Raw genomic sequence first — 55,408 nt, 5'->3', positions numbered from 1 at the left:
ATCCGTCGATGTACGCAAGGCTGCTCAGGTCCATGCCGAAGACACCATAGTGTCTTCTGTCGCACTCGAAGGCAACGCAACCGCGATTCGCCGGCCCGTCGCGGCGGCGTTGCGCCGCGCCGACGGTCAACGGCATGCGTTGGCCGGCACGGCCACGCGGATCGGGCGCAGCGCCGACAACGACATCGTGCTGTCCGACGTCAAAGTCAGCCGCCACCACGCTGTCATCACCGACAACGGCGGGGCACTCGTGATCACGGACCTGGGATCGGTCAACGGGGTCCGTGTGCGTGGGGAGCGGATCGATCCCAGTGCCGAATTGTTCGAGGGTGATCGTATTCGCATTGGCGACCAAGAATTCACGCTCGAGACTCGGCCTGAGCCTCGCCGAAAGTGACTGCCAGGTAGCGCGGTGCCCGCCCGACCGGGTACTTAGAATCCATTAAGCCCTTCGCCGGAGTCTGTTGGCAGCCGGGAAACCGAGACCGCCAACGAGAAGAGTCCGCCATGACGAACACCGACCACAGCAACGCACCCCAACCGGAACTCTTCTTCTACAGCAGGCAGCGATGGCGGCGCCAGGACGGATGGGGAAACCAGCGCTCGGCCGATGAGTTCGGTCGCATCGTGTTCACCCATGCCCCCCGGCACGCCAAGGATGAGGAATGAGCAATTCCTATCGTCCCGAGCCGCCGCAACTGCTGCCGACCACCGTCGCGGACGGGAGCGCGCCGGGTGTGTACTACCGCATCGATGGAGAACTGGTGCCGGTGCTGCACATCTGGCTGGACGGCAGCGTGCCAGTGTTTTTCGAGCATCACGTGGTGCTGTGGAAGGAGCCGGCGCTCGCCATTGGGATCAAAGGCAAGGGTGCGCTTAAGCGCATGATCGCCGGCATGCCGTTGTTGTTGACCGAGGCGCGCGGGCCGGGGCAGGTCGCTTTTTCCCGCCAGGGCACTGGCCACGTGTTCCCATTGCATTTGCGCCCCGGCTCCGCCGTCGAGGTACGCGAGCACCAATACCTCGCGGCGACGGGCAATCTGGAGTACGGATTCACCCGCCAGAAGGGGATCAAGAACATGGTGTTCGGCTCGACCGGGTTCTTCGTGGATCGGTTCGCCGCGACACAGTCTGAGGGCGTGCTCTGGTTGCACGGCTACGGCAACGTTTTCGAGAAGGTCCTTGGTCCCGGCGAGCAGATCGACGTGGAGCCGGGCAGCTGGATCTACCGCGACGAGAGCGTGCGGATGGACCCGCAGCTGTTCGGATTGCGCACCGGAATGTTCGGTGGTACAGGTAATCTCGTCTTCAACCGCTTCACTGGGCCGGGTCGTGTCGGCATTCAGTCGATGTACGTGGACATGCCGACTGGCTCGGACGATGCCCCTGTGCGTAAAGGCGCCATGGTGGCCGGCGCGTTGGGGTTGGGGCGTGTAATCGGCGATGCGCTTACCTGAGGGATTCGGGTGTGCGAGTGGTCATTAAGGATCCAGTAAGTGCTGTCGCGCACAGTGTTTGCGCATAGCAACAACTACTGAACAAAAGGAGCGTGCTGACATGAAGATTTTACCCACCGGCATCGAGGAACAGATCGATCGCGTCGATCGCACCCGCAGCCTGATCATCGGTATCAGCTCTGGGCTGATAGCACTCTGGTGCCTCTACCGTGTGCTCTGGTCCATTTACCTGATGACGACCTACAGCTTCATGTTCGGGTCGCTGGCGTTCGCAATTGTGCTGTGGGGCGTGATCGGCGTCGTCGCAGCGATCGCGGCTACCGGCTTCCTGACCCGCTACGCCAGGAAACCTTGACTCTGGGTCCCGTATTTGGAAGTCACGCCTGAAGAGGGCGGGTGCAAAGGATTAACCCGTGTCCACTGATGCGGCCGATCACTTAGGAAAGCTCCCAGTCACTTGCGACCCGATTGGCGACATCGCCGTCGACCCGGCAGGCAGCACACTGGTCGTGACGCATCCCCGCATCAGCGCGGTATCGATCCTCGACGCTGACACTCGGGACGCGGCCAGCCTCATCACGCTGCACGGTGATCCCGTGGCTGTTGCGGTGGCAGCCGGTCGCACTTTCGTCGCAACCACGTCGGCCACCTGGGCCAGTTGCCGATCATCAACGTGTACCTGGCGCGCGAGAAGGCGCGGCGTGGCGGTCGCGACGACGCCATCGCGCTTATGCGCGCCGCCGCCAACCATTTGTTTCGACGACGGACAGCTGCTGCTGTGGGGCGTTCCCGCGACGGGTCTGCTGGTGGAGACGCTGCTCAACGGTCCTGCCGATAGCGACGTGACCGAAGCCGAGGCCGCGATCGAGAGGCTGGCGGCGGCGCCGGCCGAAAACGGTCTGGCGATCCGCGCGATCTGGCTGTTGCGCCTGCGGGCACTGCTGGCCCGCGCGAAGCGGCGTGCGGCCGCATATGCAGAGCTCGTGCAGCGCTACCGCGAATCGGCCAATTCGCTGGGCTTTCAAGGCCATATCGAGTGGGCCGAGGCGATGTAGGGAGTCCTGAGCGACCCGCCGTGTCCGAGTGTCCGGCGCGCCGATGCTATTCCCCGGCGCTCTGGGGTCACTTCTTGGACCCCGCATTAAGGATCCAGTAAGCCCTGTCCCGCACAGTGTTTACGAACTGCGAAAGCACTGAACAAAAGGAGTGTAGTTATGAAGCGCGAAGTCATGATCGCGGCCAGCGCGGCGGCGATCCTCGGCGTGGCGTTGGCGGGCTGTTCCAGCAGCAAATCCGTCAGCACGCCCAATGGTGCGGTGGCCGCCGCAGGTGCGTCGAACACCAAGGTATCGGTCGACGGCCATGATCAAAGCGTCAAGGGCACCGTGGCCTGCACCACCGCCGCCGGGGACCTCAACATCGCTATAGGTGGGTCGACGCCCGGCGCAGGCGGTGTCCCCACCGGTATCGGCGCGGTATTAACCGATGCCAATCCGCCGGTCGTCAAATCCGTTGCGCTGGGCAATGTCAACGGCGTGTCGTTGGGAGTTGGCGGGACCACGGGCAGCGCCAAGGCCACCAAGGACGGCAACTCCTACAAGATCACCGGCACGGCGAGCGGGGCGGACATGACCAACCCGATGGCCGGACCGGTAACCAAGCCCTTCGAAATAGATGTCACCTGCCCATAGCCAGCTGGCCTGCGGCTAGTCCTGGCCCGGCCCTCGGGTGTCACAACGGCGACACCCGAGGGCCCGGGCGGCGTTGGCGGTGAATCCCGCTACCAGAAAGGAATACGAAATGAACAACCGGACCAAAGTGGTGCTCGGGGCGACAGTCGGCCTAGTCGCTATATGGATGATCTTGCGCGTTGTCATGCTGAGCCAGGCCGGCGTATCAGGCGCTGGGATTTATTATCTCGGCCTGCCGATCGGAGGTATCGTCGCGCTGCTTCTGCTCCTGATGCGACTCGGCCTGCTCAACTTCGGCGAAAGGTCAAGTGCCACGGTTCAGCACTGGCAGCCCGACAGTGCTATGCAGGGGCCTCGGCCGGTGTCTCCGCCGTCGCAGCGCCTGCAGGAACTCGAGGCCCTGCGCACCAGCGGCGCCATTTCGGACACCGAATACGCCGAACAGCGGGCAGGGATCATCTCCGGCATCTGATCAACACGCCCTTGCCGCTCAACCGATCTCAGCCACCTTCGGCATGAGCTCGTCCCCAAAGCGTTGCACGAAGCCGGCGGGATCCGGAGTGCCGGGCACCGGACCGATGTTGATCATCTCGATGCCCAGCTCGGCGTAGCGCTCGAGCCGCTTCAGGTAGCCGTCGATGTCGGCGAACGGGTCGGCGAAGAGACCAACGGTTTTGCGGACCTCGCTTTCATCGCGGCCCACCGTGTCGCAGTGACGCCTCAATACGCCGATCTTGTGCTCGAGTTCGTCGGGCTCGGAATCCGTGGTGTTCCAGACATCGGCATATTGCGCGACCATCCGCAGTGTCTTCTTCTCACCGCTACCGCCGATGAGGATCGGTGGCCGACGGATCGGCTGGGGCTCACAGATGGTTTCGGCCAGCTGATAGTGCTTTCCGTGGTAGGGCCCATCGTCGTCGCTCCACATCTGCAGACAGATCTGCAGCGTCTCTTCGAGCATCTCGAACCGGTCGCGCAACGGTGGATACGGGACACCTAAGGCGACATGCTCGCGCTCATACCAAGCCGCTCCGATGCCGAACATCGACCGACCCTGCGAGAGCACGTCGAGTGTGGTGACCGTCTTGGCCAGCACCCCCGGATGACGATAGGTGACCCCGGTGACGAGCAATGCGAGGGTGATGCTGGTTGTCTGGCCGGCCAGAAAGCTCAGCGACGTGTAGCCCTCCAGAAACGGATCTTGCGCGCGCCCAAGGCTTTCCATTTGAAAGAAATGATCCGCCAAGGTGAACATCGTGGCACCGGCGTCTTCGGCGGCCTTGGCCGTCGCTACCAGTGTGGGCCCCTGGTCGGCCGGATCGCCCGGCAGAAAGTCGATGAAGTGTATTCCCAGTTCCATTTCCTAGCTCCCTTCGCTAATCGGTCAAACGCTGAAGCAGGGACAATGCGTCGAGGATGACTCGACGTTCCCGCTCGGTGTAGCGCTCCTGCATGACACGAGCCAGCCATTCCTCGCGGACCTGACGGTCGCTTTCCGCGCGGCGGCGGCCTGCGGTGGTCAACGAGATCACTTGGCGCCGACCGTCGTCGGGGTCGGGCGCGCGCCGGATGAGCCCGTGCTGGTCGAGTCCGGCCAGTATGGTCGCCATCGACTGCGGCCGAACCCGCTCGGCGGCGGCCAGCGCGCTGGCCGATGATGCGCCCTCTTTCCAGAGCCGGGTGAGCACCGCGGTCTGCGACGGCGTCAGATCGGTCCCGGTCGCGACATCCTTCAGCTGGCGCCGTAGCCGGCTGAATATCACCCGAAGATCTCGGGCAGCCGCTCCGGCCGACTCCGTGATTCCGTCCACCAGCCTCAGCCTACATTAGACAGTCTCAACTGTACAGTTCTAACTGTTGAGTTAGAACTGAAGAGGTACTCGACGCCCCGAACGCTATGTGCTGTCCCCGCTCAATTCCCAGAAACGCGAGCTTTCTTCCACGGGCGGTTTGGCGTGGACCCAGGTCGCGACCAGGCCGGTGAGTATCAGCCATCCCAACACGGCAGCCGGGATCGCCCAGATCCGACGCAGCAGCAGCGCCGTGCCGCATTGGGCGACGAGACCCTCGCCCTTGGCGTCGGCGGCCTGCGACAGGTTGGCGCTGAACCCTCTGCCGCAGCTGATCTGCATGCCGTATTGGTCGTAGTGGCTCAGATAGACCGGAAACCAGAGTGCCAGCAGCCCGACGACGACGAGTAAGGCACCCGCGATGCTCAGGAATAGCGCTCGATTGCTCACAGAGTTCCTTTCAAATCAGATTGCGGCCGCGGCGGATTCGCCTACGCACGTCGGCCAGCAGCAGGTAGCTGCTGCCCTGCCGGATGAACCCGGGCAGAAACCGATTGACGAACGCCACCAGTAAAAATAGATATTCGAACCGGCGCTGCTGGCCGGGCGTCCACTCGACCTGCAGGGTCTCGCGGAATACCGGCGCGAGAAATCCCACGGTCAGAAAGCGCAGCAGCGGGCCGAACGCCGGACGCAGCAACGCCGATACCATTCGCAGGTCAATCAGGTCCCGCAGGTAGCTGCGCACCACGTCGTCAACCACGACCCGCTGACACGCTTCGTTCCAGTAGCGGTCGAAATCGGCTCTGGTGACTGGCCATTGGCTATCGCTCACCTGCAGTGTGGTGCCCAAGGTAGACGCCGAGCGGTAGAACCGCTCGGCGAGTTCGTCGGGCAGCCTTCCGCGCAGCAACTGGTAGGTGTCCTCTAGGCCGACGAAAAGGCATGCTGCCACCCACATCTGAAGGTCGCGGTCAAAGGCACTGTAGGGCACCGGGCTGTGGGGCTCCGATCTGACCTGGCGGTGCACGGCGTCGACCGCGTCGCGGTACGCCGCACGATCACCCGGGCTGCCCAGAATCGCGACCGCCAGGTAACTGAAGGTGGTGCGCGCCCGCTTCCACGGGTGCTTCATCAGGTTGCCGGAGTCCACCTTGCTCTCGACCACCCCGTGCCCGACCCCGGGCCAGGACAGCTGCATGACCACATTCGCCGCCCCGGCGGCGAACGACCAGAAGTCGAGGGCGTCGGAGAGGGTGGCCGGCCGCTCGTCCCAGCGGGCTGTGCGGTGGGTTATGTGAATCCGGGTGTCGGCGGTGGTGAGGGGGACTCCGGTGGCTTCGGCACTCATGTCATGCAAACGTCCGAAAACAGCAGGACCGGCCAGGACACTATCGACCCGAGGAACGACACCACTAGGTCGGCCCCGTGCATGCGCTGCAAATGCGCGGTGTGTGTCGTCGACCAAATCGTTCCCACTATTAAATACGGTGTGCCAACGATCAATCCGAGTCCGATCAGCTCGGCGATCGTGAGCTGGTAGCCGAGGAAGCGGCGAATCCTTTCCAGCATGCGCGCCTGCCTCTCGCAACGGCCCCCGAACGTCATCGTCCACGACCCCCCGGCTCGTCCGCGCCCCGAGAGCATGGCGAGCATCAATTATGTTAATGGAGATTCTGACTCTGGGGTAGGTTTTTAGCAACTTCGCTGCACGCTATGGTGAAGCGGTGACGACCGCGCGCACTGAGCTTACGGACGTCGTGCGCAGACGACCCAAAGACCGGAAAGCTCAGATCGCCCGGGCGTCCGCCGAGTCGTTCAGCGCGCTGGGCTACCACGCGGTCAGCATGGAAGCCATCGCCGCGAAGGTCGGAATCTCCGCGCCGGCGCTCTACCGGCACTACGCGAGCAAGTACGACCTGTTTCGCGGCGCGGTCCTGGCCCTCGGTCAGCAACTGGTCGACTGCACCGATTTCGCCGACGTGGCTCCCTGCGAAATCTCGGCTGCTGACCCGGCTGCGGCATTGGGCCGACTAATCGACGCACTCATCGACGTCACGTTGGCCAATCGTGAGTCCGGCGGGCTCTACCGCTGGCAGGCCCGATACCTGCACGCCGAAGATCAATCCATCCTGATGGACCAATTGCGGGTGGTCAACCGCCGAATCCAACGGCCGCTCATAGCGATTCGGCCGACGTTGAGCTCCTCGCATCGCTGGATGCTGTCCTCAGGTCTGCTCAGCGTGATCGGCAGCATTGTCGATCACGGGATTGCGCTGCCGGCAGATGAGATTCGCACACTGCTGGCCGGAGCCGCGACGTCGCTGCTCGGCGTCGAGCTGCCGGAGCCGGAGGATACGGTGGGCCGGCCTTCGGCCTGGCGGATCTTCGAATCGGATACCGGTGTCTACGAAGCCCTGTTGCAGGCGTCAATGGTGTTGTTCAACGCCAAGGGCTACCCCGAGACCAGCATGGCGGAGATCGCTTCGGCCGTCGGTATCCCGGTGTCCGGGATCTACCGGTACTTTCCCGGAAAGTTTGACATCCTCTCGATCGGGTTGCGGCGTGCCGCCGACCGGGTTTCCGGCCGCTTGTCGGCGATCCTGACTGGCGTGACCGAGCCGCGCCAAATGCTCACCCTCTTGATCGAGGCCTACGTGACAACGTCATTCGCCAACCCGGAACTGGCGGCGATCTACTACACCGAGCGGGTCAACCTGACTCGGGTGGACGAGGAGTTGTTGCGCAGTGTGCAGCGCTCGACGATCGATTCCTGGATGCGTCTGATGACAGCGGCCCGCCCGGCGCTGACACCGACGCAGGCGCGCATTTTGGTCCACGCGGCGATGGCCTTGGTGGTCGACGTGGGACGGCTGGTGCACTACCAGGATCCGGGCGGCAACTCCGCCTACCCGCAAGCGTGCGTGCGAAAATTGATGGAGGTTACGGTGTTTGGGCGTGGCGAATAGTATTCCCGCCCAGATAGGCGAGGTATCCGATCAACCCGACGGTGGCCAGGCTGCGAGTCTGCCGGCTGCTGAAACTCAGGCCTAACACCGTTTCGATACTGCCGTTGGTGTAGATGTGCTGGCGGGTATTGCGCGGGAATGCGGCCTTGGTGATCGGCTCCCACATCCGCGGACTGGTGAAGTGAGCCAACCCGAGCCCGGCGATCGCCAGGCCGGAGAAGCGGGCGACACGGTTGCTTTTGCGAGACATGATCCTCCTCAGGCGATTGCGTAGTCGCTCAGCGGGAATCGAGAGCCGTCCCGCACGGCGTTGCGCACCGATGTGGGCCGCAACAGTGTCGCCTCGCCGCTGTGGTTGAAGTAGTAGGACCGCGACGTGGCACAGTCACCGGCGTAGAACACCGAGCTGTCCAGATGTTTGGTCATCCGGTCCAGGAAGCGCGCATTGGCGTCTTCGGTGACCTCGAATGTGGTTGCGCTCCTGCGCTTCACCTCACCCAGCAACCGGCCCATGTGCCGCATCTGGTATTCCATGGTGTTGAAGAAGGACAGCCCGGAGAATCCGTACGGGCTGGCCAGGCTCAGGTAGTTAGGGAAGTACGGAATCGACACCCCTTGGTAGGCCTGGAACCTGTTCTCCCGCCACCATTTCCCGAGATTTCTTCCTTGGCGGCCGACTACCTCGATGGCCGGGAAGTTGGCGTCCCACAGATCGAATCCGGTGGCCAGCACCAGGGTGTCGATAATCGCCCGCTGCCCGTCGTTGGTGACGATGCCATCGGGTTCGATCCGATTAATGCCACCGGTCTCGAGGTGCACGTTCGGATTGGTGAAGCTGCGGTAATAGTCGTTGGACCAGCTCGGCCGTTTGCAGCCGATGTCGTAGTCCGGAGTCAGCTTGCGTCGCAGCTCCTTGTCGCGGATCGACACGAAGCGGTGAATCTTGCAGAGATCCATCCCCGCGATGGACAGTCGCCGGAAGTAGCGGTAGTTCAGCACCGCGGTGAGTGTCATGAACTCGAGCAGGTTGTCACTCACCCACCGCAGCGCCCGCTGGGTGAGCGGGATGCGGGCGAACAGGCGCTGCACGGCTGGAGCAATCCCGAAGTCCAACTTGGGCGCCACCCAAATCGCGGTGCGCTGATACACCGTCAAGTCGGCGACCGTCTTTGCGAGTTCGGGGATGAGTTGGATCGCGGTGGCCCCGGTGCCGATCAAACCCACCCGACGACCCGCGAAGTCATAGCTGTCGTCCCACGCGGTGGTGTGTACGACCTTGCCGCCGAAGCTGGTGATGCCCGGGATGTCTGGGGTGTGCGGTTGCGACAGGAAGCCGGTGGCGGTGATCAGGACCCGTGCGGTCAGCGTGTCCCCGCCGGCCAGCGCCACCTGCCACAATTGCGCCTCTTCGTCCCAGCGGGCGCTTTCCGCCGTCGTGTTGAAGCGCATGTGACGGCGCACGTCGTACTTGTCGGCGACGTGATGGGCATACTGCTTGACTTCCGGGCCCGTTGCGAACAACCGTGACCAGGACGGGTTGGGCTCGAACCAGTAGGAGTAGGTGGTCGACGGGACGTCGACGGCCAGGCCCGGATAGCGGTTGACCTGCCAGGTGCCACCCAAGTCGGCTTCGCGGTCGAGGATGGCGATGTTGTGGTATCCGAGGCGCTTGAGCTGGATCGCCGCGCCGATGCCGCCGAAGCCCGCTCCGACGATGACGGCGTCGAAATGCTCCGAACTCATGAAACGACCGTACCTTACTTCAGAGTAAGTTTGTAGTTGGTAGACGCCGCGTCGATGATAATCGAACCTGGTGACGGCTAGCCGGTATCGGTTTTGGATTTGGTTTTCCTGGTCGCCTTGCCGCCGATGGCCTGGTTGGCCGCGAGCAACGCTTCGTTGTCGTCTTGCAGGTCAAGGATGCGGGCGATGCCGGCAAGATTGATGCCGGCCGCGACCAGCTCGCTGATGCGCTGCAGCCGGGCCAGGTCGTCGGCGCTATAGAGGCGAGTCCCGCCGTCACTGCGGGCGGGACTGAGCAGACCGTGGCGCTCGTACAGCCGCAGCGACTGCACCGCGACGCCGGAGAGTTCGGCGGCCACCGTGATGCCGTAAACGCCTTGGCTCGGAGCGGGCAGGCCCGGCGTATCAGGTCGATCGATCATGCGAAAAATATCCTTGGCTGAGCGTATAAGAAACCTTTGTATCACACTTGCGGCATCATCGTGCGTATGCTATATCAAATCTATGTCTATAGACATAAGTTATAGATGACATCCCACAGAGAATAGGAGAGTCGGAGGTGACCACGATGCTGATGCGTACCGACCCGTTCCGTGACCTGGACCGCTTCACCCAGCAGGCGCTGGGCACCGCCGCCCGCCCGGCGGTGATGCCGATGGATGCGTGGCGCGAAGGTGATGCGTTCTTCGTCGAGTTCGACCTGCCTGGCATCGATCCGGATTCATTGGATCTCGACATCGAACGCAATGTGGTGACTGTGCGTGCGCAGCGCCCCGCCGTTGATCCGAACCGGGAAATGCTGGCGACCGAGCGGCCGCGCGGAATATTCAGCCGGCAACTGGTTCTGGGCGAGAACCTCGACACCGACCGGATCGAAGCCTCCTACAACGAGGGCGTGCTACGGCTACACATCCCGGTGGCCGAAAAAGCTAAGCCGCGCAAGATCACCATCGGCCGCGGCGACGCGCACCATGCTCTCGACCGCCACGGCGCCCAGCGCGAGGTGATCGACGCCTGATTGTCCGGTGGCGGCAGCGGGGACGCGCCGCGCGAACCCGCTGCCGCCACCGGCGCCATCGGCCCGAATCCAGAAAGAGTGGGGAGATTGCCATGTCGTCTTGTAGCGATGTCGATCCGGCACGCGTGTTGACGTCGCTGGCTGACATCGTCCACCAGGGCTCGACACCAAAAGAGATGTATGCAGCGATCTGTGTGGCTGCAACGTTGATGGTTCCGGGCTGCGACCATGCCAGCCTGATGATCTGCCGTGATGGAGCCTGCAGCACAGCGGCCGTCAGCGACCCCGTCGCGCACAAGATCGGCAAACTCGAGCAGGCGCTCGGCACCGGGCCATGCCTCGATGCCATCGAGGAGCAAACCGCCCAAATAGCAACGGATCTGACCACCGCTGGCCGGTGGCCGGTACTAGCAGCCCGCGTGGTCGCCGAAACGCCGGTGCGGGCCGCTATGAGCATTCGTCTGCGGGTAGACCGCGCCCTGGTCGGTGCGCTCAATCTGTTTTCCGATTCGGTCAATGCGTTTGACGCCACGTCGGTTGAACGGGCCATAGTGTTGGCGGCGTTCGCCACGGTCGCTACCAATGCCACCGCGCATGGCGAAGACGCGACCGGGCTGCGGCGTGGCCTGGCCAGCAACCGCGAGATCGGCAAGGCCATCGGCATGCTGATGGTGCTCAACGACGTCTCCGAAGACGAGGCGTTCGACATCCTGCGTCGAACCTCGCAGGACGCCAACGTCAAGATCGCCGACATCGCGGTCGAGTTCGTTCGACGCCGCTTAGCGCAGCAGCCTTAATGCGGCATCGACTGCCAATGCAGGAACGTCAAGGTTCTTCGAGCCCAGGTCGTGTCGTGCGCCGGTGATCTCGATGATCTCGGTCGGTGCGGGAATCAACGCGGCGGCGGCGCGCACTTCGTCGATGGTGCCGAACGGATCCGACGTGCCGTGGGTGAACACGGTCGGCACCGGGATATCCGGCAGGTGCTCGGTGCGGGCGCGTTCGGGCTTACCGGGCGGGTGCACGGGGTAGGAGAACAGCGTCAGCAGGTCAACCAGCTGCGCAGCAGATTCGACGCAGTCGGCTACCACCATGGATGTCTGGCGGCCGCCGTAGGAATGGCCGCCGGCGAGCAGTGGGCCGTCGGCAAGGGCGCGGCATACGGCGATCGCTTCCACGATGCCGGCGCGATCGGTCGCCGCCGAACCCGACGGCGGTCCCTTGGGCCGTCGCCGCCGGTAAGGCAGGTTGTAGCGGACCGCAAGCCAGCCGCGTCGGGCCCACTCGTCGCAAATCTTCTGCAGCAGTGCGGATTCCCGGCTGCCGCCGGCGCCGTGCGTCAACACCACCACACCGGACGGGGTGTCGTCGGGTTCATGTGCGATGCCCGCGATCGCTTCGAGGGTCACGACGACAACCGGAAGAGCGGGGACACCGGGCCGTGGCCGTGCCCGAGCGGATAGGCGGCATGCAGACATTCGGTCACCCAGCCCTTGGCGAACGCGACCGCGTCCGGCACGGTGTAGCCATGGGCCAGGGCGCAGGCGGTCGCAGCGGCCAGCGTGTCGCCGGCGCCGTGGTCGTGGGTGGTGTCCACCCGCGGCGACTCGAACTCGTGAAAGTCGTTGCCGTCGAACAACAAGTCCGTGCTGCTGGCCGACCCGGTCAGATGGCCGCCCTTCACCAGCGCCCACTGCGGGCCCAGCGCCTGCAGGGCGCGGGCCGCGTCGGCCTGCGACTTCGAGTCGACAACGTCGATGTCTACCAGTAACCGTACCTCGTGCAGATTCGGCGTCACCAACGTTGCCAGCGGAAATAGTTCGGCGCGAAGGGAATCCAGCGCGCTGCGGTCGAGCAGCGGATCGCCGTGCATCGACGCGCAGACCGGATCGACCACCAGCGGCGCGCCCGCGCCATGCTCACGCCAACTCTCGGCGACCGCGGTGATGATCTCCGCGGATGCCAGCATGCCGGTTTTGGCGGCCTGCATTCCGATGTCGTGGCATACGACCTCGATCTGGGCTGCGATGACGTCGCCGGGCACCTTGTGAAAACCTTTCACGCCCATCGAGTTCTGCACTGTCACGGCGGTCACCGCGCACAGTGCGTGTATGCCCAGCAAAGCGCAGGTGCGCATGTCCGCCTGGATACCGGCACCACCGCCAGAGTCCGATCCGGCGATGGTCAGTACCCGCAGCGGCGTCGCACCGGGTCGCGCCAGCGGGAGGAAGTTCACCGTGCGATCGGCAGGTACACCCGATTGCCGTGCTCTGCGAACTCGACTGACTTCTCCGCCATACCCTGCGCAAGAGCCGCCTCGATGGCTTCCTCGCTGTCGAGTCCATGCTCGGCGGCGTAGTCGCGGACGTCTTGGGTGATGCGCATGGAGCAGAATTTAGGGCCGCACATCGAGCAGAAGTGGGCGGTTTTGGCGGGTTCGGCGGGCAGGGTTTCGTCGTGGAATTGCTGGGCGGTGTCGGGATCTAGGGACAGTGCGAATTGGTCGTGCCAGCGGAACTCGAACCGGGCGGTGGACAGCGCGTCGTCGCGTTGCTGGGCGCGCGGATGGCCCTTGGCCAGATCGGCGGCGTGGGCGGCGATCTTGTAGGCGATCACGCCGTCTTTGACGTCCTTGCGGTCGGGCAGCCCGAGGTGTTCTTTGGGTGTGACGTAGCACAGCATCGCGGTGCCGGCTTGGGCGATGATGGCCGCGCCGATCGCCGAGGTGATGTGGTCATAGCCCGGCGCGATGTCGGTGGCCAGTGGCCCCAGGGTGTAGAACGGGGCCTCCTCGCACCATTCCTCTTCGAGTCGCACGTTCTCGACGATCTTGTGCATCGGCACATGCCCGGGTCCTTCGATCATCACCTGTACGCCGTGGGCTTTGGCGATGGTGGTCAGCTCACCGAGCGTGCGCAGCTCGGCGAACTGGGCGGCGTCGTTGGCATCGGCGATCGAGCCGGGCCGCAACCCGTCGCCCAACGAGAACGTCACATCGTAGCGGGCGAAGATCTCGCACAGCTCGTCGAAATTGGTGTAGAGGAACGACTCCCGATGATGGGCCAGGCACCACGCCGCCATGATCGACCCACCGCGCGACACGATGCCGGTGACCCGCTTGGCGGTCAGCGGCACATAGCGCAGCAACACCCCGGCGTGCACGGTCATGTAGTCCACGCCCTGCTCGCACTGCTCGATCACGGTGTCCCGATAGCACTCCCAGGTCAACTCGGTGGGATCGCCCTTGACCTTCTCCAGCGCCTGATAGATCGGCACCGTGCCGACCGGCACCGGTGAGTTACGCAAAATCCACTCCCGGGTGGCATGAATGTCCTTACCGGTGGACAAATCCATGATGGTGTCGGCCCCCCAGCGGGTGGCCCACACCATCTTGTCGACCTCCTCGGCGATCGACGACGTCACCGCCGAGTTACCGATATTGGCGTTGACCTTGACCGCGAACGCCTTGCCGATGATCATCGGCTCGCTCTCGGGATGGTGGTGGTTGGCCGGAATCACCGCGCGGCCGCGGGCCACCTCGTCGCGCACCAACTCGGCGGGCATGTCCTCGCGGGCGGCGATGAACGCCATCTCCGCGGTGATCTCCCCAGCCCGCGCCCGCTGCAGCTGAGTGCCGCGATCAGCCACCACACCCAGCCGCGGCGCCAACCCGGCCCGCACATCGATCACCGCATCAGCGTCGGTGTAGGGCCCAGAGGTGTCATAAAGATCGAAGTACTCACCATTAGACAGACCCACCCGCCGAAACGGCACCCTGGCACCAGGAACCTCCGCAAGCTCCCGATAAGCCTTGCTGCTGCCCGCGATCGGTCCGGTGGTGACGGACGGTTCGACTGTAACGGTCATTTTTGTTCTCCCTACGTCGGCATTACCCGTTCAGGTTCGTACGGTCGACGGCCCCGAGCCGTCCTCTCAGCGCACTGGGCGTGCGCTCCCGCGTTGTTGTGGAGTCCACGCTAGCGCAGCCGGACGGGGATGTGTACGGCCCGCGACGATCCGCGCCGCGGAAGCGGCGCGAGGAGGAGCGCGGCGGCGGCGGAGGCGACATGCTCGCGACGTCTCGGCGGTGGGCAAGGTGTTTAAACGATGGAATGATTATTAACGTGCACGAGTCCGCCGAGACGAGCGCCGACACCGGTGAAGCACCCGTCGGGCGGCTGGCATACGCCGACCACGGCAACGTCCGCGTGGGCGCTTTCCGGTTCTGGTTTATCGGCCAGCGCTGGGAATGGTCCGATGAGGTAGCGCGCATGCACGGCTATGAGCCCGGTTCGGTCGTACCGACGACGGAACTGCTGCTATCGCACAAACATCCAGAAGACCGGGAACACGTTCAGGAACTGCTCGATCGGGCACTACATACCAAGAGCTCGTTCTCCAGCCGTCACCGCTTTATTGACGTGGGCGGCAATGTGCACGATGCGATCGTGGTGGCCGATCGGATGGCCGACGAGACGGGCGCAGTGGTGGGAACCGCCGGTCACTACATCGACTTGACCGCCACCTTCGTCGAAACCCGGCAGGTGGCCCTCGACGAGGCGTTGCCTGACCTGTTCGAGGCCCGCGCGCTGATCGAGCAGGTCAAAGGCGTCCTGATGGCAACCTATCGGGTCAGCGCTGATCAGGCATTCGGTGTGCTGCGGTGGCGATCGCAGGAGACCAACACCAAATTGCGCGCGCTGGCCAACCAGCTCATCGCCGAAATCGCCTCGCTGCCACCGCCGTCGGCGGAGCTGCAAAGCGCCTTCGACCATCTTTTGTTGACGGTGCAAGAGCGTATTGAGGGCGAACCCGACACATAACCGGGTCGCCGGTTAGGCTCGACAATGCCGCAGACGGCAAGCCGGCACGACGGGTGAACGCGATGGATTTGTTGGTGGTCGACTACGAGGTACGACCGGAAGCTGTGGTCCTGCAGGCCAAGGGCGAGGTGGATTCCAGCACCGCTGGCGACCTCACCTCACAGCTGGACGCGGCGCTGCAGCAGGCCGGGACCCAAGCCTCTCGACTACTCATTGTCGATTTGCAGGCCGTGACCTACTTCGGCAGCGCCGGACTGAACGCGGTCCTCGATTGTCACCGGCGAGGGCTGCAGGCCGGGACGTCCGTGCGCTTGGTTGCCGACAACGGACTGGTGGTGCGCCCGATCGAGGTGACGAACCTGGACAGCGTCCTCGAGCTCTACCCCACGTTGCCCGATGCGCTGCAAGGCCGTGATACCGAGCAGGGGCAGTGAGCGGGTCTCACCCCCGCGAGTGGGCCAGCGAGCCGCAGGACCTACCACCCGACCTTGCCGAGGCGGTCGCACTCGGCGGTGAGATGGGTCGTCTGTTCGCGGAATTCGATTGGGCTGCACATCCATTGGGATCGCCCCAGGACTGGTCAGCAGAGTTACGTTCGGCAGTCGCGGTGGTGTTGACCTCGCGGTTTCCGATCGTGTTGTGGTTGGGCGCTGAAGACCTGTTCTTGGTGTACAACGACGCCTACATCCAGATCCTGGGTGACAAACACCCGGCCGCGCTGGGCCGACGCGGCCGATTCGTGTGGTGGGACATCTGGGAGCCGATCAGTCCGATGCTGGCCAGCGTGATCGCGACCGGGGAGGCTACCTGGTCGCACGACTTGATGCTGCCCATGGTGACTGCCGGTCGACGCCAGGAACGCTACTTCACCTTCACCTACAGCCCCCTGGTCGGACACACCGGCGAGATCTACGGGATCTTCTGCCCTTCCTGGGAGACCACCGAGCGGGTGATCAGCGAGCGGCGCCTGCATCTCCTCAACGCGGTGGCCTCGGCGACGATGGAAACCCGCACCGTCGACGACGCGGTGAACGCAGCTATTTCGGTGTGTGCCGACCAGCCCGCCGACGTACCCCTCGTCGCGGCATACGTCAGCGATGCGGACGCCGCCGATACCGTACTGCGCGGAGCAACGCCGTCGGTGCTGGCGCTGCTGCCGCCCACCCTGGAAAAGCTCACCGGCTGGGAGCCGACGGCGCGGTCACGGGCGGAGGTGCAGATCATCGACGACGTAGCGTCGGTGATTCGCGGTGTGCATGAAGTGTTGGGCGGCGATTGTCCGGACCAGGCGCTGGTGCTACCGCTGGGCGAGAACGCCATCGCGGGGGCGTTAGTGGTGGGAACAAACCCGCGCTGCCCGCTGGATGAGCAATATCTCGGGTTTTGTCAGCTGCTCGCCGACCAGCTGTCCTCGGCGCTGGCTTCGGTGGTCTCCCATGAGCGACAGCGGCAACGCGCCGATGCGCTGGCCGAACTGGACCACGCCAAGACGGCGTTTTTGACCAACGTCAGCCACGAATTCCGCACGCCGCTAACCCTGCTTCTAGGCCCCCTCGAGGACGCGCTCTCCGATGTCGGTTCGCACACGGTTCTCGCGGCGCGGCTGCGGATGGCCCGGCGCAACGCGGGACGGCTGCTGCGCCTGGTCGACTCGCTGCTGCAGTTCTCCCGTATCGAAGCGGGCCGCGCCACCACGACATTGGTGTGCACCGATGTCGGGGCGTTGACCTCGCAGATCGCGTCGTCGTTCGCCGAACTGTGCGAGCGGGCCGGGCTTGAACTTCTCCTCGACTGCCGCCCGGCACTGGCCGACCTCGACCCGGACATGTGGGAAACCATCATGCTCAACCTGCTGTCCAACGCGGTCAAATACACGCTGAGCGGCTCGATCACCGTCACGGTCCACAGCGGCGGCAACCAGTGCCTGGTCAGCGTCCGCGACACCGGTGTCGGGATCAGCGAGGCGGATCTGAACCGGCTCGGCGAACGTTTCTTTCGGGCCGACACCGCGCGGGGCCGCAGTGTGGAAGGCACCGGAATCGGGCTGTCACTGGTGCGTGGGCTGGTGGAACTCCAACAAGGCAGCATGCAGATCGCCAGCGAAATCGACCGCGGCACCACCGTCGCCGTTACGCTGCCCAAGTCGCTCGCCACCACACCGATCTACCATCGACCGGCCGATCTGCTGGATAGCTCTTACATCGTCGAGGCCGACCAATGGGTGGCATCGCTGCCCGACGAGTCTGCGCCCGCCGACGACAATCGCGAACTGGTGTTGATCGCCGACGACAACGCCGACATGCGGGCTCACATAAACCAGGTGCTGTCGCCGCACTGGCGAACCGTTCTGGTCGCCGACGGCGAAGCGGCCCTGCGGACCGCGTGCGAGCTTCGCCCAGACGCGATCGTGACCGATGTGATGATGCCCAAGCTCGACGGCTTCGACTTCGTCTCGGCCGTTCGTCGCGATCCCGACTTGGCCGCCACTCCGATCCTCATGCTCTCCGCCCGCGCCGGAGACGAGGCCGTCAGCGAAGGCTACGCCGGCGGCGCGGACGACTACCTGCCCAAACCATTTCGCTCGCAGGAGCTGATCGAGAGGGTCGCGGCGCGGTTGTCCGCCGCCAACCGCGAGCGTGCCGGTCGGCTACAGCGCGAAGCCGAGCTTCGGCATACCTCCGCCGTCGCCCAACTCGATGCCGCGTTGCGGGCCGCCGAGTCCGTCGCGGGAATCGCCGAAGCGCTGCTGGCCTCTCCGCTCGGCGCGGGCGGTGCGACAGTCGTCGTGATCGGTCTCCTCGACGCCGAGCAGAACAACGTCCGGTTCGAGTACGCCGGACCGGTGCCCGTGGAATACCGCGACCGCTACCACGTGGCCACCCTGGACACGCCGCTGGTGCCGATTGACGTCATCAAGTCCGGCCAGACGATGGTCATCACCGACACCTTCGCGCTCGCCCCGCGTTATGGCCACGTGGTGCAGGAGACCGCGCACAGCGTCCGGTCGTGCGTCAGCCAACCGTTGCGCGGCCATGACGGAAGCGTGATCGGTTCCCTCGGACTGCTGTGGTCGATACCGCGCGATTTCGACGCCGCCGAGCTCGAGATGTTCGCCCGGACCGCGGAGGTCACTCAGGCGGCCGTGGGCCGGGTCCGCAGTGCGCAGCGCGAACATCGGATTGCCGTTGACTTCCAAGAGCATCTGCTCGATCTCGACCGCGGGTCAACGGCCGCGGTCGTGGCGGCCGTGTATCAGCCCGGCGGCGAGGCGATGCGCGTCGGCGGGGACTGGTATCTGGTGGCGCCGCTACAACAACCGGGCCAGATCGCGATATCCGTCGGCGACGTGGTCGGACACGGTCTGCCCGCGGCCATCGTGATGAGCAGACTCCGCGCCGCGGTGGCCGCTACCGCTCTCACCGGCGCCGATCCGGGTGCGGTGCTCAGCTCCCTGGACAGGTATGCGGCGTCGGTCCCCGGTGCGCGCTGCGCGACGGTCAGTTATGCCGTCATTGACACTGGGCAAACGGGAACTGCCGACGGCACCTCCCTGGTCAGCTATTCCTGCGCGGGTCATCCTTACCCATTGCTGGTAGCGCCGGATCAACCGCCGGTTTTTCTGCAGGCCGGGCGGCGTCCCCCGGTCGCGGCGTGGGAACACCGTCTCAAGTCGAACACGGCAGAATACGAGTTGCCGGCGGGCAGCCTGCTGCTGCTGTACACCGACGGATTGATCGAGCGGCCGGGCGAGACGCTCGATCAAGGATTCGAGCGGCTACAGGCCGCGGCCGCATATCGCGCGGAACTGGCGGTCGGGGAGTTCTGTGACGAGCTGCTGGACCGGATGGCTCCGCCCGGTGGCTACACCGACGACGTCGTTCTGTTGGCCTTGCGTCCCAACCACGCTACGGCGCGCAGTTTTGCCACCGTGCTGCCCGCCACACCGATGACCATCCCGAAGGCGCGGCACCGGCTGCGCCACTGGCTGACCGGTATCGCCGTGGATCCGCGCCGGGCAGCCGACATCCTGTTGGCCACCGGCGAAGCGGTGAGTAATGCGATCGAACATGGCAGCGGCGGCGATCCGCTCAGGACCGTCTCCGTCGAGGCTTTTGTGCGCAGCCAGACCGTCACCGCGACGGTCACCGATACCGGCCGGTGGTCCGGTGATTCGTCGGCCAGCCAACGTAGCCTGCGGGGCGGGCGGGGGCTCACCATGATCAACGGACTCGCCGACCACGTGAAGACCGTACGCACCGCGCACGGCACTCGAATTACCCTGAGTTTCCACCACGCGGTTGTCGCGGAGGCCAATTTGGTGGAGGGCGTAATACGATGACCCGCGCGGTTTTCCAGCTGCAGAACCCCGACAACGGCACCGCACCGACCACCGCCGCCGAGGTGACAGTTACCGGCGAGATCGACGTGACCAACGTCGACGAGTTCACCCGGTCGGTGCTGGACGTGCCGGGCCCGCGGCCCATCATCCTTCAGCTGAGCGGGGTCAAATACCTGGACAGCGCGGGATTCGCCGCGCTCGATCGGCTGCTCGAACAGAACGCCATCGTCCTCGTTCTGTCGCCGGATAGCTTCATGTATCGAGTGGCCGAACTCATGTGCTTACCGATTCACCATGACACCGAGCGCGCGCGCCGCGCGCTACAGGAAAAACAAGCAGGAGGGCTGGAGCCAGATCTCTGGCCCTAAACCTCTTCGATTGCCTCGCCGAGCTCTTCGAGGATGCGGTTGTGGTGATTACTCGCCAACAGATGGCCCGCGGCGATGACGACCGCGACCGGCCAGTCGATGAGCTCGAATGCGGCCAGCGCCGCCAAACCGCCGTAGTAGGCGAGCGCCTCGGGTCGGGGAATCTCTACCTTTCCGACCAGCGGCAAGTCCACGAAGAACGTCTCGCCCTCGCGGATCTGCGCGACGGCCTCGGCCTGGGACGTTGCGCGGCGGGGCTTCTTGTCGACCATCATTTGCCTTTCAGTCATGTCAGATTTGCCGTCCAGCAGGGTGCCCCGGTCACCGTCGGGAGTATGAAGTCGACGACGGAGACTCTCGCCGACCCACTAGCTTCAGGGGCCGCTGTTTTTCTGGCGATCCCGCTGATCGAGTTGTACGCCGTTCTGTGGCGCTTCGGCGTTGTCCAGGTTCGGACTCGTCAGGCGCCCCATCGGGGCCGGCTTCCAGCTGCTCGAGTGGAAGCTTACTGTCGAGTACCCGGGTTGCGACGCCAACCGCGGCGGTCGCCACCCCGGCTGAGCCCAGCGCCTGCGCCCACCCGATCGGGCCGAGCGGCGTACAGCCAAGCAGCTGGCTGACGCCCGGGATGCTGATCAGCGTCCCCATCACGGCCAGCGAGCCGCCGGCGGTCAACACCACCAACGGCGCGCGCGACTCTAGCAGCGTCTGACCCAGCTGCGTGCTCACCAACGCGACTAGCGCCACCGTCGACGCGCGGCGCGGCCGTCCGGTCACGCCGGCCATCATCCAGGCCGCGGTCGCCGCCGCCGCCGTGGTCGTCCCACGGATCGCGACCGCGCGCCACAGCGCCCGTTGATCGGGGCCGCCACGGCCGGTCTGCACCGGGCCGCTCGGCGGGCTCACCGCAAGGGCAGCGGCGGGGAACGCATCGGTCATCATGTTCACCAGCAGCAGCTGGCGAGTGTTGAGTGGCGAAGTTCCGCTGATCGCGCTGCCGATGATCGCGAAAGCCACCTCGCCGGCGTTGCCGCCCAACAGCACCGACACCGCGGCGTGTACCCGCTGCCAGAGCTGGCGTCCCTCGTCGACGGCCGCGACCAGCGCTTCGATTCGGGCGTCGACCAGCACCACATCGGCCGCGATGCCGGCCGCGTCGCTGCCGCGCGCCACGACGGCGAGGCCGACGGTGGCGGCTCGGATAGCGGCGGCGTCGTTGGAGCCGTCGCCGACCATCGCGCACACCTTGCCGCTGCGTTCCAGCGTCTGGACGACCTGGACCTTGTTCTCCGGTGACATCCGGGCGAAAATCACCCGCTCGGTGACGGCGCGTTCCTGGTCTTTGCGCGACATGGCGTCCCACTCCGCACCGCTGATGACCTGCGCCACGGTCACCTGCATACCCATTTCACGTGCGATCGCGGTAGCCGTGATCGGGTGATCGCCGGTGATCAACCGAATGCCGACCTCGCGCTCGGACAGCGCTTTGAGCAGTGCCGGTGCTTCGGCTCGTGGCGTGTCGGACAGCCCGAGGAATCCGGCCAGTGACAACTGCTCGTCGGCGAAGTCACCGATCGCGTCCTCGTCATCGGCCACCAGCTTGGCCTGCTGCGGGCTGAGCCGGCGCCGCGCGACGGCGATCACCCGCAGCCCTTCGGCCGCCAGCTGACGCACCGTCTCATCGATATCGGGACCGACGTCCTGGCAGGCCGCGAGGACCACTTCGGGTGCGCCTTTGACGGTCAGCTCTTCGTCGGACACCGACGCCGAGAACGACCTGCCGGACCGGAACGGCAAATGGGCGTCGGCTTCGGTGGCTCGCGAGCCGTTGGAGGCATCAACCGCCAGCGCCGCCTCGATGATGGCCCGGTCGGTGGCGTGCACCTGCGGGCCGCCGTTGGCGTCCGGGGCTGCGTGCGCCGCAAAGCGCAACACGTCTTCGCGGGAGTAACCGCCCACTGGATGCACCTGCGACACCCGCAACCGGTTTTCGGACAGCGTGCCGGTCTTGTCGAAGCACACGACGTCGACGCGGCCGAGCGCCTCGACCGAACGGGGGATACGCACCAGCGCGCCGTACTCGGTCAGCCGTCTCGCCGACGCGGCCTGCGCGAGCGTCGCCACCAGCGGCATCCCCTCCGGGACCGCCGCCACGGTGATCGCGATTCCACTGGCCACTGCTTCGCGCATTCCTCGACCGCGTAACAGGCCCAGTAAGCTGACCAGGGCGCCGCCGGCCGTGCTGACCGGGAATGCCTGGTTGGTGAGCTTGCTGAGCTGGTGCTGCAGCCCGACATCCGGCGCATCACCGGATGCGAGTTCGGCGGCGCGGCGCGCCTGGGTGTCGGCGCCGACCGCGGTCACCAGCGCCACCGCGGTGCCCGCGACGATCGTGGTGCCGGCGAACAGCATGCAGCGACGCTCGGCCAGTTCGGCACCCGGTGTTGCGTCGACCTGTTTTTCTACCGGCAGCGACTCACCGGTCAGCGTCGACTCGTCGACCTCGAGGTCGTCTTCCTCGATCAGCCGGGCGTCGGCGGGGATCACCTCGTGGGTGCGAATCTCGATCACATCGCCGGGCCGCAGCTGCTCCGCGACGACGTCGGTGTACACCAGTGCACCGTTGGGACCGGTTGTCACTTTGCGGGCCGGCGGAATCTGTTGAGCCAGCAGCTCGTTCAGCCGGCTTTCGGCGCGCAGGCGCTGACTGGCGGCGAGCACGGAGTTTCCAGTGAGCACCGAACCGACCAGGACCGCGTCGACCGGCGACCCCAGTATTGCGCTGGCTGCCGAACCGAGAGCCAGTACCGGGGTCAGCGGGTCGGACAACTCGGCTTGCACCGCCTTGACGAACTGCCAGACCGCCCGTCGCGGTCGTCCGGTCAATTCGGCGCCGCGGTGCGCCGTTTCCATCGCCCGGGTGGCCAGCAGCGGCCGGCGGGCGCCTGACGTCCCAGCCGATTGCTCGGAATCCGGTGGCGGCAACATCTTGCGGACCTGCTCGACCGACATTGCGTGCCATTCGTGCATCGGGGCGGGCAGCGGAGTCGGAGCGCTCACCACCCGGCGGGCGATCAAGTAGCCGGACAGCAGACCTGCCGCCGCACCCGTGGTCACCGGCCCGGGTCCGCGGCCGCGCACCCCGGGCACCATCAGCAGGGCACCCAACGCCGTCGCGCCGGTCGAGATCTCGATCCCTCGTTGGCTTGCCGTCTTGGCGGCGGGGACAGCGTGCAGCAGCCGCCAGGCTCCGGCGAGGTCACTCAGGATCAGGTCCGCCGTCCACGGCGGCGGATCGCCGTCGGAGTTGGGCATCACACCCAGCCCGACGTCAGCCGACGAAAGTGCTTGTGCACCTGCCGAAGACAGCACCGCGACGGTGTGACCGGACTGTTGCAGATCGGTCAGCGCCGCGACGAGCGCATCATCGACGGACCCGTTCTCCACGGTCCGCAACTCGTCGAACGCGGGCCGCAGCTCGCCGAGGTCGTCGATGTCGACAGAGACCAAATCCAGGCCTGCCCGGCGCGCCTCGGCCAGGACCGCCGAGGCCAGCGGATCGTGTGTGGGGCCGATGAGCGCTTCGACGGCTGCGTCGGATCCGCGGCCGTGCAGCCCGGGAACCGGGTGCCAGCCGACCCGCAGGCCTCGTTTCTCCAGCAGCAGCTGAGCGCGGTTCCAGGCCGGCGTGAGCTCGTCCTCATCGGCACCGCGGACCCGGACCACCCGCAGCGTGTCGGTGCACAACACCCTGGGATCGATCAGCAGCGCGTCGACTCGATCCAGTCGGCGCAGGCTTTGCGGGTCCAATGGCAACACCGCGTGGTGGTCGGCCAAACCTTGTCCGAGCGCCGCGGCGAAGGATTCGCGCGTGGTGCGGGTGGCCTTCGGTGTGGTGACCAAGGCCATGGTCGAGGCCATGCTGAGGTTGCGGGTCGCGGCGCCGACGGCCGTGACACCCATTATTTGCGCTAACGCGCTGCGACGCGAGTGCCGCTCGATGGGCCCCTCGGGCAGCGGCACCGGGCGCGACGGCGGGTGGACCTCCGCGTACTCCGCATGCCGGGCCAGACTCGGTTCGTGGCGGCTCCACGCCTGCGCTTCGGCGCGCATTTCGGCGGCTTTCAGCGTCTCCACCATCAAGTCCACCGCCAGCGACGCGGGCGAGAGCTCTAGGACGTGTGCTGCCGTCATAGCCAAGCTCAGCAACGTGTCCGTCGCGGACTGGCCGATGCTGTCCTCGAGCAGGCGGCGCACCCGCGGCTGATAGTCGACGGCCACCACCGCCGCTTCGAAACCGTAGGCCAGGCGCGGCCACCGCAGTAGCCGGCCCGCGACCGCAGCCCCCACTCCCGCGGCGGTGGCACCGACCCCCACCGCCTTGGCGGCCAGCACCACACCGTCGCCCGGCAACGGTTTGCGGCTTGCGCGCCGTCCCTTGGCGTTTTCGCTTGCACGGCTGAGCTTTTCGGCCTGGTCCACCGCTCTGCACAGCTCGCGCACTGAGGTCTGGTCGCCGGCGAGGCTCACGACGACCCGCGACAACGGGCGGTTCAGGCTGGCCGAAGTGACGCCGGGGAGTGCGAGCAGGGCGTCGACGACGGTGCGCCCGAGCTCCGCGCCGCCCGCGCCGTCGAGGCCGCGGACCTCGATCCACGCACGGCCTCTGCCGCGCCAACTATGCCGTGTCAGCGTGGGTGCGGGCAGGCCGTCGGATAGCGCTTTGACGCCTTCCCGAACCGGGATCGCGGCCATCGTCAGGCCCGTTGAGGCGACCGTGCCCAAGTTTTCTGCAGCGGACGCCGCGGTGTGCAGGGTGGCGCCTACGAGCGCGGACGTTGCTTGGATGCCAAGCGTGACCACGCGGAGCGGAGATGCTCGCACTGTTCTGACGGTACCCAACCGGGGGGTTAACGGGGGGTGCGCGACTGTGTGCCGCGCGACCGTGCCGGTGCCCGCTTGGCCGGCGATTTGCGTGGCGACGCCGAACTGGTCGACTTGGTCGGAACCGCCCTGACCGGTGTGACCGATGCCTTGTGCGAGCCATTGGAGTGCCCGTTGTTCAGCTGCCGCAGCAATAAGGCGCCGCCGCCGATGGCCAACACCACCGGCCACTCGAGGAGTCCTGCGACACCGAGCGCGCCCAATGTCAGTGCGGCCGCCGGCGTCGAATGGCTACCGCTGCCAATGCCCTTCTGCACGCCGGCTGCGGCTCCGGTCACGGCGCCGACGACACCGTTGACCGCGGCGCCGCCCACCGCACCCGCGGCCGCCGTGGTTGCTGCCGCGGCGCGGCCCGCCGTTCGAGTTACGGTTCGTACGGCGCCGTTAACGACACCCATGATGACTCCCTGATGGTTTGTTGTTGAGGCCGTGAATCTGATACCCGCTGCACGCCACACTGGCGGGGTTGCATACGCGCGAACTCGCAAAGCTCATGAAACCGTCACGATACTGCGCAGCATCTGGCAATCCTATGACCTTGTCTGGCAAATGAACAGGAAATGAATACCCGCCAGCAACTTTTTATATGCGTCAATCTGTGCGCAGATCCACCACGACCGGCGCGTGGTCGCTGGGAGCCTTGCCTTTACGTTCCTCCCGGACGATCTGCGCGTCAGCGACCCGGTCGGCCAGCGCGGGGGAGGCGAGGATGAAGTCGATGCGCATTCCCTGTCGCTTAGGGAACCGCAGCTGGGTGTAGTCCCAATAGGTGTACACCCCGGGGCCGGGGGTGAAAGGCCTTACGACATCCGAGAATTGAGTGTTGACGATGGCGTCGAACGCCTTGCGCTCCGGTTCGGAAACATGTGTTGCGCCGTGGAAGAATTCGACGCTCCAGACGTCATCATCGGTTGGGGCGATGTTCCAGTCGCCGACTAATGCAACCTGCGCAGACGGATCGTCGCGCAGCCAGTTCTCGGCTGTATCACGGAGTGCGGCAAGCCAATTCAGCTTGTAGGTGTAATGCGGATCACCCACGGCGCGACCGTTGGGCACGTAGAGGCTCCACACCCGAACCCCTGCGCAGGTGGCGGCCAGGGCGCGGGCTTCTGCCGCGGCCGCCACATCCGGCTTGCTACTCCAGCTCGGCTGGCCGTCGAAGCCGACCTCGACGTGGTCGAGGCCGACCCGTGATGCGATCGCCACGCCGTTCCACTGGTTGAATCCGCAATGCGCCACCTCGTAGCCGAGCTCCAAGAAGGGCATCGTCGGAAACTGGTCGTCGGCGCATTTGGTCTCTTGCATAGCCAGGACGTCGACCTCGGCGCGCTCCAGCCAATCCAGCACTCGGTCCAGCCGGGTGCGAATCGAGTTCACGTTCCAGGTGGCCAGCCTCAGCGCGCCGTCGGGCATGGCCCGACCCTACGTGAATCGTTCGGCTCTCCCCTCGTGGCTTCTCGGCTGGGGGTGACCCACCTTGGGCCCACTTAGCTGCCCGCATGGTCGCCGAACTACGTGGGCTCGGCGAGCGCCGAGGTTGCCGCGAAATACCGCGCGCGGTGATGCAGTGCGAAGCCCATCGACCGGGCGAGGCCGCCGCCGGCGTGATCGTCCTCGAGAAGCCGGACGTAGCCGCGGGTGGCGCCACGAGCCGCACCCCACGCCAGCAGGGCTTCGCATACCGCCCGGCCGGCACCCTGGTCTGCCATCCGCACCGCCGACAAACCCACCCAACGAGTGCCATCCGGGGCGTCGGTGACCGAGCCTCGTGCCACCGCCAGGTCCGTGTGCATCCCGAAGACCAGCTCGCCATCGACGACCGCGGTCAGCACATCAAAGGGGATGTCGCGGCGGTAGAGCCGTAGCCAGGTGTCATCCGGGTGGGTCGAGAGTCGGACCGACGGGTCAGGCTCGGCGGCGCACACGTCGCGGACCAGCACGGCGTTGGCCTGCTCGCCCACACCGGGCAGCGGCAGCAGGCGGTCGGCGATCGCCAGCCGCGGGGTAAGGCCGCGCCGGGTGTACCAGTCGACTATCGCCGGTATCGTGGCCGGGCCAGCGGAGACGTCAAGCGGCACAGCGGAGTTCGCACGAGACGTGACACCGCGCCCGGCGCGCAGCAGCCAGCCGTCCAGCCACTGCTGCTGCACACCAGGCCACGCGAATGCAGCGGCGTGCTCGAGCGCGCGGATCTGCGAGGTGCGCACCGGCGCATCGCTCAGTGTCCGTACCGCAACCACATCCGTGGACGCAAACTGCACCACCGCGCCAGTTTTCGTCTGTACCCGCACCCGCGGCTCGATGCCGAGTAGATGGCCCACCGCGTCGGTCAGAGGTGGGACCGACCCGGGGGGCCGCCGATAACGCACCGTGACCCTGGTGCCGGGTGGAGGCCACGAAACCATCAGTGGCCGAACGGGTCCGGACCTTCACCCGGTGTCCACGACAACCCGGGGACGCCCCACCCGAGGGATTTGACCGCGCGTTTTGCTGCGCGGGCGTGTCGTCCGATCAACTGGTCCAGATACAGGAAGCCATCGAGGTGTCCGGTCTCGTGCTGGAGCATCCGAGCGAACAACCCCTCGCCCTCGATCGTGATCGGGCTGCCGTCGGCGTCGAGTCCGGTCACCCGGGCCCACTTGGCTCGCCCGGTCGGAAACGACTCACCCGGTACCGAGAGGCAGCCCTCATCGTCGGTTTCGGGGTCGGGCATCGTCTCGGGAATTTCCGAGGTCTCCAGCACCGGATTGACGACAACGCCGCGGCGCCGCGCCGACTGCCCACGCTCGTCGGCGCAGTCGTAGACGAATACTCGCAAGTCGGCGCCGATCTGGTTGGCGGCCAGGCCAACCCCGTTGGCGGCCTCCATGGTGTCGTAGAGCGTGGCGATCAAATCGGGCAAATCGGGGGGGAGCGAACCGTCGGCGGCAACCGGTACCAGCTTGGTCGGGGTGTGCAGGACGGGATCGCCCACGATGCGAATGGGTACGACTGCCATGACCGGCAAGCTTAAGCACTCCGGTTGCGGAGTGGGTCTGGGGCAGGCAATCTCACCTAGTCAGCCGACTCGCGGGCTTGGGTGCCGGGTCAACAGTGGTCAGCGTGGTTGAATATGCGCCGGAGCAGCGAGCATTCGAGAATTCGCCGAAAGGGTCGAGGAGCGATATGGACAGCGCTATGGCGCAGGCTAATCGATCGGGGGACGACTCTGAACTCGCCGATGGCTTAACCCGCCGCGAGCACGACATTTTGGCGTTCGAGCGTCAATGGTGGAAATACGCCGGCGCCAAAGAAGAAGCCATCAAAGAGTTGTTCGCAATGTCGGCTACACGCTACTACCAGGTTCTGAACGCTTTGGTCGACCGACCCGAAGCACTGGCAGCCGATCCGATGCTGGTCAAACGGCTACGACGGCTGCGTGCCAGTCGGCAGAAGGCGCGGGCCGCACGACGACTGGGCTTCGAAGTCACCTGAGGGATTGCTCGCCTGCTGAGCGTCGGTGTGGGTTTTGGGGCTCTCCTAGATACAGTGACGTCAATGAATGAGCGCGTTCCCGACTCGACCGGGCTGCCCCTGCGGGCCATGGTGATGGTGCTGCTGTTTCTCGGTGTCATTTTTTTGCTGGTCGGGTTCCAAGCGATGGGATCTGGCGCCAACTCTGACGACGACTCGTCCGTATCAACTGTGACGGCGAGCACAATGGCGCCGAAAACCTCGGTGAAGCCCGCGGCAAAATCCGACATACGCGTCTACAACATTTCCAGCCAACAGGGTATTGCCGGTCGCACCGCCGACCAGCTGAAGCAGGGCGGCTACAACGTCACCGAGGTCGACAACTTGTCGTTGCCCAAGGTCTCGGCCACCACGGTGTACTTCGGCGACGGGCCCGGCGAACGCGAAACTGCCGACGCTGTCGGTCAGCTGTTGAAAGCGCCCGTCCAAGCGCGGATTCCTGAGGTCGCCGACCAACCGCCCGGCGTCATCGTGGTGGTCGCGCGCTGAAAGGCGTGACCCCGGCCCCTGCGTTCTCAGCCGAGCTTCGATAAAGATCCGTAAAGGTTTGGCCCTTCAGGCGTAAGGATCCCGTTTACGTTGGGGTCGGCGTTTCAAATTCCGCGTACGCCTTACTCCATGCGCGACACCCAATATCAGGCCGTTGAACCAGGCACCCGGTGGTTTTCGCGGATGCTCGACGGCGACCGCACGTGGGGATTTTATGACGTCAAAATCACCCAGTACGCCGTTCGCCGCTACCGGTTGATCATCTACCCGCCCGGCATCGCCACCGCTGATCGGCGGCTGGCGCGGCTGCGGCGGGGGTGGCCGTTGGGCGGCGCCGTGCTCGTCCTATTCGCAATTATGATCGGCGACGCGGTGTCGTCGCCCTATACCGTCCCGGCGGTAGCCATCGCAGCCTATCTGGGCATCCGCGCTTTGCTCTCCCTGCTGGCCGGACCTAAGCGCGTGCACGTCAAGTCCATGTCACTGGTCCTCATGCCGGTAGTCACCGATGAGGACGAGCGGCGCCGCCATAACGAGTGGAAAACCCTGACTCGCATGCTGACCCGGGCCGACGACATGTTGTCGACAGGTGCCATCTCACCGGTCGAGTACGAAGCTATTTGGTGGCAGGCATACGACCGTCTCGAGGACACCACCCACGTCTAAACGCACGATCGCAGCGATCGGCCAAACACAACCTTGTGCAACCGCTAGAAGGGCGGCGGTTCATCGTTTGCGATGATCCGCGACTTTTCGCGCCGTCGTTCCCCGACCTTGCGTGTCCGCTGGTTTCGTCGGCGTTCGGAGGCGATGTAGGTGGCCCGGTTTTGGGCGCGGGTGCGGCGGCGTTGGGGCATCATGGCGGCGCGGTCGGCGCAGCGCAGCCGGGCCGCGTCCGAGGTTGCTGGGGTAAGCGTGCCGGTGGGTGTGCAGAGGTTGGGAAACAGCAGCGCACTGCCCGGGGTGGTGATGTAAGTCTGCCCGCACGGTGACTTCCAGATCAGTGTGCCGTCGGGCAGTTGTTGATCAGACCAGCCCCAGAAGGTTTTGATCAAGTGGTGTTGGCGGCATAGGCAGGTGAGGTTGGAGGCGTGCGTGGGCCCGCCGTCGGCGTAGGCGATCGTGTGGTCGAGGTCGCAGTGCCGTGCGGGTCGATCGCACCCAGGGAATCGGCAGGTCAGATCCCGGCAGCGGACAAAGTCCGCCAATGCCTGCGACGGTGTGTAGCTGGCTTCCGGCGGGGCGTCGCTGGGGTGAGCCAGTGGCCGCAGGGTGGCCGAGCGGGCCAGGTCGGCGATCAGCTCGGCGGGGATGAGGGCGTCGGCGCCGATCATCGAGGCCGGGGTAGTTGCGGTGCCCCCAAGGCTGGCCGCCTCGGCGACGACGTGAATCACCACCGGCACCGGTGCTGGTGTCGCGCCGGCGGGGCAGTCGGGCCGTGCGCAGCAACAGGCGAGCCGGTCGGCGCCGGCGGCTAAGGCGCCCATGGCATCGGCGCGGCGTTGGTTGCGAGTGCGTGGATCGCCTGCACACACGGTGGCGGCCAGCGCGTCGAGTCGCGCGTCCACGGCGTGGGCGTCGGTGGTGATCAGCCGGCCGAAGATTTCCGTCAGGCCCTCGCCGCTGTCCCAGATCGACAATTCCCGACCGGCCTGGCGTTCGCGGCGGCGGCGCAGCGCATCACCGTCGGCGCGCGTCACGATCCGGTCCACCTGGGCGGCCAGCCGGCCCTGGGTCATGCCCGGCCACCGGGCCGCCTTGGCGGCCAGTTGGGCATCGACGGCGGCCATCACGTCGGGGTCGGTGATCAAATCGGTGCGGTAGACGATCGTCTGAAACATTCGATAGTCGATGTACCCGGCCCGTAACAGCGCCCCGACTCGCGGCAGCCGCAACCGCATCGCGCGCGAGTAGTAGAGATAGCTCGCGGCCAGCGCCTGGGTGATGGTCAACGCAGCGGCCAGTTCGGCCGTCACCGCCTCCTGGGTATCGGTGCACCAGGTCTCGCGTTCACCGACCTCACGCAACCGCATCACGTCGAGCTCGCCGATCACCGCCAGCCGCTGCCCGGCCGCCTGGTTTTCCGCCCGCGCCGCTGCAGCGATGCGCTCCACCAACACCGCGGAGTTCGTATCGAACATACATTCGATCATGCCAGTCGGCTCCGACAAAGATCCAGGGCCGCCCTACCGGTCCACGTAGCGGCATCCCGCTCGCCCCCTGGCCGCTACGCGGCTGGGGTGCCCCCACCGCGGGCCGTTCCGGCCCGCATCGTCGCCGGGCGGAAGTTGATGATCCCGCTCCTCAGCGGGCCGTTCCGGCCCGCATCGTCGCCGGGATAGGCTCTCCCCATGGTTAAGCCCGCCACGCGCCGGAAAGTTGCCGCCGCCACCGCATTGGTTCCGCTCGTCGCTTCGGTCGCGCTGCTGAGCGCGTGCAAGCCGAACCAGCCGCCGGCGACCGCTCCCGGGACCACGCCGTCGGTTTGGACCGGGTCGCCGTCTCCGTCGGGCCCGCAACAGAAGGGTGGGCCGGTGGCACCGGAAAGCCTGACCACCCACCTGATCGCGCCGGACGGCGCCAAAGTGGCGACAGCCAAGTTCGAGTTCGCCGACGGCTATGTGACGATCACCGTCGAGACGACCGGCGAGGGCCGGCTGAGCCCCGGTTTTCACGGCGTCCACATCCATTCGGTGGGCAAGTGTGAAGCCAACTCGGTTGCGCCGGCCGGCGGTGAGCCGGGCGACTTCTTGTCCGCCGGTGGGCATTACCAGGCGCCGGGGCATACCGGGGAACCCATGAGCGGGGACCTGACCTCACTGGAGGTCCGAAAGGACGGCGCAGCGCTGTTGGTGACGACCACCGATGCGTTCACCAAGGAGGATCTGCTGACCGGCAAGGGAACCGCGATCGTCATTCACGCGGGAGCCGACAACTTCGGCAACATCCCGGCGGATCGCTACACCCAGGTCAATGGGGCAGCGGGCCCCGACCAGGCCACGATGTCCACCGGTGACGCCGGCAAGCGGGTGGCGTGCGGTGTCATTGGTGCCGGCTAGCGGCCCGACCAATAGGGCAAGTGCCCATATCGACTTCGCCGGCTCACCCGGGTCGACGGTCGGGGTGGAGTGGGAGTTCGCGCTCGTCGACGCGCAGACCCGCGATCTGAGCAACGAAGCCACCGCGGTGATCGCCGAGATCGGCGAAAACCCGCGTGTGCACAAGGAATTGCTGCGCAACACTGTCGAGATCGTCAGCGGCATCTGCGAGTGCACCGCGCAGGCCATGGAAGATCTGCGCGAGACCCTGACGCCCGCGCGCCAGGTTGTCCGAGACCGCGGCATGGAGTTGTTCTGCGCCGGCACGCATCCGTTCGCGCGGTGGTCCACCCAGGAGCTCACCGACGCGCCGCGGTACGCCGAGCTGATCAAACGCACCCAATGGTGGGGCAGGCAGATGCTGATCTGGGGCGTGCACGTCCACGTCGGGATCTCGTCGGCCGCCAAAGTAATGCCGATCATGACATCGCTGCTCAACTACTACCCGCACCTGCTGGCGCTGTCGGCGTCGTCGCCGTGGTGGGGTGGCGACGACACCGGTTACGCCAGCAATCGGGCAATGATGTTCCAGCAGCTGCCCACCGCCGGGTTGCCATTTCACTTCCAGAAATGGGCGCAGTTCGAAGGTTTCGTCTACGACCAGAAAAAGACCGGCATCATCGACCACATGGATGAAATCCGTTGGGACATCAGGCCTTCACCACATCTCGGCACTCTTGAAGTGCGGATCTGCGATGGGGTGTCCAATCTGCGAGAGCTGGCCGCATTGGTGGCGTTGACGCATTGCCTGATCGTCGACCTCGATCGCCGCCTCGATGCCGGTGAGACGCTGCCGACCATGCCGCCCTGGCACGTTCAGGAGAACAAATGGCGCGCCGCGCGTTACGGGCTGGATGCGGTCATCATTCTCGACGCCGAAAGCAACGAGCGGCTGGTCACCGATGACCTGCCCGACCTGCTCAACCGACTGGAGCCGGTCGCGAAGTCGCTGCACTGCACCGACGAGTTGGCCTCAGTGGCCGATATCTGGCGGCTCGGCGCGTCATATCAGCGGCAGCGGCGGGTCGCCGAGGAGCACGACGGGGATCTGCGCGCCGTTGTCGACGCGCTGGTCGGTGAGCTGGATATCTGATGGCGTCAGCCGAATCCGCCCCGATGGCGATGTTCCCACTCCAGTCGGCGCTGCTGCCCGACGAGGATCTGCCGATGCAAATCTTCGAGCCTCGCTACACCGAGCTGGTACGGGACTGCATGCGCGATGACGATCCTCGTTTCGGTGTTGTGCTGATTTCCCAGGGCCGCGAGGTCGGTGGCGGCGATGTTCGCTGCGACGTCGGGACGGTGGCCAGGATCACCGAATGCGTGGACCTCGCCGGCTCGGGTCGGTTCATGCTGCGTTGCCGGACGGGCGAACGGATCCGGGTGTGCGACTGGTTGCCCGACGACCCTTATCCGCGGGCGATGGTGCAGGCCTGGCCGGACGAACCGGGCCAACCGGTGACCGCAGACCAGCTGGAACAGCTCGAAGACCGGGTGATGGCGTTGTTCGAGCGGATCGCGGCCGCCCGCAGTGTCTTGTTGCCCGATCGGGCTGTGGTACTGGGTAGCGACGCTGACACCGTCGATCCCGGCCTGCGGCTGTATGCGTTGGCATCTCGCGTTCCCATCGGCCCGGCTGACCGCTACTCGGTGCTGGCCGCGCCGTCAGCCGCCGAACGGCTTGCCGCACTGAGCGACGCGGTGGATTCCGTTGCGGCGGTGATCGAATTCCAGCTCTCGGAGTAACCGCTAGGCGAATTCGCCGTTCAGCCGGGCCTCGATGAAGACGCTGCGCGGCGCGAGATCTTTGAAGTCGCCTTCCGGCGACCGGTCGTAGCGTTGCAGAAGCTTCATGGCCTCGATCGCGCTGACCTTCCACCGGCGTTCGGTCAGCCAGCGCGTGAGGTCGGTGCGTTCCTCGAGATACCAGAGCTCGGCATGGTCCGGCACGCTTGTGTCGCCAGTCGGGCGTAAGAATTGGCGGCGTCGCTCGAGGTATTCGGGATCGAAGAAGCTTGGGCTCAGGGCCTCGACCGCGATCCGGCTGCCGTTGGCGCTGAGCTTCGTGACCCGCTCGAACAAAAGATCTTGCCCGGCCGCCGGCAAGTAGGGCAACAGGCCTTCGGCAGACCACGCCGTCGGCGTCGACGGATCAAATCCGGCTTCGCGCAATGCCGTCGGCCAATCCGCTCGCAAATCGATCGGCACCGCCTGATACTTGATCGTCGGTCGAGCGCCCCGTGTGGCGAGCGTTTCAGCCTTGAACGCCAACACCTGTGGCTGGTCGATCTCGTACACGACGCTGCCGTGCACCCATGGCAGTCGCCAGGCACGGGCGTCCAGTCCTGCGGCCAAAATCACGGCCTGGTCGATGCCGTTGGCGCCGGCGGCGATGAAGTATTCGTCGAACCACTTGGTGCGCGCCGCGGCATAGCCTTTGAAGATCCGCTGTCGTTCGGTCACCGCCAACGGCTCCCACCCGCGGTGGATTGCGGCATCGATGAAGAATTGCGCGTAGCGGTCGGTGAACAGGGGACAGTCGTAATCGGATTCAGTGGCGCGCGCCATGGCCACACCGAGCGCCGTCGCGCCGACGCCTTCGGTGATGTCCCAGCTGTCGTTGTCAGTCCTTGCCATGCCCACCGTCCATGTCGCGTTACATGCCCGAAAACCAGGCTAGTGAAACTGGAATCCGCGTGCTGAGCGCAGCGTGGCGTGGTGTACTTCGACGCGTGCATCCGGTGGTAGTCGAGGTCGATGCGGGTGTGGCGGTGATCACACTCAATCGCCCCGAGCATCTCAACGCCTACACCGCGGAGATGGGCACGCTGCTGAGCCGGGCGTACCGGGACTGCGACGAGGACGACGATGTCCGGGCCATCGTGGTCACCGGTGCGGGCCGGGCGTTCTGCGCCGGCGCGGATTTCTCGGGCAGCGCCGCACCGTTCGACGCGCCGGCGGACGACACCACGTTCTCCGCATCGCCGATCGACCCGGCCGCTTTCGAATTGCGCAAGCCGGTGATCGCCGCAGTCAACGGCCACGCCATTGGAATGGGCCTGACCATCGCGCTGCAGGCAGATGTCCGCATCGTCGCCGATGACGCCAAATATGGTGTGGTCCAAGTCCGTCGGGGAGTGATACCCGACTGCATGTCGCACTGGACATTGGCACACCTGACGAACCTGGGCGTGGCTGCCGAGGTGCTGTTGACCGGACGCACCTTCAATGGGGCCGACGCCGTGACGTTCGGCCTCGCCAACAAAGCGCTGCCCGCCACGCAGGTACTCGATCATGCGATGCAGATGGCCCGCGACATCGCAACCAACGTGGCGCCGATGTCGGCGGCGCTGTGTAAGCGACTGCTGTGGGACACCGCGATCAACGGGTACACGCCGCGACAGGTTGCGGCGCTGGAGACGCAGTTGCACCATCGGGTGATGGGCAGCGACGATGCTCGCGAAGGAGTCTCCGCTTTCCTCGAACGGCGACCGCCACGGTTCAGCTCGCGTCTTTCGGCCGACTGGACGCCGCTGCCAGAACCTGAGCCGGAGCCGTAAACATGCACATCGACGTCATCGCAGACGGACTGGGCTTTACCGAGGGGCCGGTGTGGCTTCCCGATGACCGTGTGGCGCTGACGTCGATCAGCCACGGGTGTGTCTATATCGTCGATCCACGCGACGGTGCGCTGGAACGCATCGACACCGGCGGCGGGCCAAACGGCTTGGCGTGCAGCGCCGACGGGACGTTGTATGTGGCGCAAAACGGCGGCGTCTGGGGTGCCAGCGGTACCGCCGAGCCGGGTGTTCAGGTGATCACCGGTTCGCATGTCGACTACCTCGTCGAGGGGCTGGGAGCGCCGAACGATCTGACGTTCGGCCCGGACGGGAGGCTGTGGATCACCGACACCCGCGCGCAGTTTGACGTCAGCACTCCCGACGCGGGCCCGCCCGGCCACGTGTATGCGACCGATGTCGACTCGGGTGACACCCGACAGGTCATCGACGACGGGCCGGTGTTCATCAACGGATTGGGCTTCACCCCTGACGGCTCCAGATTGCTTGTGACAGCAACGTTGTCGTCGCAATTAATCTCCTATGCCATGTCGCCCGACGGCACAGTCGATGCACCCGACGTCGTGCACACTTTCGAGGACGGTTGGCCGGACGGGATGTTGGTGAGCGCCGCTGGCGATTACTGGGTCGCATTGACCGCCGCGGATCGCATCGACGTCATCGACGCCTGGGGTCGGCGCATCGCAGAAATCGCGTTGCCCGGCGGATCGCTACCCACCAACGTCTGCATCGGTGGTGGCCGATACAACGAACTGTTCGTCACCGCAGCGCAGCGCGAGAGCCTGCTGAGAATTCAGTCCGACGGTGATATTCCACCGCTGGGGTAGCGGCGGTCAGCCTCCTGCCGAAAGCAATTCGGCCAGCGCCATCGCGAGGTCGTGCAGGTTGGTCTCCAAGGAATACGTCCGGTCGACGGTCCAGTTCACGATGCCGCCGGACAGCGCACCAACGATGATGTCGGCCAACGTTTCCGGTGTGTGGCGCGTGCTGATCTCGCCGCGGGCGACGCCCTCTTTGACGAGTTCGACGAAAGTGTCGTGCAGGTTGAATCCGCGCTGGATGGCGTAGCCGCCGGTGGCAAGCATTTCGCCGATCATTTCGCGGTAGGTGTCACCGGATTTGACCAGCGCCGCGCCGATGTCGTCGAACACACCGACAAGACGCCCCGCGATCGCTTCGTCGCCGCGGTCGAAGAACACATCGTGCAGGTTGTCCAGCCGGCGCTGGGCCAGTGCGCGGATCATGTCCTGACGGGTGGCGAAGTGGTTGAAGAACGTTCGATTGGCCACGTCGGCCCGCTGGCAGATCTCCTCGATGGTGGTGGCGGCAACACCCTGGGCGAGAAACAGATCGAAGGCAGCCGCGAGGATCTTCTCGCGCACCTCTTGCTTTCTCCGTTCCATTCTGTTCACGATGCGGCACACAACTTCTCGGAGAGCGTCCACAGCTCCGCCGCGCGCTCGGTGTCGCGTGCGTAGGGTGCGCCGGTTTCGCTGACTCGGCAGTCCTCGAGGTAGAGCCCACCCTGGTCGGCCAGCTCAGGACTTACCGCGGCCCACACTTGGGTGGCCGCACCGTGTTCGGGTGTGGTGAAGTCCAGGTAGCCGTCGGTCGAATCGCCGCGCGCGGCGCTGCCGGCGGCGGCGTATTTGCGAAGTTGAGAGAAGTCGGATCGGGACATGTACCGCGCCAGCGAAGTGGCCACCGTGCCGGGATGCACGGCGTACGCACGGATTCCCAACTCACACAGACGTCGGTCCGCTTCTTTCGCGTGCAAGATATTCGCCGTCTTGGAAGCGCCGTAGGCGGCAAACTTGTCGTACTCGCGATGCTCCCAGTTGGGATCGTCGAAGTCCACGTCGCCTAAGACGTGGCCCCCAGACGACAGGATGACGACTCGGGCGCCCGCTGCGGCGGCGAGCTGCGGAATAAGCAGCCGGGTGAGTTCGAAGTGGCCGAAATGGTTTGTGCCGATCTGTATTTCGAAGCCGTCCTGAGTGCGGCCAAACGGCGTGAACATGACGCCGGCATTGTTCATCAGGACATGAATCACCGGCGTGAGCTCGGTGATCTCGGTGGCCGCGGCCCGCACACTGGCCAGCGAGGTGAGGTCGAGATGCACCGTCGAGGTTTGCGCGTCGGGCACCTCAGCGGCTATCCACCGGGTCGCCTCGGTAAGCGCTTCGGAGTTGCGCGCGGCTAAAATGACCCGCGCCCCTGCGGCGGCCAGCGCCCGCGCCGACTCGCGGCCCAGCCCCGACGAGGCTCCGGTGACCACACAGACCTTGCCCGACAGGTCGATGCCTTCAACGACGTGCAGGGCGCTGCGCGAGTAGGTCACGCTGGTGTCAGCTTCCACAATGGGATCACGACGCTGGCGTCGCATTCCTCGTCGACGACCCACTTGCACATTCGCCGGATCGGTTCTATGGCGTCCTGGGGTGCGGCGATCGCAACGTTGCACGCGTAGCCCAGGCTGGTCAGTCGTTGGGCACCGAACAGCGGCAACGTGTCTCGTAGCCGGCGCTTCAGGGATTCGGGATAGATGCCGATGGTCTGGGTGTAGGCGTTCACCGCGGCGGTCACCTTGTCGATGTCGTCCACCGGCACGATATTGGCGACTCGTCCGGACAACATCGGCGAATAGTCGACGGCCTCGTCGAACTGCGAGACGACGATCGCGCCCTCGCGCTGCTCGCCGCCGATCACGCGATAGAAGTCCTCGGCCATTCGTGAGGCCTCCACGTGGTCGAGCAACTCGCGGTTGGGGTAGCGTGGCGGGGTGCTGACGACGGCGGGCAGCGCCATCAACTCTTGATAGATCAATTCGCCCAGCCGGTTTGCTTTCGCGATACCGTCGGCGTCGGTTCCGCTGAGCACATAGATGACTCGCGCGTTGGCGCACCCTTCCTGGTTCGCGACGCCGATGTCGGTCGCGGCGCGGCGGGCCACCTCGCGCGTCGTGGCCTCGTCGTCGAACGCCTGATGGCCGATGATGGTGGCGCTGCGTTTGGGGTCCAGCGCGATGAGCTCCAAACCGGGCTGGATGTAACGGGTTACATGTTTGACCGAGGCAAGCCCGCCCCACGCCACGATCTTTTCGATGTGTTGCGGCTGGTAGAGGGTTTCCTCGACGGCCAGATCGCCACCTTTCCAGTACCCGACGGCCAGATGGTTGGTGATCGGGTGGTTCGGTGCGACATCGGCCAATGTGCGGGCGATGGCCACCGCGGTGAGCGGATCATTGGACGGCGCCTTGATGATCACGTCCGATCGGGTGATCACCGAACGCAGGATGGTCACCGCCGAGACCAATCCGCCGTTGCCGGCCGGGATATGCAGCACACGGGATCCGAAGGCGCGCACGCGTAGTTCGCGGCCGTCGCGCAGTTTGTGCGGGACCCATCCGTTGAGGTAGTCCAGCCCGACCTGGGTGTCGGCGATTTCGGTGACGTTGTCCCGTGAGAAAAGCGGCCCCAGGACGCGATAGCTGTTTTGCAGCATTTCGGCTGGCAGCACGTTGGCCACCAGCGAGGCTTCGTAGGCCTCCTGCAGGTGAGTGTTGGTGTCGAAGTCCAGCGCGCTTCCGAGTGCCTGGAGCACGTCGAGGATCTCGTCGAAGCTCAACTCGTAGAGGTCGCTCATTGCTGCCGGACTTTTGAGTGGCAGTAGCTCGACGTACTTGCTCATGTCCGGCGCCTCGAACTGTGCGGCACCGACTCGGGCATCGAACGGTACGAGGTCTTCGGTGACGACTGCGCCCCGCAGGAACAGCGGGACCGTATAGGCGATCACAATTCGATCCCCTTCATGAAGTTCACGGCCTCGTTGTGCACCTCATGTGTTGCGGCGCAGGTGATCCGGTCATCTTCCACGCCCTGCTTCTCGCTGTAGCGCATGATGCCGGGCTCGAAGGCAACGCTGGCCTGTCCACACGGACACCGCAGGTCCCAATTGATCGTGACTTCGTCGCCCGAGATGACACCGCCCCAGTGGGCGCGCAGCAGGATGTCGTAGACGGCGGCCCGGCCGGTCTGCACACCGGTGCGGGGGAGTGGCTCGCTGGTCTCCGGATCGAGCACGAAGGGAATCACCCACGGCGCCACGTGGTAACGGCCCTCGCTGCAACCCCAGTGGAACGTGCTGGACTCGGAGAAGCCGTAACCGACCTGGATGCGCTGGACGCCCAGGAAGTCCTTGATGACGTCCATGAAATCGTCCGGCAGCGCAACGCCTTTCATCCCGCCGCCGGTGAGGATCGCCGAGTCGGCAGCGAAGACATTTCGCACGCCACGGTCGAGACCCGCCTTGGCGATGTCGTACATCAGGTGGTAGGTGCCGAGCATGAACACCCGCTTGCCGCGCAGCTGCTCGGTGATGCGGCTGAAGAACGCGTCCATGTCTTGGGGCTGGCGTGCCTGCATCGCGATGAACTCGTCCTTGCGCGCGGCGAGCGCGGGATCGATCTGCAGCCGGTCGAGCTCGCCGCGGGACGCCGCAGCCCGCATCTTGGAGGCCAGGAACATCAGATCGGTGTCCACCGCGAAAGGGTAGAGGGCATGGAATCTGCTTTCGTCGCCGCCGGTGAAGCCACCTTTGATCATGTTGGCAATGCGCAGATGTCCGAGCTTGCCGTTGGCGAAGTTGGGCCACACCACATCCACCGACGGGTTCAGTTCCCGCTCGGTCGGCTCTTGCCCGAAGGTTTGGAACAGGCAGATCTTCCACAGCGTCATGCCGTCCCGTGCACCGTGTTTGTCTTTGGGCAGGATCGAGATGGTGCCGGTGGTGCCGCTGGAGGTGATGACCTCCAGCGGAGTCTGTTCATCCAGTCGGTCGATCCAGTCGTCGATGCCGGTGCAGCCCGCGGTGTCGACATCGGACAAGTCGTAGCTGGTCAGCTTGTCCAGCCACTTGGTCATCAGATCGAAGCGCTTCTTGTCGACCAGTGCGGCAGGGTATGACTTGAAGGCGGTGTGCGAGAAGAACAGTGGCACGACATCGTTGAAATCGTTGAGTGCTGTGATGCCGAGCCGGTCAGCCAGCTTGCGCAACATCTCGATGCTCTCGCGGTGCTGCTGGAAGCGGATCCCCATGGCTTGCCGTTGCAGTGCTTCGAGCTCGCCGCGGCCGATGCTGTGCATCTGGGTATAGGACTGGCCGAAGAAGCTGATCGGGTCGTCCATGAATTCGGTCACCGACGGCGTCGTCTTTTCCGTGACTGTCATTCGACTGATGGTAGACCTCAAATGCAGTTGCACGCAAGAGTGCAGTCAACTGCAAGCGTTTAGAACACGCTGAGCCGGCGAACGGTCTCGAGAACCGATGGGTCGCCGTGCGCCTCGACGCTCAGCTCTTCCCAGGTACCTCGTTGAGTAACCCAACGCACGAACGCTGCTGCGTCACAGTCAATCTGGCCGGCTACATCGCCATCGCCGATCCGCAGGGTCCGCCCACCGATCCCGGAGATGCGTACCTCGACCGCCTTATCTATGCCGCCGAGCAGCTTGCTGTTCTGCTGCGGCAGCGCCGCCTCGATCCACTCCAGCGTCGGCACGACGCGCAACTCGTCGGAAGCCGGCGGCTCTCCGCCGAACGGCCCACCCGGCGGGAACAGGTCGTACCTGATGTGCACGTAGTGCTCAAAAGTGTAGGCAGTCGGCACAACTGACGCCGGGTAAGTCCCGACATCGCCGAGTGGCACGTCAACGTGCTGACCCTGCACCGCCGCGAGCAGTTCCAGGCCTCTGGCGCTGACCGACTCATAGTCGGCCACAACCTCGGCGGGAGTCATCCAGCGGCGTGACTCGACGTACAAGTCAGCGGCTCGTTCGGCCGATAGTCCCGCGGAGTTGGGCAGGTTCGACATGTCCACCGCCAGCCAGAAGCTGCACGCCATGTGCGACAGGACATCCTGCACCGTCCAGCCCGGACACCCGCTGTCTCTTGTCCAGATGGAGTCGTCCAGCTGTTGGCAGATCGCCAGAAGCGCCTCGCGGTCGGTCTCAATTGCTTTCAGTGCGTTGCTCATTTCGCCTCTTTCTGCGTTGAGAGCCCACCGGCAAGGCGGCGGTCCTTGCTACGGTGTGGCGGACACTTTCATACGGTGTGTATGAACATACATACCGTATGTATGAAAGGCAAGGGTTCATGAATGCAGCCCGCCGCACGCAGGCCGAGCGCGCCGCGGAAACACGCGATGCACTGATCGCGGCGGCCCGTCCGCTATTCGCCGCGCAGGGTTTTGCCGAGGCGGCGCTGGAGACGATCGTGCGCGCCGCGGGCGTGACGCGCGGAGCCCTGTATCACCACTTCGCCGACAAGACCGAGCTGTTTGCAGCGGTTTTCGAACAAGTCGAAGGGGAAGTGGCTGCCCAGATGGGCGAGGCGATCGCCGCGTCCGGCCAGACCGACCCGGTAGAGGTCATGCGGTTGGGTGCGGGTTTTTGGCTGGATGCCTGCTCGGATCCGGAGGTGCAGCGCATTGTGCTGGTCGACGCTCCGGCCGTGCTGGGTTGGACGCGGTGGACCGAGATCGGGAACCGGTACAACGTCGGTCTGGTGCGTGCGCTACTGACTGACGCCGTTGAGACCGGGCGTATCCCGTCGCAGCCGATCGAAGCGACCGCTCTCACGATCCTCGGCGCGATGCGTGAAGCGACCCTCTATGTGGCACTGGCGGAAGATCATGACCAGGCACGCCAAGAAGCCGGCATCGTTATGAACCGACTGATCCATGCGCTTAGCGCCGAGTGAGTATTGAACGGTATTGCTTGTCCGCCAGCCGATTTAGGCGCTGTGTTGCATCAACCGTGGTGCTGCGATTCGATGCAGCGGGCCGACGACGAGCCAGACCGCGGTTACTGCGGTTCTGTGGTGATAATGCAGGCGCGTCGTCTTCATCGGGATCCGGCTCAGCGTGATCGACCGAGTTTCTGATAGCGAGGCCGCCGATGACGGTGCCGATGAAAAACAGCAGCGCGCTGACCTGGAGCAGCCGGGTGAAGCTGGCATCGGTCAGCCTGTTGGCGGTAATCAATCCCACGCAGGCCACCGCGATCAGCGCAGATGTCCGCCCCGTCGCGTTCTGGATCGCGGCGGCGATTCCGCTGTGCGCGGACTTGACGGCGGAAAGATTGACCGCGGTCAGGGGCGTCACGGCGAGGACCATTCCGATGGCCAGCAAAATCCTGCCTGGTAGCACGTCAGTGAGGATGTGGAATCCGTGCGCGGAGGGACGGATGAGCAGCAGTCCCAACCCGGCCAGCGCGGGACCCGTCATCAGGAAAATCCGAGGTCCGATCCGTGCCGCCAGTCCGCCGACGCCGCGGGCGAACAGCAACGACATGATGGGGCTGGGCAAGGTAATCAGACCCGCGGCGGTGGCCGAGTATCCGGCGACCTCTATGAGGTACAGAGCGAGGGCCAACGAGCCCATCGTGATGCCGCCGTAGACGAACGCGGTGACCAGGTTGGCTCCGGTGAAATTGCGGGTCGTGAACAGGCCTCGCGGCACCATCGGGTGGCGCGCGCGGCGCTGCCATGCCACGAACGCCAGCAATGCCGCGACCCCCACCACCAACGCAACCCTGACCCGGGGGTCGTCCCACCCCCGGGTGGGACGACCCTGTTCGATCAGTGCATACACCGTGGCGGTCAGTCCGACCGCCGATAGTGCGGCGCCTGCGACATCGACGCGTGGGCGTTCGGAGGGCCCGGGCATCTGGCGCAGCCAAAACGTCAAGGCAAACCCGATGGCCATCGGGATCGCCGACAAAACGTAGATCCAGCGCCAGCCCAGGAAGTCCACGGTCAGTCCCCCCAGCAGTGGTCCGAGCGCAAAGGCGGTGCTGGTCCAGGCCGTCCAGCATCCGATTGCGGCAGGACGGTCCGCGCGCTCGAACGACGAGTTGATCAGGGCGAGCGAGCCGGGCACGAGAAACGCCCCGCCCAACCCCTGGACGATGCGCCCGGCGATCAGCATCGCCGGGGTGCCCGCCGTGGCCGCCAGCACCGAGCCCGCCCCAAAAGCCGCCAGACCGCAGCGCATCACCGGTACTCGCCCGAACAGATCGGAGATGGCACCACCGGGCAGAACCATGGCCGCAACCGCCAGCAGGTAGCCGTCGACGACCCATTGCTGTGAGCACATGCCCCCGCCAAGGTCACGCTCCGTGGCCGGCAGGGCAAGATTCACGACGGTGCCATCGAGGAAGACGACCATCGACACCATGATGGCCAGCAACATGACCCGTGTCGTCTGCGCGACATCGCGGAATTCCAAGAAACCGATCCCCCGAGGCTGCGGTGCCGTGATCATCCCGGCGGCTCGTTGTTCATGGGCTCGTCTCCTCGAAGTTGCGATCCATTCGGACCACGGGTATTAATAGCCGACCTGGTTACAGATCGTCACGAGCGAACGGGCCGCACGATTCAAGCGATCAGCGGATGGCGGCGGCCTCGCGCTCGGCGAGCGTGGCAGCGATTGCCAAAGCCAGTGGTGCGCCCGCGGGCAGCTGTATCACCGGTTTGGCAACCGCAACGGGATCCTGACCGCGGCGTGGTTGCGGGCGCTGGAACGCTTTCAGGCGCGGGCGATGGCCGCCGACGCCGATACCGCTCTGGAGTCCGCGGTCAGCATGGCGGTCGCCGCGATCGGCTTTGCGCGCGAATTTCCCGAGGATGCGCGGCCGTTGTTGATGATCCGGCCGAGCGACCTACTTGACGGGGAGCCCGATGCGGCGTTTCAGCAGACCCTTGCCGAAATGAATGCACCGTTTGTCGAGCGGGTGCGAAATTTCGCACGGGAGCTATATGGCGGCCGGGATAGGCGGTGCGTCGATGCCGTCGCGCGAGCTATTTCCGATCTGCCCTACGCCGTCGTGCGCCGTCATGCTCACGACGACCCGATGCCCTTCTGGTTGGAGGACGACGTCGCCGCGGCGGCACGCGCGTTATTGACCAGCTTCGAGCCGAGCTGGAGCAACAAGCCGAGGTCATCGCGGATAGCGCGATGACGGTTGATCTGGCCGTCGGTGATGGTGAAGATGTGAACCTGTTTGTGGGTGATCGGCCTACCGGTTGGCTCGATGCCGTTGAACGATCCCGTGTGCTGTCCCGTCATGACGGCGGCGGCCATCACCGTGCTGCCCTCGGCGACGGTCTCCTGCAGTTCGAAGCGCAGGTTCGAGAACGCATCGCGTAACCACCGGCTGGTCGCGAGAAACCCTGCGGGGCCCCGCTGTTGGCGTTCGCCGTCCTCGGGATCGTCCTCGGCTTCCTGGTTGACGTAGTCCGGGGCGATGATTTGTTGCGCCAGTTCTTCGTCGCCGGTCTCGATGAGCCGGAATGACGCGCGAGCGACAACTTTCGGATCGGTCATGGCCGAAAGGCTACGGTGACTGCCCTTCGGCGGTATTGAACAAAACGGACACCGGGAGTGCGGTGGGGGGCCCGCCCGTCAATGCCAGGCACTCGTTGATCATGTGCGCCTGGTCGGCGTATCCGGCCGTTACCGCCAACTGCGACCAGCCGGCCCGGCCATGAGATGCGTGAATTAAATCCAGCAGACGCTGAAAACGGAATATCCGGCCAAGGCGCTTGGGTCCGTAGCCGACCGCGGCTTCGAAGCGACGCCTCAGTTGCCGTTCGCTCAGTCCGGTCTCGTCGGCCAGCGCCGAAACCCTCCGGTCGGGTTGTGCGCGCAACGCCGCAACCGCCCATGCGACCGGCCGGTCTAGCACCGGGTCGGTCTGTGCGAAATAGACGGTTACCAGATCCGCCAGCAGCGATATTCGCTGGTTGGGAGTTGTTGCAGCGAACAGGCTTTCGACGATGCGTGAGCCGGCGACACCGAAAGCCGAATCGAGGGGAACGCGCATGTCTTTGAACTCGCTCGCCGGACAGCCGATCACCGCAGCGGCGGCGCCCGGTCGCAACCGCAAACCTGCCAGCACGTCCTGGTCGCCGGCGGGCAGGTCGTAGAAGGTGTGGGCGGGACCGGCGATCATGACGTCGCCCTGCGCGGTCACGAAAACGTCCACACAACCGTCGGGGATCACGCGTAGCGACGGAGTCGCCGACCCCGAGCGCAGCCAGTCGCATTCCACGAAGGGCGCAAGCCGTTGGTCAGGGCGAAATTCCCGGTACACGGCGGCGCTCACCGATCTGCGGCGAAGGCGCGCAGTGACGCCAACTGCGCGGGATCCAATGAGGGGCGGACAGTTTCGCGTGCGGCAGCGACGTCGTCGGCGGTGATCTCGGCAGCGTCGACCGAGCGTCGCATCGCGGTCAGCGCGGCCTCGCGCAGCAGTGCCACGCAATCCGCGGCGCTGTATCCGTCCAGGTCGGCCGCCAGCGCGGCCAGGTCGACGTCGCGCAGGGGAACCGACTTGCCCGCGGTGCGCAAGATGTCCAGACGCGCGTCCGCGTCGGGCGGTTCGACGAATACCAGCTTCTCCAGCCGACCGGGTCGTAACAGCCCCGGATCGATCAGGTCCGGCCGGTTGGTGGCGCCCACCACCACAACTTCGCGCAGCGGCTCGATGCCGTCCAGCTCGGTGAGCAGCGCGGCCACCACCCGGTCGGTGACGCCGGAGTCAAAGCTCTGGCCGCGCCGCGGCGTCAACGCGTCGACCTCGTCCAGAAAGACCAGTGATGGTGCGGAATCGCGGGCCCGGCGGAACAGCTCGCGCACCGCCTTCTCCGAGGAGCCGACCCATTTGTCCATCAGCTCAGAGCCTTTGACAGCGTGCACCGAGAGCCGTCCGGTGCTGGCGAGCGCGCGCACGATGAAGGTCTTGCCGCATCCGGGCGGCCCGTAAAGCAGCACCCCGCGTGGCGGCTGAACACCCAGCCGGGCGAAGGTGTCGGGATGCTGCAGCGGCCACAGCACCGCTTCGGTTAGGGCCTGTTTGGTGGCGGCCATGTCGCCGACGTCGTCGAGCGTGATGGAGCCGAGCGTCACCTCGACTGCGGCTGAGCGCGACAGCGGCCTGATCACGGTAAGTGCACCGAGCAGGTCGTCCTGGGTCAGCTTCGGCGGCATGCCGTCGGAGCTGGCCCTGGCGGCTGCGCGCAATGCCGCCTCGCGCACCAGGGCGGCGAGGTCGGCGACCACGAAACCCGGTGTTCGGTCGGCGATCTCGCCGAGGTCGAGGTCTTCGGCGGGCACCGGTTTCAGCAGGCCCTGCAGCAGTGCTGTGCGGGTGGCCGCGTCGGGCAGGCTGAGTACCAGCTCGCGGTCGCACAGGTCCGGGGCGCGCAGCCGCGGGTCGAGGTTCTCCGGTACCGCGGACGTGACGATCACCGCGACCCGCGCGACTGCGATCGCCTTGCGCAGTTCGGCGAGGATCAGCGTCGCCACCGGTTCGGCAGTGGCGGGCAGCAGCGCGTCGATGTCGGCGATCAGCAGCACTCCGCCGCCGTCGCGAATCGCCGCCGCAGCGGAGGCGACCCGCTTGAGCCGGTCGTCGGCGGCCAGCGCGCCCACCTCCGGGCCGTCGAGCTCCATCAGCCTGCGGCCCGCGCAGACGGCGCGCACCAGCGTGGTCTTGCCGACACCGGCCGGGCCCGAAACGAGCACTCCCAAATTGGTTCCGGCGCCTAGGGTTTGCAGCAGGTGCGGTTCGTCGAGCGCGAGCTTGAGCCATTCGGTCAGCTTGGCCGCCTGCGCGCTGACGCCTTTCAAGTCGTTGACCGTGACGTGTGGCGCCGTCTCGCTGACCTGCGTCGTTGGTGCTTCGACGTGCGGGCCCGAGCCGTCGACCGGGACTACCGTTCCCCAAGTCACCAGCGAATTCGGCTGCACGCTCACCGGTCCGGCGGGATCGACGCCGGTGACCGTCAACAGCTCCGACGTCCAGCTGATGCCCACCGCCGACGCCAGCGCCCCGGCGGCAGTAGACGTCGACGTACCCGGACCCAGATCGCGTGGCAGCAGGGACACCGCGTCGCCAACGGTCAACACCTTGCCGAGCAGGGCCTGCCGCAGGGTGGGCGGGGAGACCGATTGACTGGTCATCGCCGAGCCGCTCAAGGTCACCGACCGGGCGCCGTAAACCGTTGCGGCGGCGACGATGACGGCGGTGTCCTCGCTGAGACCGGCGTTGGACAGCGTCACGTCGTCCAGCAGCACGGTGCCGATCGGCGTTTGCGCGCCGGCCATGCCTGCGACCGCGGTCGTGGTTCGCGATCCGGTCAGCGACACCGCGTCCCACTCCCGAATGCCAAGGGCGGCAATGGCGTTGGGATGAAGTCGGACGACGCCGCGGCGGGAGTCGACGGCCGAGGTGTTGAGCCGAGCCGTCAGCGTGAGCTTCGGGGCAGTCATGTCCGCCCGGTGGGCCTGCGCAGGCCCAACCGCGCCATCGACCGGCGGTTGGGCTGCGCCCGGCGGATCGCGCGTCGGGTGGCGCGGCGCTGCTTGGGTTTTTCGCCCCAAGCCTCGGGATGCGCCGCCAGCCAGTGGTAACTGTGAACGGAGAACGGAATGTGCAGCAAGTAGGCGGCGATCAGCACCATGATCAGGATGTAGGGGAACAGGAACGCCGCCGCCGCGACGATCGCCAATGCTGCCAGCAACAGCGCGGCCAGGTTCGGCGGCACCGAGACGGCATGCATCTTGCGCATCGGGATCCGGCTCACCACGAGCATCGAGCAGGCTGCCACCCACGCGCAGACGAACCACGGCGACGTCCACCAGCCCACGCCGAACTGCAGCTTGGCCGCGAGCGGGCCGAGCGCCGAGATCGCGCCGGCCGGCGCCGGTATCCCGACGAAATACTCCCGCGCGAAGGCCGGTTGGGTAGCGTCGTCGAGCAACGCGTTGAACCTGGCCAACCGCAACACGATTGACACCGCGTACAGCAACACCACAACCCAGCCAGCAGGCACCGAGGGCAGCAACGACACGTAGACCACCACCGCGGGGGCCACCCCGAAGTTCACCGCGTCGGCAAGCGAATCGATCTCCTCGCCCATCCGCGACTCGGCGTCCAGGATGCGGGCCACCCGGCCGTCGAGTCCGTCGAGGATCGCTGCGGCGGCGATCAACGCTATCGCCACGTGCGGCTGGCCCTCCAGCGCGAACCTGATCGAGGTCAGCCCCGCGCAGATGGCCAGCACGCTCATCGAGCTGGGCAGGATACGCAGGGGCACCACTCGCCTACCGCGAGCCCTAGTAGTCAGCGCCGCTCCTCCTCATCGCTTAGCTCTGCATCGTCGCCGGCGCGGTAATCAGCGCCGCTCCTCCTCATCGCTTCGCTCATGGCAGCTCGGCCAGCACCGTTTCCCCGCCGACCGCCCGTTGGCCAACGCTGACCAACACCCGCGCCCCGGCGGGCAGGTAGGTGTCCAGACGCGACCCGAACCGGATCAGGCCGTAGGTGTCACCGATCGACAGCTTGTCGCCGGCGTGGGCGTCGCAGATGATGCGCCGCGCCAGCAGGCCGGCGATCTGCACCGCGATGACGTCCGTCCCGTCGGCGGTGCGCAGCTGCATGCTGACGCGTTCGTTGTCGGCACTGGCTGAGGCCAGGTCGGCCGAGCCGAAGCGGCCCGGCCGATGCTGCACGGCAATCACTTCGCCGCTCACCGGGGCTCGCTGTACGTGGGCGTCCAACAGCGACAGGAAGATGCTCACCCGCGGCAGCTCTGCGTCGCCCAGGCCGAGCTCGGCGGGCGGGGCTGCGGTATCGATAACGCAGATCAGCCCGTCGGCGGGTGCGACGACGACGCCGGGCCGGTTGGGGGGCACCCGGGGCGGGTGCCGGAAAAACCCGGCGCAGGCGCCGGCGGTCAGCAGGCCGGCCCGGCGCAACCACGGGTAGCGGCGCCCGGCCACAGCCACTCCCAGCCCGCCGGCAATGAACGGCAACCCGGCCGGATGCACCGGTGGAACCGTCGTACGCAGCAACGACAGCAGGCGCTGCGGTCCGGACGTCTGGTTTTCGCCGGTCGAACGGGGACGTCGTGCCACGCGGTCATCTTACGGAGCCGCGGCCGGTGTCAAACCGGATACGTCACACCGGTCAACTGTTCGGAGACCTTCCACAGCCGGCGCTGCAGGTCTTCGTCGTGCGACTGCTTGCTGGAGGACACCAGCTTGGGGTGGCCGCGCTGCTCGCCCAGACCGTCGGGTCCGTAGTACTGCCCGCCCTCGGCGTCCGGGTCGGTGGCGGCCCGCAGCGTGGGTAGCGCACCCATCGCCGCGTTCTGAAACAGCAGCGGGCCGAGCACCGCGGCGGCGGGCTTGAAAACCCCCGGCAGGTTGCGGGTCAGCTCGGTGCTCGAGCTGCCCGGGTGGGCGGCTAAGGCGGCGGTGGTGGGCCGCGCCCGGGCGGCCAGCCGACGTTGCAGGTCGTATGTGAACAGTAGGTTGGCCAGCTTGGCTTGCCCGTACGCGGCGACCCGGTCGTAGCGGTGTTCCCACTGGAGGTCGTCGAAATGGATAGCGGCGCGAATTCGATGGCCCGTGCTACTGACGGTCACCACCCGCGAACCCCGGACCGGCAGCAGGTTGTCCAGCAGCAACCCGGTCAGTGCGAAGTGGCCGAGATGGTTGGTGCCGAACTGCATTTCGAAGCCGTCGGCGGTGAGCTGCTTCGGCGTCCACATCACGCCGGCGTTGTTGATCAGCAGGTCGATGCGGGGGTAGGCCGAGCGCAACGCCGTGGCGGCGGCGCGCACCGAATCCAGCGAACCTAGGTCGAGCTCTTGAAGGGTCACATCGGCGTGCGGATGGGCAGCGACGATGCGCGCCAGCGCGAGGTTGCCCTTCTCCAGATTGCGAACCGCCAACACCACATGCGCGCCGCATTCGGCGAGCATCTCGGCGGTGTGGTAACCGAGACCGGTGTTGGCTCCGGTGACGACGGCGACGCGGCCGCGTTGATCCGGTATGTCGGCCGCGGTCCATTTGCCGTTGGAGGTCATGGCCGCAGACGATACCCACTCATAATCGGTGCCGCCGTGTCGGTTCAGTCCGTCCCAGGGGTCGGTGGCATCCTCGATGACGTGGACAACCACGATCCGAGCCCGCCGGTGCTGGGTATGGTCGATCCGGCACATCCGCCCAGTCGGCGCGCGCCACTGCGGTGGGCGATCGGCGGCGTGGTGCCGTGGCTGCTGCTGGCGGCCGGCCAGGCGGTGTGGATTGCCTTCGATCGACGGTTACTGTGGCTGCACATCGTGATCGCCGTCGTCACCGTGCTCGGTGCGGCGATCTCGCTGTCCGTCGTGCCATTGTGGCGATATCGGGTACACCGGTGGGAGATCGGCCCGCAGGCGGTGTACGCCCGCACAGGTTGGCTGGTCCAGGAGAGGCGCATCGCGCCGATCTCGCGTGTGCAAACCGTCGACACCCATCGCGGCCCGTTGGATCGGTTGCTCGGTCTGGCCAACGTGACGGTAACCACCGCCTCATCGGCGGGAGCGGTGCACATCGCGGCGCTCGACCTCGCGGTTGCCGACCAGCTTGTCGCGCAGTTGACCGACATCGCCGCGATCGGCGCCGAGGACGCCACGTGACCGACACGCCACCAGTCCGTTCGGAGATCGGCTGGCAGCGGCTAAGTCCCAGGATGCTGCTGATTCATCCGGTGCACGAATTGCTGCGCGAGCTGCCGTTACTGATCGGGGGGCTGGTGCTGGGTTCGACCACCGGCAACCAGTCCTGGACGGTGGCGGTGGTCGCGCTGAGCGTTGTGGTGGGTGTGGCGCGATGGTTCACCACCAGCTACCGCATCGAGGCCGACCCCGAACCGGGCCAAGTACAACTGCGTGCCGGCCTGCTGAACCGCAAGGTATTGTCGGTGCCGCGCAGCCGGATTCGGTCCGTGCAAACCGATGCGCGACTGCTGCACCGGCTGTTCGGGCTGGCTGTGCTGCGGGTGAGCACCGGTCAGGAAGCCGGGGGCGAACACGGTTCTGGGGCCTTCGAGCTCGACGCCGTGAGGGTCGAACAGGTGCCGCAACTGCGGGCCATTCTGCTGGCCGAGTCGCCGCCGATCGGTGCGCCGACCGCGGAGCCTGCGGAGGTGAGCACGGTGTTGGCGCGTTGGCAGCCTTCGTGGTTGCGATATGCCCCGTTGAGCCTCTCCGGGCTGCTCACCATGGCCGCCGCCGTCGGCGTGATTTATCAGAGCGGAGCCATTGAGCCGCTGCAACATTCGCGGCTGGCCAAGTCGGCGCTGGAGGCCGCCCATCGGCTGGGTGTGGTGACCACGGTCGCGTGGATCGCGGGGGTGGTGCTGGTCGCGTCGGTGGTGCTGGCGGTGCTGCGGTCGCTGCTCACTTACCGCAACCTGGTGCTTTGGCGCCGGGCTGACGTCCTGCATCTGCGGCATGGTCTGCTGCGGCTGCGCGAACGCACTTACGACATGAGCAGGCTGCGCGGTGGCACGCTGCGGGAACCGCTGCTGGTGCGCATCTTCGGCGGCGCCCGGCTGGATGCCGTGATGACCGGTGTGCACGGTGTGGGTGAGTCGTCGGTGCTGCTGCCGCCGTGCCCGCACTCCACTGCCGAAGCGGTGTTGACCGGTCTGGTCGGCGACCCGAACGTCGTGACCGGGCCGCTGCGCGGTCACGGCCCCCGGGCGGCGACCCGACGTTGGACGCGTGCATTGGGGCTTCCGGTGCTGACAGGTGCGGTGCTCGCCGCGCTGACTGTGTTGGGGACTTCCGTTGTGCCCCTGTGGTTGTGGACGGCCTGGGTAGCGCTTACGGCATGGTGCGTGCTGCTGGCCGCCGACCGGATAGCCGCACTCGGCCACCGGGTCGACGGCCGCTGGCTGGTGATGCGGGCCGGCAGCGTGGAGCGACGCCGCGACTGCCTGGCCACTGCGGGCATCATCGGCTGGACCGTGCGGCAGTCGCCCTTTCAGCGGCGGGCCAGGGTGGCTACGCTGGTCGCGGCCACCGCCGCGGGCGTCAAGCGCTACCCGTTGATCGACGTGCCGGAAGACCAGGCCTGGGCGGTGGCGGCGCAGGCATCGCCGTGGGTGGCCGACAGCCTGTGGGCGAGGCGCTAGGCGGTCAATCCACGCACCGCTTCGATACGTGCCCTGAGCTGTTCGGAGCTGGCCGCAGCGATCGGCGGGCCGCCGCAGAGGCGGCGCAGCTCGTTGTGAATCCACCCGTGCGGCTTGCCCGTTCGATGGTGTGCTGCCGAAACCAGAGCGTTGAGTTCGCGGCGCAAGTCCCGCAATTGCCCGTGCCGGGTGACCGGTTCGGGCACGGCGGCGCCGTTGCGACTGCGACGGTCTAGCTGCTCAACCTGGCGGCGCAGCAGCAGCTCCCGCATCTGGTTGGCGTCCAACAGACCTGGTAGGCCCAAGTAGTCAGCTTCTTCGTCGCTGCCCGCGGGGGTGGCGGTGCCGAAGGACGAGCCATCGAAAATCACCTGGTCCAATTCGGCGTCGGCGCCCAACGACATGAACCCGTCCTCGGCTTCGGACGGCTCGGTCTGGCGGCGCTGCGCGGCCTCCAGTTCGTCGGTCTCTCGGTGCGGCTCGCCCAGCACGTGATTGCGTTGTGCCTCAAGCTCGCTGGCCAGTTGTAGCAGCGACGGCACCGACGGCAGAAAGACGCTCGCCGTCTCGCCCGGGCGCCGGGACCGCACGAAGCGGCCGATCGCCTGGGCGAAGTACAGCGGGGTCGACGCGCTGGTGGCGTACACGCCAACGGCGAGCCGCGGAACGTCGACTCCCTCGGAGACCATTCGCACGGCGACCAGCCAGCGGCTGGAGGCGCCGGAGAACTGCGCGATGCGGTCGGATGAGCCGCGGTCATCGGAGAGCACGACGGTCGGCGCCTCACCGGTGACAGTGGTCACCAATTGCGCGTAGGCGCGGGCAGATTTCTGATCCGACGCGATGATCATGCCGCCGGCGTCGGGTACACCGCCGTCGCGCAGTTGGCTCAGCCGGATGTCGGCGGCCTGGATGACCGCCGGCATCCATTGGCCGACGGGATCCAGTGCGGTGCGCCAGGCCCGGGCGGTGTGCTCGGCGGTGCACGGCTCGCCGAGCCGGGCGGCGTGTTCCTCGCCGGCGCCGTCGCGCCACCGCGCCTCACCCGAGTAGGCCAGGAAGACCACTGGGCGCACCACGCCGTCAGCCAGCGCATCGGCGTACCCGTAGGTGTGGTCGGCCGCCGAACGCAGCACGCCGTTGCCGTCGGGCTCGTAGCGGACGAATGGGATTGCGGCGTCGTCGCTGCGAAATGGTGTGCCGGTCAATGCAAGTCGCCGAGTAGCGTCGCCGAAGGCCTCGCGTATGCCGTCTCCCCAGCTCTTGGCGTCCCCCCCGTGATGGATCTCGTCGAAGATCACCAGCGTGCGTCGGCTCTCGGTGCGCACCCGATGGCGGGCGGGATGGCTGGCCACCTGGGCGTAGGTGACGACGACGCCGTGGTACTCCGCCGAGGTGTGCGCGGCGGCGTTGCGGAACTTGGGATCCAGCGCGATGCCGTCGGCGGCCGCCGCGCGCGCCCACTGCGTCTTGAGGTGTTCGGTCGGCACCACCACGGTGATCGTGTCGACGCTGCGATCTGCCAGCAACTCGGCAGCGATCCGCAGAGCAAACGCCGTCTTACCCGCACCGGGGGTAGCGACCAGCAAGAAATCACGCGGCTTGGCGGTTAAATACCGCACCAAGGCTCGCCGCTGCCAGCCCCGCAAAGCCTGGGTGCTGGGCGCTTCACTTGCCCGCACCCGGAGACTCCTATCTGGTCGAGATGCAGTCTAGGGCAAGCAGATCGGGGCGCGCATCTTCGCTGGAAAGCGGCGCGTCGGCGCCCCTTTAGTGCTATGCGGCGACGTGTGCGGCCAGCCAGGCGATGATTTGCGGCACCACCTCGGGCGCTTTGCTCATCGCGCAATGGCCGGTGTCCTCAACGAGGTGTACCTCGGTGTTCGGGCGGCCCTGGAAGACCAGGGTGTCCGACTGCGGGATGAAGTAGTCGTCGGCGCCGTTGACCACCAGCATCGCCGAATTACGTTGCTGAGCGAGTAGCTCGTGGCGGTTCAGCTGTTCGAGGGCGCCACTGAGTTCCTCAAGGGTGGGGGAATGATCCCGGTGCATGGCGTTGCCCAAGATGTCGTGCATACCGTAGGGCAGCTTCTGAACGTTCTCGGCTTCGAAAGCCCCGACGACCGGGCCGCCGAGGTCGACGGCGGCGTCGACGATGCCGGACAACCCCGACATCGCGGCGAAGTTGCCGCCGAACGACACGCCGAAGTGAGCGACCCGACCGTCGCCCAGCGTGCGGGCGTAGTTGGCGAGTCCACAGATCACCTCGTCAGCGTGCTCGTCGAGCGGGATGGCGGTTTCCCCGGTGCACGGCGTGGTCGAACGCCAAGGTGGTGAGCGCGGCGCCCTGGCGCTATGTCAATGGCGACCTGGCGGCGGTGCGCCGGAAGGCTGAATCCAGGCGCTAGCCGGCACCCTTGCCGTTGTCGACCCGATAGACGGCGCCATGGATGGCTGCTGCGGCGTCGCTGGCGAGGAACGCGACCACGTTCGCTACATCGAGGGGCTGCATCATGCCGCGTGGTGATGCCGTGCGCATGATCAGGTCGTAGTTCGGG

The 55,408-nt window shown here is 66.0% G+C and carries 59 protein-coding genes and 2 pseudogenes (1 of these 61 cut by a window edge); 27 read left to right on the top strand and 34 right to left on the bottom strand.

The window, feature by feature from the left end; translation table 11 throughout:
* From VNW74_RS21610 to VNW74_RS21580, 7 genes are all read left to right on the top strand, one after another.
* Positions 1 to 397 carry the end of a BTAD domain-containing putative transcriptional regulator gene (locus VNW74_RS21610; RefSeq protein ID WP_325680561.1) on the top strand. 794 nt of this gene lie to the left of the window's left edge, so the window shows 397 of its 1,191 coding nt (coding positions 795–1,191); the start codon falls outside the window, past its left edge; the stop codon is at positions 395 to 397.
* A gap of 110 nt (positions 398 to 507) precedes the next feature.
* A complete protein-coding gene (locus VNW74_RS21605; RefSeq protein ID WP_325680559.1) occupies positions 508 to 669 on the top strand; it encodes a hypothetical protein in 162 nt (53 codons plus the stop codon).
* Positions 666 to 1,457: an AIM24 family protein gene (locus VNW74_RS21600; protein WP_325680557.1), complete on the top strand. Its 792-nt coding sequence runs from the start codon at positions 666 to 668 to the stop codon at positions 1,455 to 1,457. The genes VNW74_RS21605 and VNW74_RS21600 overlap by 4 nt, the downstream gene beginning before the upstream one ends.
* Before the next feature lie 100 nt (positions 1,458 to 1,557).
* Positions 1,558 to 1,812, top strand: coding sequence for a hypothetical protein (locus VNW74_RS21595; RefSeq protein ID WP_325680555.1), 255 nt, complete (start codon positions 1,558 to 1,560; stop codon positions 1,810 to 1,812).
* Between the two features lie 58 nt (positions 1,813 to 1,870).
* Complete coding sequence (locus VNW74_RS21590) at positions 1,871 to 2,512, top strand: hypothetical protein (protein WP_325680553.1); 642 nt, start codon at positions 1,871 to 1,873, stop codon at positions 2,510 to 2,512.
* 159 nt (positions 2,513 to 2,671) lie between these two features.
* On the top strand, positions 2,672 to 3,148 hold the full coding sequence (locus VNW74_RS21585; protein ID WP_325680551.1) for a lipoprotein LpqH: 477 nt from the start codon (positions 2,672 to 2,674) through the stop codon (positions 3,146 to 3,148).
* Between the two features lie 109 nt (positions 3,149 to 3,257).
* The gene (locus tag VNW74_RS21580) at positions 3,258 to 3,620 is read left to right on the top strand and encodes an SHOCT domain-containing protein (RefSeq protein WP_325680549.1); all 363 of its coding nucleotides are present in this window, start codon (positions 3,258 to 3,260) and stop codon (positions 3,618 to 3,620) included.
* Positions 3,621 to 3,638: 18 nt separating this feature from the next.
* Here VNW74_RS21580 and VNW74_RS21575 read toward each other — a convergent pair whose 3' ends face one another.
* The 5 genes from VNW74_RS21575 to VNW74_RS21555 form a co-directional block, all read right to left on the bottom strand.
* The gene (locus tag VNW74_RS21575; protein ID WP_325680547.1) at positions 3,639 to 4,508 is read right to left on the bottom strand and encodes an LLM class F420-dependent oxidoreductase; all 870 of its coding nucleotides are present in this window, start codon (positions 4,506 to 4,508) and stop codon (positions 3,639 to 3,641) included.
* Between the two features lie 16 nt (positions 4,509 to 4,524).
* Entirely contained in the window at positions 4,525 to 4,959 is a 435-nt protein-coding gene (locus tag VNW74_RS21570) for a MarR family winged helix-turn-helix transcriptional regulator (protein WP_325680545.1), read from the bottom strand.
* Between the two features lie 84 nt (positions 4,960 to 5,043).
* Positions 5,044 to 5,388: a hypothetical protein gene (locus VNW74_RS21565; protein ID WP_325680543.1), complete on the bottom strand. Its 345-nt coding sequence runs from the start codon at positions 5,386 to 5,388 to the stop codon at positions 5,044 to 5,046.
* Positions 5,389 to 5,398: 10 nt separating this feature from the next.
* Positions 5,399 to 6,289: an oxygenase MpaB family protein gene (locus tag VNW74_RS21560; protein WP_325680541.1), complete on the bottom strand. Its 891-nt coding sequence runs from the start codon at positions 6,287 to 6,289 to the stop codon at positions 5,399 to 5,401.
* Complete coding sequence (locus VNW74_RS21555; protein ID WP_325680539.1) at positions 6,286 to 6,510, bottom strand: hypothetical protein; 225 nt, start codon at positions 6,508 to 6,510, stop codon at positions 6,286 to 6,288. Before VNW74_RS21555 ends, VNW74_RS21560 begins: the two co-directional genes overlap by 4 nt.
* A 155-nt stretch (positions 6,511 to 6,665) precedes the next feature.
* On the opposite strand from VNW74_RS21555, the gene VNW74_RS21550 reads away from it, so the two are divergent.
* Positions 6,666 to 7,907, top strand: coding sequence for a TetR/AcrR family transcriptional regulator (locus VNW74_RS21550; protein ID WP_325680537.1), 1,242 nt, complete (start codon positions 6,666 to 6,668; stop codon positions 7,905 to 7,907).
* Here the strand turns inward: VNW74_RS21550 and VNW74_RS21545 are convergent.
* The 3 genes from VNW74_RS21545 to VNW74_RS21535 all read right to left on the bottom strand — a co-directional run bounded on the left by VNW74_RS21545 (position 7,882) and on the right by VNW74_RS21535 (position 10,072).
* Complete coding sequence (locus tag VNW74_RS21545) at positions 7,882 to 8,157, bottom strand: hypothetical protein (RefSeq protein WP_325680535.1); 276 nt, start codon at positions 8,155 to 8,157, stop codon at positions 7,882 to 7,884. The genes VNW74_RS21550 and VNW74_RS21545 overlap by 26 nt on opposite strands.
* 8 nt (positions 8,158 to 8,165) lie before the next feature.
* On the bottom strand, positions 8,166 to 9,650 hold the full coding sequence (locus VNW74_RS21540) for an NAD(P)/FAD-dependent oxidoreductase (RefSeq protein ID WP_325680533.1): 1,485 nt from the start codon (positions 9,648 to 9,650) through the stop codon (positions 8,166 to 8,168).
* A gap of 77 nt (positions 9,651 to 9,727) precedes the next feature.
* Positions 9,728 to 10,072 (bottom strand): helix-turn-helix transcriptional regulator, encoded by a 345-nt coding sequence (locus VNW74_RS21535; RefSeq protein ID WP_325680531.1) that lies wholly within the window; start codon positions 10,070 to 10,072, stop codon positions 9,728 to 9,730.
* 146 nt (positions 10,073 to 10,218) lie between these two features.
* Here VNW74_RS21535 and VNW74_RS21530 point away from each other — a divergent pair, with 146 nt between their 5' ends.
* Positions 10,219 to 10,668, top strand: a complete 450-nt coding sequence (locus tag VNW74_RS21530) for an HSP20 family small heat-shock protein (RefSeq protein WP_325680591.1) — start codon at positions 10,219 to 10,221, stop codon at positions 10,666 to 10,668.
* 92 nt (positions 10,669 to 10,760) lie between these two features.
* Positions 10,761 to 11,465, top strand: coding sequence for a GAF and ANTAR domain-containing protein (locus VNW74_RS21525; RefSeq protein ID WP_325680529.1), 705 nt, complete (start codon positions 10,761 to 10,763; stop codon positions 11,463 to 11,465).
* On the opposite strand, the gene VNW74_RS21520 is transcribed toward VNW74_RS21525, so the two are convergent.
* Genes VNW74_RS21520 through thiC form a run of 3 tightly spaced genes read right to left on the bottom strand, consistent with a single transcriptional unit; the run spans position 11,448 to position 14,535 of the window.
* Positions 11,448 to 12,077, bottom strand: a complete 630-nt coding sequence (locus VNW74_RS21520; RefSeq protein ID WP_325680527.1) for an alpha/beta family hydrolase — start codon at positions 12,075 to 12,077, stop codon at positions 11,448 to 11,450. The two genes, VNW74_RS21525 and VNW74_RS21520, sit on opposite strands and share 18 nt — an antisense overlap.
* Positions 12,074 to 12,904 (bottom strand): bifunctional hydroxymethylpyrimidine kinase/phosphomethylpyrimidine kinase, encoded by an 831-nt coding sequence (gene thiD, locus VNW74_RS21515; protein ID WP_325680525.1) that lies wholly within the window; start codon positions 12,902 to 12,904, stop codon positions 12,074 to 12,076. Before thiD ends, VNW74_RS21520 begins: the two co-directional genes overlap by 4 nt.
* On the bottom strand, positions 12,901 to 14,535 hold the full coding sequence (thiC, locus tag VNW74_RS21510; RefSeq protein WP_325680523.1) for a phosphomethylpyrimidine synthase ThiC: 1,635 nt from the start codon (positions 14,533 to 14,535) through the stop codon (positions 12,901 to 12,903). The genes thiD and thiC overlap by 4 nt, the downstream gene beginning before the upstream one ends.
* Before the next feature lie 245 nt (positions 14,536 to 14,780).
* Between thiC and VNW74_RS21505 the strand changes: the two genes are divergently transcribed.
* The 4 genes from VNW74_RS21505 to VNW74_RS21490 all read left to right on the top strand — a co-directional run bounded on the left by VNW74_RS21505 (position 14,781) and on the right by VNW74_RS21490 (position 20,198).
* Positions 14,781 to 15,491: a PAS and ANTAR domain-containing protein gene (locus VNW74_RS21505; protein WP_325680521.1), complete on the top strand. Its 711-nt coding sequence runs from the start codon at positions 14,781 to 14,783 to the stop codon at positions 15,489 to 15,491.
* Positions 15,492 to 15,553: 62 nt separating this feature from the next.
* On the top strand, positions 15,554 to 15,925 hold the full coding sequence (locus VNW74_RS21500) for an STAS domain-containing protein (protein ID WP_325680519.1): 372 nt from the start codon (positions 15,554 to 15,556) through the stop codon (positions 15,923 to 15,925).
* Complete coding sequence (locus VNW74_RS21495; protein ID WP_325680517.1) at positions 15,922 to 19,830, top strand: SpoIIE family protein phosphatase; 3,909 nt, start codon at positions 15,922 to 15,924, stop codon at positions 19,828 to 19,830. Before VNW74_RS21500 ends, VNW74_RS21495 begins: the two co-directional genes overlap by 4 nt.
* Positions 19,827 to 20,198: an STAS domain-containing protein gene (locus tag VNW74_RS21490; protein WP_325680515.1), complete on the top strand. Its 372-nt coding sequence runs from the start codon at positions 19,827 to 19,829 to the stop codon at positions 20,196 to 20,198. The genes VNW74_RS21495 and VNW74_RS21490 overlap by 4 nt, the downstream gene beginning before the upstream one ends.
* Here the strand turns inward: VNW74_RS21490 and VNW74_RS21485 are convergent.
* Positions 20,195 to 20,473 (bottom strand): hypothetical protein, encoded by a 279-nt coding sequence (locus VNW74_RS21485; protein ID WP_325680589.1) that lies wholly within the window; start codon positions 20,471 to 20,473, stop codon positions 20,195 to 20,197. The two genes, VNW74_RS21490 and VNW74_RS21485, sit on opposite strands and share 4 nt — an antisense overlap.
* Between VNW74_RS21485 and VNW74_RS31800 the strand changes: the two are divergent.
* Positions 20,417 to 20,611 (top strand): annotated as a pseudogene (locus tag VNW74_RS31800) (hypothetical protein); the annotation flags it as partial. The gene VNW74_RS21485 and the pseudogene VNW74_RS31800 overlap by 57 nt on opposite strands.
* On the opposite strand, the gene VNW74_RS21480 reads toward VNW74_RS31800, so the two are convergent.
* From VNW74_RS21480 to VNW74_RS21460, 5 genes are all read right to left on the bottom strand, one after another.
* Entirely contained in the window at positions 20,520 to 25,082 is a 4,563-nt protein-coding gene (locus VNW74_RS21480; RefSeq protein WP_325680513.1) for a cation-translocating P-type ATPase, read from the bottom strand. The pseudogene VNW74_RS31800 and the gene VNW74_RS21480 overlap by 92 nt on opposite strands.
* A 26-nt stretch (positions 25,083 to 25,108) precedes the next feature.
* Positions 25,109 to 25,540: a hypothetical protein gene (locus tag VNW74_RS21475; RefSeq protein WP_325680511.1), complete on the bottom strand. Its 432-nt coding sequence runs from the start codon at positions 25,538 to 25,540 to the stop codon at positions 25,109 to 25,111.
* Between the two features lie 193 nt (positions 25,541 to 25,733).
* Positions 25,734 to 26,540, bottom strand: a complete 807-nt coding sequence (locus tag VNW74_RS21470; RefSeq protein WP_325680587.1) for an exodeoxyribonuclease III — start codon at positions 26,538 to 26,540, stop codon at positions 25,734 to 25,736.
* Between the two features lie 113 nt (positions 26,541 to 26,653).
* Complete coding sequence (locus VNW74_RS21465) at positions 26,654 to 27,547, bottom strand: N-acetylglutamate synthase, CG3035 family (RefSeq protein WP_325680509.1); 894 nt, start codon at positions 27,545 to 27,547, stop codon at positions 26,654 to 26,656.
* Complete coding sequence (locus tag VNW74_RS21460) at positions 27,547 to 28,140, bottom strand: peptide deformylase (protein ID WP_325680507.1); 594 nt, start codon at positions 28,138 to 28,140, stop codon at positions 27,547 to 27,549. The genes VNW74_RS21465 and VNW74_RS21460 overlap by 1 nt, the downstream gene beginning before the upstream one ends.
* 167 nt (positions 28,141 to 28,307) lie before the next feature.
* Between VNW74_RS21460 and VNW74_RS21455 the strand changes: the two genes are divergently transcribed.
* The 3 genes from VNW74_RS21455 to VNW74_RS21445 all read left to right on the top strand — a co-directional run bounded on the left by VNW74_RS21455 (position 28,308) and on the right by VNW74_RS21445 (position 29,810).
* Positions 28,308 to 28,616: a DUF3263 domain-containing protein gene (locus VNW74_RS21455; RefSeq protein WP_325680505.1), complete on the top strand. Its 309-nt coding sequence runs from the start codon at positions 28,308 to 28,310 to the stop codon at positions 28,614 to 28,616.
* Between the two features lie 63 nt (positions 28,617 to 28,679).
* Positions 28,680 to 29,144 carry a LytR C-terminal domain-containing protein gene (locus VNW74_RS21450; protein WP_325680503.1) on the top strand — a complete coding sequence of 155 codons (465 nt, stop codon included), beginning with the start codon at positions 28,680 to 28,682 and terminating at the stop codon, positions 29,142 to 29,144.
* A gap of 129 nt (positions 29,145 to 29,273) precedes the next feature.
* Positions 29,274 to 29,810 carry a DUF6611 family protein gene (locus VNW74_RS21445; RefSeq protein WP_325680502.1) on the top strand — a complete coding sequence of 179 codons (537 nt, stop codon included), beginning with the start codon at positions 29,274 to 29,276 and terminating at the stop codon, positions 29,808 to 29,810.
* Between the two features lie 44 nt (positions 29,811 to 29,854).
* On the opposite strand, the gene VNW74_RS21440 is transcribed toward VNW74_RS21445, so the two are convergent.
* On the bottom strand, positions 29,855 to 31,285 hold the full coding sequence (locus VNW74_RS21440; protein ID WP_325680500.1) for an HNH endonuclease signature motif containing protein: 1,431 nt from the start codon (positions 31,283 to 31,285) through the stop codon (positions 29,855 to 29,857).
* A 210-nt stretch (positions 31,286 to 31,495) separates the two neighbouring features.
* Here VNW74_RS21440 and sodC point away from each other — a divergent pair, with 210 nt between their 5' ends.
* The 3 genes from sodC to VNW74_RS21425 are packed head-to-tail and all read left to right on the top strand — an operon-like array spanning position 31,496 to position 33,988.
* Positions 31,496 to 32,203 (top strand): superoxide dismutase[Cu-Zn], encoded by a 708-nt coding sequence (gene sodC / locus VNW74_RS21435; RefSeq protein ID WP_325680498.1) that lies wholly within the window; start codon positions 31,496 to 31,498, stop codon positions 32,201 to 32,203.
* Positions 32,184 to 33,335: a glutamate--cysteine ligase gene (locus tag VNW74_RS21430; protein ID WP_325680586.1), complete on the top strand. Its 1,152-nt coding sequence runs from the start codon at positions 32,184 to 32,186 to the stop codon at positions 33,333 to 33,335. Before sodC ends, VNW74_RS21430 begins: the two co-directional genes overlap by 20 nt.
* The gene (locus tag VNW74_RS21425) at positions 33,335 to 33,988 is read left to right on the top strand and encodes an LON peptidase substrate-binding domain-containing protein (protein ID WP_325680496.1); all 654 of its coding nucleotides are present in this window, start codon (positions 33,335 to 33,337) and stop codon (positions 33,986 to 33,988) included. The genes VNW74_RS21430 and VNW74_RS21425 overlap by 1 nt, the downstream gene beginning before the upstream one ends.
* A gap of 3 nt (positions 33,989 to 33,991) precedes the next feature.
* On the opposite strand, the gene VNW74_RS21420 is transcribed toward VNW74_RS21425, so the two are convergent.
* The gene (locus VNW74_RS21420) at positions 33,992 to 34,879 is read right to left on the bottom strand and encodes a class I SAM-dependent methyltransferase (RefSeq protein WP_325680494.1); all 888 of its coding nucleotides are present in this window, start codon (positions 34,877 to 34,879) and stop codon (positions 33,992 to 33,994) included.
* A gap of 95 nt (positions 34,880 to 34,974) precedes the next feature.
* Between VNW74_RS21420 and VNW74_RS21415 the strand changes: the two genes are divergently transcribed.
* Positions 34,975 to 35,802 (top strand): enoyl-CoA hydratase/isomerase family protein, encoded by an 828-nt coding sequence (locus VNW74_RS21415; RefSeq protein WP_325680492.1) that lies wholly within the window; start codon positions 34,975 to 34,977, stop codon positions 35,800 to 35,802.
* Between the two features lie 2 nt (positions 35,803 to 35,804).
* Positions 35,805 to 36,647, top strand: coding sequence for an SMP-30/gluconolactonase/LRE family protein (locus VNW74_RS21410; protein WP_325680490.1), 843 nt, complete (start codon positions 35,805 to 35,807; stop codon positions 36,645 to 36,647).
* Between the two features lie 6 nt (positions 36,648 to 36,653).
* Here the strand turns inward: VNW74_RS21410 and VNW74_RS21405 are convergent, their stop codons facing one another.
* The 5 genes from VNW74_RS21405 to VNW74_RS21385 are packed head-to-tail and all read right to left on the bottom strand — an operon-like array spanning position 36,654 to position 41,851.
* Positions 36,654 to 37,223: a TetR/AcrR family transcriptional regulator gene (locus tag VNW74_RS21405; RefSeq protein ID WP_325680488.1), complete on the bottom strand. Its 570-nt coding sequence runs from the start codon at positions 37,221 to 37,223 to the stop codon at positions 36,654 to 36,656.
* 5 nt (positions 37,224 to 37,228) lie between these two features.
* Complete coding sequence (locus VNW74_RS21400) at positions 37,229 to 38,206, bottom strand: SDR family NAD(P)-dependent oxidoreductase (RefSeq protein ID WP_414686742.1); 978 nt, start codon at positions 38,204 to 38,206, stop codon at positions 37,229 to 37,231.
* The gene (locus VNW74_RS21395; RefSeq protein WP_325680484.1) at positions 38,158 to 39,615 is read right to left on the bottom strand and encodes an acyl-CoA reductase; all 1,458 of its coding nucleotides are present in this window, start codon (positions 39,613 to 39,615) and stop codon (positions 38,158 to 38,160) included. Before VNW74_RS21395 ends, VNW74_RS21400 begins: the two co-directional genes overlap by 49 nt.
* Positions 39,612 to 41,048 (bottom strand): hypothetical protein, encoded by a 1,437-nt coding sequence (locus tag VNW74_RS21390; protein WP_325680482.1) that lies wholly within the window; start codon positions 41,046 to 41,048, stop codon positions 39,612 to 39,614. Before VNW74_RS21390 ends, VNW74_RS21395 begins: the two co-directional genes overlap by 4 nt.
* A gap of 59 nt (positions 41,049 to 41,107) precedes the next feature.
* Positions 41,108 to 41,851: a maleylpyruvate isomerase family mycothiol-dependent enzyme gene (locus tag VNW74_RS21385; protein WP_325680480.1), complete on the bottom strand. Its 744-nt coding sequence runs from the start codon at positions 41,849 to 41,851 to the stop codon at positions 41,108 to 41,110.
* A gap of 119 nt (positions 41,852 to 41,970) precedes the next feature.
* Between VNW74_RS21385 and VNW74_RS21380 the strand changes: the two genes are divergently transcribed.
* On the top strand, positions 41,971 to 42,576 hold the full coding sequence (locus VNW74_RS21380) for a TetR family transcriptional regulator (protein ID WP_325680478.1): 606 nt from the start codon (positions 41,971 to 41,973) through the stop codon (positions 42,574 to 42,576).
* Here VNW74_RS21380 and VNW74_RS21375 read toward each other — a convergent pair.
* Complete coding sequence (locus VNW74_RS21375) at positions 42,563 to 44,140, bottom strand: MFS transporter (RefSeq protein WP_325680476.1); 1,578 nt, start codon at positions 44,138 to 44,140, stop codon at positions 42,563 to 42,565. The genes VNW74_RS21380 and VNW74_RS21375 overlap by 14 nt on opposite strands.
* A gap of 128 nt (positions 44,141 to 44,268) precedes the next feature.
* Between VNW74_RS21375 and VNW74_RS21370 the strand changes: the two are divergent.
* Positions 44,269 to 44,789, top strand: a pseudogene (locus VNW74_RS21370) (TetR family transcriptional regulator); the annotation flags it as partial.
* On the opposite strand, the gene VNW74_RS21365 reads toward VNW74_RS21370, so the two are convergent.
* From VNW74_RS21365 to VNW74_RS21340, 6 genes are all read right to left on the bottom strand, one after another.
* A complete protein-coding gene (locus VNW74_RS21365) occupies positions 44,717 to 45,202 on the bottom strand; it encodes an ester cyclase (protein WP_325680474.1) in 486 nt (161 codons plus the stop codon). The pseudogene VNW74_RS21370 and the gene VNW74_RS21365 overlap by 73 nt on opposite strands.
* A gap of 10 nt (positions 45,203 to 45,212) precedes the next feature.
* Positions 45,213 to 45,983: an AraC family transcriptional regulator gene (locus VNW74_RS21360; RefSeq protein ID WP_325680472.1), complete on the bottom strand. Its 771-nt coding sequence runs from the start codon at positions 45,981 to 45,983 to the stop codon at positions 45,213 to 45,215.
* Complete coding sequence (locus VNW74_RS21355; RefSeq protein WP_325680470.1) at positions 45,980 to 48,151, bottom strand: AAA family ATPase; 2,172 nt, start codon at positions 48,149 to 48,151, stop codon at positions 45,980 to 45,982. Before VNW74_RS21355 ends, VNW74_RS21360 begins: the two co-directional genes overlap by 4 nt.
* Entirely contained in the window at positions 48,148 to 49,008 is an 861-nt protein-coding gene (locus VNW74_RS21350; RefSeq protein ID WP_325680584.1) for a phosphatidylcholine/phosphatidylserine synthase, read from the bottom strand. Before VNW74_RS21350 ends, VNW74_RS21355 begins: the two co-directional genes overlap by 4 nt.
* A 76-nt stretch (positions 49,009 to 49,084) precedes the next feature.
* Complete coding sequence (locus tag VNW74_RS21345) at positions 49,085 to 49,798, bottom strand: phosphatidylserine decarboxylase (RefSeq protein ID WP_325680468.1); 714 nt, start codon at positions 49,796 to 49,798, stop codon at positions 49,085 to 49,087.
* Positions 49,799 to 49,827: 29 nt separating this feature from the next.
* Positions 49,828 to 50,754 carry an SDR family NAD(P)-dependent oxidoreductase gene (locus VNW74_RS21340; RefSeq protein WP_325680466.1) on the bottom strand — a complete coding sequence of 309 codons (927 nt, stop codon included), beginning with the start codon at positions 50,752 to 50,754 and terminating at the stop codon, positions 49,828 to 49,830.
* Between the two features lie 117 nt (positions 50,755 to 50,871).
* On the opposite strand from VNW74_RS21340, the gene VNW74_RS21335 reads away from it, so the two are divergent.
* A complete protein-coding gene (locus tag VNW74_RS21335; protein ID WP_325680582.1) occupies positions 50,872 to 51,348 on the top strand; it encodes a PH domain-containing protein in 477 nt (158 codons plus the stop codon).
* 53 nt (positions 51,349 to 51,401) lie between these two features.
* Positions 51,402 to 52,850: a PH domain-containing protein gene (locus tag VNW74_RS21330; RefSeq protein WP_325680580.1), complete on the top strand. Its 1,449-nt coding sequence runs from the start codon at positions 51,402 to 51,404 to the stop codon at positions 52,848 to 52,850.
* Here VNW74_RS21330 and VNW74_RS21325 read toward each other — a convergent pair.
* The 3 genes from VNW74_RS21325 to VNW74_RS21315 form a co-directional block, all read right to left on the bottom strand.
* The gene (locus tag VNW74_RS21325) at positions 52,847 to 54,532 is read right to left on the bottom strand and encodes a DEAD/DEAH box helicase (protein WP_325680464.1); all 1,686 of its coding nucleotides are present in this window, start codon (positions 54,530 to 54,532) and stop codon (positions 52,847 to 52,849) included. The two genes, VNW74_RS21330 and VNW74_RS21325, sit on opposite strands and share 4 nt — an antisense overlap.
* Positions 54,533 to 54,626: 94 nt before the next feature.
* Complete coding sequence (locus VNW74_RS21320; RefSeq protein WP_325680462.1) at positions 54,627 to 55,115, bottom strand: hypothetical protein; 489 nt, start codon at positions 55,113 to 55,115, stop codon at positions 54,627 to 54,629.
* A 139-nt stretch (positions 55,116 to 55,254) separates the two neighbouring features.
* Positions 55,255 to 55,408: SDR family oxidoreductase (locus tag VNW74_RS21315; protein WP_325680578.1), on the bottom strand; the 154-nt coding region annotated here is incomplete at its 5' end.

This window comes from Mycobacterium sp., assembly GCF_035570115.1.
Taxonomy (GTDB): domain Bacteria; phylum Actinomycetota; class Actinomycetes; order Mycobacteriales; family Mycobacteriaceae; genus Mycobacterium.
The sequence above is the reverse complement of the archived record's forward strand: the minus strand, read 5'-3'. Positions and strand labels throughout refer to the sequence as shown.

Coding starts and splice junctions, on each gene's coding strand:
- VNW74_RS21605 (WP_325680559.1), top strand. CDS start 508: ATGACGAACACCGACCACAGCAACGCACCCCAACCGGAACTCTTCTTC.
- VNW74_RS21600 (WP_325680557.1), top strand. CDS start 666: ATGAGCAATTCCTATCGTCCCGAGCCGCCGCAACTGCTGCCGACCACC.
- VNW74_RS21595 (WP_325680555.1), top strand. CDS start 1,558: ATGAAGATTTTACCCACCGGCATCGAGGAACAGATCGATCGCGTCGAT.
- VNW74_RS21585 (WP_325680551.1), top strand. CDS start 2,672: ATGAAGCGCGAAGTCATGATCGCGGCCAGCGCGGCGGCGATCCTCGGC.
- VNW74_RS21580 (WP_325680549.1), top strand. CDS start 3,258: ATGAACAACCGGACCAAAGTGGTGCTCGGGGCGACAGTCGGCCTAGTC.
- VNW74_RS21575 (WP_325680547.1), bottom strand. CDS start 4,508: ATGGAACTGGGAATACACTTCATCGACTTTCTGCCGGGCGATCCGGCC.
- VNW74_RS21560 (WP_325680541.1), bottom strand. CDS start 6,289: ATGAGTGCCGAAGCCACCGGAGTCCCCCTCACCACCGCCGACACCCGG.
- VNW74_RS21555 (WP_325680539.1), bottom strand. CDS start 6,510: ATGCTGGAAAGGATTCGCCGCTTCCTCGGCTACCAGCTCACGATCGCC.
- VNW74_RS21545 (WP_325680535.1), bottom strand. CDS start 8,157: ATGTCTCGCAAAAGCAACCGTGTCGCCCGCTTCTCCGGCCTGGCGATC.
- VNW74_RS21540 (WP_325680533.1), bottom strand. CDS start 9,650: ATGAGTTCGGAGCATTTCGACGCCGTCATCGTCGGAGCGGGCTTCGGC.
- VNW74_RS21535 (WP_325680531.1), bottom strand. CDS start 10,072: ATGATCGATCGACCTGATACGCCGGGCCTGCCCGCTCCGAGCCAAGGC.
- VNW74_RS21530 (WP_325680591.1), top strand. CDS start 10,219: ATGCTGATGCGTACCGACCCGTTCCGTGACCTGGACCGCTTCACCCAG.
- VNW74_RS21525 (WP_325680529.1), top strand. CDS start 10,761: ATGTCGTCTTGTAGCGATGTCGATCCGGCACGCGTGTTGACGTCGCTG.
- thiC (WP_325680523.1), bottom strand. CDS start 14,535: ATGACCGTTACAGTCGAACCGTCCGTCACCACCGGACCGATCGCGGGC.
- VNW74_RS21505 (WP_325680521.1), top strand. CDS start 14,781: ATGATTATTAACGTGCACGAGTCCGCCGAGACGAGCGCCGACACCGGT.
- VNW74_RS21500 (WP_325680519.1), top strand. CDS start 15,554: ATGGATTTGTTGGTGGTCGACTACGAGGTACGACCGGAAGCTGTGGTC.
- VNW74_RS21490 (WP_325680515.1), top strand. CDS start 19,827: ATGACCCGCGCGGTTTTCCAGCTGCAGAACCCCGACAACGGCACCGCA.
- VNW74_RS21485 (WP_325680589.1), bottom strand. CDS start 20,473: ATGATGGTCGACAAGAAGCCCCGCCGCGCAACGTCCCAGGCCGAGGCC.
- VNW74_RS21475 (WP_325680511.1), bottom strand. CDS start 25,540: ATGGGTGTCGTTAACGGCGCCGTACGAACCGTAACTCGAACGGCGGGC.
- VNW74_RS21465 (WP_325680509.1), bottom strand. CDS start 27,547: ATGGTTTCGTGGCCTCCACCCGGCACCAGGGTCACGGTGCGTTATCGG.
- VNW74_RS21460 (WP_325680507.1), bottom strand. CDS start 28,140: ATGGCAGTCGTACCCATTCGCATCGTGGGCGATCCCGTCCTGCACACC.
- VNW74_RS21455 (WP_325680505.1), top strand. CDS start 28,308: ATGGACAGCGCTATGGCGCAGGCTAATCGATCGGGGGACGACTCTGAA.
- VNW74_RS21450 (WP_325680503.1), top strand. CDS start 28,680: ATGAATGAGCGCGTTCCCGACTCGACCGGGCTGCCCCTGCGGGCCATG.
- VNW74_RS21445 (WP_325680502.1), top strand. CDS start 29,274: ATGCGCGACACCCAATATCAGGCCGTTGAACCAGGCACCCGGTGGTTT.
- VNW74_RS21440 (WP_325680500.1), bottom strand. CDS start 31,285: ATGTTCGATACGAACTCCGCGGTGTTGGTGGAGCGCATCGCTGCAGCG.
- sodC (WP_325680498.1), top strand. CDS start 31,496: ATGGTTAAGCCCGCCACGCGCCGGAAAGTTGCCGCCGCCACCGCATTG.
- VNW74_RS21425 (WP_325680496.1), top strand. CDS start 33,335: ATGGCGTCAGCCGAATCCGCCCCGATGGCGATGTTCCCACTCCAGTCG.
- VNW74_RS21420 (WP_325680494.1), bottom strand. CDS start 34,879: ATGGCAAGGACTGACAACGACAGCTGGGACATCACCGAAGGCGTCGGC.
- VNW74_RS21410 (WP_325680490.1), top strand. CDS start 35,805: ATGCACATCGACGTCATCGCAGACGGACTGGGCTTTACCGAGGGGCCG.
- VNW74_RS21405 (WP_325680488.1), bottom strand. CDS start 37,223: ATGGAACGGAGAAAGCAAGAGGTGCGCGAGAAGATCCTCGCGGCTGCC.
- VNW74_RS21400 (WP_414686742.1), bottom strand. CDS start 38,206: ATGCGACGCCAGCGTCGTGATCCCATTGTGGAAGCTGACACCAGCGTG.
- VNW74_RS21390 (WP_325680482.1), bottom strand. CDS start 41,048: ATGACAGTCACGGAAAAGACGACGCCGTCGGTGACCGAATTCATGGAC.
- VNW74_RS21385 (WP_325680480.1), bottom strand. CDS start 41,851: ATGAGCAACGCACTGAAAGCAATTGAGACCGACCGCGAGGCGCTTCTG.
- VNW74_RS21380 (WP_325680478.1), top strand. CDS start 41,971: ATGAATGCAGCCCGCCGCACGCAGGCCGAGCGCGCCGCGGAAACACGC.
- VNW74_RS21375 (WP_325680476.1), bottom strand. CDS start 44,140: ATGATCACGGCACCGCAGCCTCGGGGGATCGGTTTCTTGGAATTCCGC.
- VNW74_RS21365 (WP_325680474.1), bottom strand. CDS start 45,202: ATGACCGATCCGAAAGTTGTCGCTCGCGCGTCATTCCGGCTCATCGAG.
- VNW74_RS21355 (WP_325680470.1), bottom strand. CDS start 48,151: ATGACTGCCCCGAAGCTCACGCTGACGGCTCGGCTCAACACCTCGGCC.
- VNW74_RS21340 (WP_325680466.1), bottom strand. CDS start 50,754: ATGACCTCCAACGGCAAATGGACCGCGGCCGACATACCGGATCAACGC.
- VNW74_RS21335 (WP_325680582.1), top strand. CDS start 50,872: ATGGTCGATCCGGCACATCCGCCCAGTCGGCGCGCGCCACTGCGGTGG.
- VNW74_RS21330 (WP_325680580.1), top strand. CDS start 51,402: ATGCTGCTGATTCATCCGGTGCACGAATTGCTGCGCGAGCTGCCGTTA.